General features: G+C 69.2%; 56 protein-coding genes and 2 pseudogenes (1 of these 58 cut by a window edge). 33 read left to right on the top strand and 25 right to left on the bottom strand.

Going from position 1 to position 55,861, the window contains the following annotated elements:
* The 3 genes in view from ACWD3H_RS23175 to ACWD3H_RS23165 are tightly spaced (at most 11 nt apart) and all read left to right on the top strand, a layout consistent with a single transcriptional unit that may run on beyond the window.
* Positions 1-951: the 3' portion of a hypothetical protein gene (locus ACWD3H_RS23175; protein ID WP_451956428.1), read on the top strand. Its footprint begins 207 nt before the window's first position; only the last 951 of its 1,158 coding nucleotides appear in the window; its start codon lies off the left edge, out of view; it ends in the stop codon at positions 949-951.
* Positions 948-1,721, top strand: a complete 774-nt coding sequence (locus ACWD3H_RS23170) for an HpcH/HpaI aldolase family protein (protein ID WP_451956427.1) — start codon at positions 948-950, stop codon at positions 1,719-1,721. Before ACWD3H_RS23175 ends, ACWD3H_RS23170 begins: the two co-directional genes overlap by 4 nt.
* Positions 1,722-1,732: 11 nt before the next feature.
* Positions 1,733-2,104, top strand: coding sequence for a cupin domain-containing protein (locus ACWD3H_RS23165; protein WP_451956426.1), 372 nt, complete (start codon positions 1,733-1,735; stop codon positions 2,102-2,104).
* A gap of 20 nt (positions 2,105-2,124) precedes the next feature.
* Here the strand turns inward: ACWD3H_RS23165 and ACWD3H_RS23160 are convergent, their stop codons facing one another.
* A complete protein-coding gene (locus ACWD3H_RS23160) occupies positions 2,125-3,228 on the bottom strand; it encodes an acetamidase/formamidase family protein (protein WP_451956425.1) in 1,104 nt (367 codons plus the stop codon).
* A gap of 197 nt (positions 3,229-3,425) precedes the next feature.
* On the opposite strand from ACWD3H_RS23160, the gene ACWD3H_RS23155 reads away from it, so the two are divergent.
* From ACWD3H_RS23155 to ACWD3H_RS23140, 4 genes are all read left to right on the top strand, one after another.
* Positions 3,426-4,736, top strand: a complete 1,311-nt coding sequence (locus ACWD3H_RS23155) for an aromatic ring-hydroxylating oxygenase subunit alpha (protein WP_451956424.1) — start codon at positions 3,426-3,428, stop codon at positions 4,734-4,736.
* Positions 4,737-4,755: 19 nt separating this feature from the next.
* Complete coding sequence (locus tag ACWD3H_RS23150) at positions 4,756-5,274, top strand: aromatic-ring-hydroxylating dioxygenase subunit beta (protein ID WP_355550608.1); 519 nt, start codon at positions 4,756-4,758, stop codon at positions 5,272-5,274.
* Positions 5,274-5,567, top strand: coding sequence for a Dabb family protein (locus ACWD3H_RS23145; RefSeq protein WP_030916912.1), 294 nt, complete (start codon positions 5,274-5,276; stop codon positions 5,565-5,567). Before ACWD3H_RS23150 ends, ACWD3H_RS23145 begins: the two co-directional genes overlap by 1 nt.
* Positions 5,568-5,646: 79 nt before the next feature.
* Positions 5,647-6,534: a VOC family protein gene (locus tag ACWD3H_RS23140; protein ID WP_355550605.1), complete on the top strand. Its 888-nt coding sequence runs from the start codon at positions 5,647-5,649 to the stop codon at positions 6,532-6,534.
* A gap of 78 nt (positions 6,535-6,612) precedes the next feature.
* Here ACWD3H_RS23140 and ACWD3H_RS23135 read toward each other — a convergent pair whose 3' ends face one another.
* Both ACWD3H_RS23135 and ACWD3H_RS23130 read right to left on the bottom strand, forming a co-directional pair.
* The gene (locus ACWD3H_RS23135) at positions 6,613-7,167 is read right to left on the bottom strand and encodes a hypothetical protein (protein WP_451956423.1); all 555 of its coding nucleotides are present in this window, start codon (positions 7,165-7,167) and stop codon (positions 6,613-6,615) included.
* Between the two features lie 450 nt (positions 7,168-7,617).
* Entirely contained in the window at positions 7,618-8,163 is a 546-nt protein-coding gene (locus tag ACWD3H_RS23130; RefSeq protein WP_355550601.1) for a hypothetical protein, read from the bottom strand.
* Between the two features lie 521 nt (positions 8,164-8,684).
* Here ACWD3H_RS23130 and ACWD3H_RS23125 point away from each other — a divergent pair.
* Entirely contained in the window at positions 8,685-9,092 is a 408-nt protein-coding gene (locus tag ACWD3H_RS23125; protein ID WP_451956452.1) for a YciI family protein, read from the top strand.
* Complete coding sequence (locus ACWD3H_RS23120) at positions 9,089-10,234, top strand: RNA polymerase sigma factor (RefSeq protein WP_451956422.1); 1,146 nt, start codon at positions 9,089-9,091, stop codon at positions 10,232-10,234. Before ACWD3H_RS23125 ends, ACWD3H_RS23120 begins: the two co-directional genes overlap by 4 nt.
* Positions 10,235-10,560: 326 nt before the next feature.
* On the opposite strand, the gene ACWD3H_RS23115 is transcribed toward ACWD3H_RS23120, so the two are convergent.
* The gene (locus ACWD3H_RS23115; RefSeq protein ID WP_451956421.1) at positions 10,561-11,379 is read right to left on the bottom strand and encodes an alpha/beta fold hydrolase; all 819 of its coding nucleotides are present in this window, start codon (positions 11,377-11,379) and stop codon (positions 10,561-10,563) included.
* A gap of 237 nt (positions 11,380-11,616) precedes the next feature.
* Here ACWD3H_RS23115 and ACWD3H_RS23110 point away from each other — a divergent pair, with 237 nt between their 5' ends.
* The 3 genes from ACWD3H_RS23110 (at position 11,617) to ACWD3H_RS23100 (ending at position 14,312) form a co-directional block, all read left to right on the top strand.
* Entirely contained in the window at positions 11,617-12,186 is a 570-nt protein-coding gene (locus tag ACWD3H_RS23110) for a helix-turn-helix domain-containing protein (RefSeq protein WP_355550593.1), read from the top strand.
* Between the two features lie 360 nt (positions 12,187-12,546).
* Positions 12,547-13,677: a GAF domain-containing sensor histidine kinase gene (locus tag ACWD3H_RS23105; protein ID WP_451956420.1), complete on the top strand. Its 1,131-nt coding sequence runs from the start codon at positions 12,547-12,549 to the stop codon at positions 13,675-13,677.
* Positions 13,674-14,312 (top strand): response regulator, encoded by a 639-nt coding sequence (locus ACWD3H_RS23100; protein WP_451956419.1) that lies wholly within the window; start codon positions 13,674-13,676, stop codon positions 14,310-14,312. Before ACWD3H_RS23105 ends, ACWD3H_RS23100 begins: the two co-directional genes overlap by 4 nt.
* Before the next feature lie 13 nt (positions 14,313-14,325).
* Here the strand turns inward: ACWD3H_RS23100 and ACWD3H_RS23095 are convergent, their stop codons facing one another.
* Complete coding sequence (locus ACWD3H_RS23095) at positions 14,326-15,045, bottom strand: hypothetical protein (protein ID WP_451956418.1); 720 nt, start codon at positions 15,043-15,045, stop codon at positions 14,326-14,328.
* Positions 15,046-15,217: 172 nt separating this feature from the next.
* Here ACWD3H_RS23095 and ACWD3H_RS23090 point away from each other — a divergent pair, with 172 nt between their 5' ends.
* Complete coding sequence (locus ACWD3H_RS23090; protein WP_451956417.1) at positions 15,218-17,695, top strand: protein kinase domain-containing protein; 2,478 nt, start codon at positions 15,218-15,220, stop codon at positions 17,693-17,695.
* Positions 17,696-17,727: 32 nt separating this feature from the next.
* Here the strand turns inward: ACWD3H_RS23090 and ACWD3H_RS23085 are convergent, their stop codons facing one another.
* The gene (locus ACWD3H_RS23085) at positions 17,728-18,447 is read right to left on the bottom strand and encodes a hypothetical protein (RefSeq protein ID WP_355550584.1); all 720 of its coding nucleotides are present in this window, start codon (positions 18,445-18,447) and stop codon (positions 17,728-17,730) included.
* Positions 18,448-18,513: 66 nt separating this feature from the next.
* On the opposite strand from ACWD3H_RS23085, the gene ACWD3H_RS23080 reads away from it, so the two are divergent.
* From ACWD3H_RS23080 to ACWD3H_RS23070, 3 genes are all read left to right on the top strand, one after another.
* The gene (locus ACWD3H_RS23080; RefSeq protein ID WP_350918647.1) at positions 18,514-19,308 is read left to right on the top strand and encodes an ABC transporter ATP-binding protein; all 795 of its coding nucleotides are present in this window, start codon (positions 18,514-18,516) and stop codon (positions 19,306-19,308) included.
* 130 nt (positions 19,309-19,438) lie between these two features.
* Complete coding sequence (locus ACWD3H_RS23075) at positions 19,439-20,194, top strand: sulfite exporter TauE/SafE family protein (protein ID WP_350959116.1); 756 nt, start codon at positions 19,439-19,441, stop codon at positions 20,192-20,194.
* A gap of 29 nt (positions 20,195-20,223) precedes the next feature.
* Complete coding sequence (locus ACWD3H_RS23070; RefSeq protein ID WP_329088968.1) at positions 20,224-20,451, top strand: hypothetical protein; 228 nt, start codon at positions 20,224-20,226, stop codon at positions 20,449-20,451.
* A 70-nt stretch (positions 20,452-20,521) separates the two neighbouring features.
* Here the strand turns inward: ACWD3H_RS23070 and ACWD3H_RS23065 are convergent, their stop codons facing one another.
* The 5 genes from ACWD3H_RS23065 to ACWD3H_RS23045 form a co-directional block, all read right to left on the bottom strand.
* Positions 20,522-21,388, bottom strand: coding sequence for a Rieske 2Fe-2S domain-containing protein (locus ACWD3H_RS23065; RefSeq protein ID WP_355550581.1), 867 nt, complete (start codon positions 21,386-21,388; stop codon positions 20,522-20,524).
* A gap of 89 nt (positions 21,389-21,477) precedes the next feature.
* Positions 21,478-22,032: an HD domain-containing protein gene (locus ACWD3H_RS23060; protein WP_451956451.1), complete on the bottom strand. Its 555-nt coding sequence runs from the start codon at positions 22,030-22,032 to the stop codon at positions 21,478-21,480.
* Positions 22,033-22,133: 101 nt separating this feature from the next.
* Entirely contained in the window at positions 22,134-24,299 is a 2,166-nt protein-coding gene (locus ACWD3H_RS23055; protein WP_451956416.1) for a molybdopterin-dependent oxidoreductase, read from the bottom strand.
* A gap of 189 nt (positions 24,300-24,488) precedes the next feature.
* Positions 24,489-25,172, bottom strand: a complete 684-nt coding sequence (locus ACWD3H_RS23050) for a hypothetical protein (RefSeq protein ID WP_355613283.1) — start codon at positions 25,170-25,172, stop codon at positions 24,489-24,491.
* The gene (locus ACWD3H_RS23045; RefSeq protein ID WP_355550575.1) at positions 25,159-25,419 is read right to left on the bottom strand and encodes a hypothetical protein; all 261 of its coding nucleotides are present in this window, start codon (positions 25,417-25,419) and stop codon (positions 25,159-25,161) included. Before ACWD3H_RS23045 ends, ACWD3H_RS23050 begins: the two co-directional genes overlap by 14 nt.
* 467 nt (positions 25,420-25,886) lie before the next feature.
* Here ACWD3H_RS23045 and ACWD3H_RS23040 point away from each other — a divergent pair, with 467 nt between their 5' ends.
* The 3 genes from ACWD3H_RS23040 (at position 25,887) to ACWD3H_RS23030 (ending at position 27,591) form a co-directional block, all read left to right on the top strand.
* On the top strand, positions 25,887-26,747 hold the full coding sequence (locus ACWD3H_RS23040) for a helix-turn-helix domain-containing protein (protein WP_350918629.1): 861 nt from the start codon (positions 25,887-25,889) through the stop codon (positions 26,745-26,747).
* Positions 26,748-26,779: 32 nt separating this feature from the next.
* A complete protein-coding gene (locus ACWD3H_RS23035) occupies positions 26,780-26,986 on the top strand; it encodes a DUF397 domain-containing protein (protein ID WP_355550571.1) in 207 nt (68 codons plus the stop codon).
* 380 nt (positions 26,987-27,366) lie between these two features.
* Entirely contained in the window at positions 27,367-27,591 is a 225-nt protein-coding gene (locus ACWD3H_RS23030; RefSeq protein ID WP_350918623.1) for a DUF397 domain-containing protein, read from the top strand.
* Between the two features lie 39 nt (positions 27,592-27,630).
* Here ACWD3H_RS23030 and ACWD3H_RS23025 read toward each other — a convergent pair whose 3' ends face one another.
* Positions 27,631-27,876, bottom strand: coding sequence for a hypothetical protein (locus ACWD3H_RS23025; protein WP_451956415.1), 246 nt, complete (start codon positions 27,874-27,876; stop codon positions 27,631-27,633).
* 13 nt (positions 27,877-27,889) lie between these two features.
* Positions 27,890-28,015: pseudogene (locus ACWD3H_RS23020) on the bottom strand (catalase); the annotation flags it as partial.
* 132 nt (positions 28,016-28,147) lie between these two features.
* Here ACWD3H_RS23020 and ACWD3H_RS23015 point away from each other — a divergent pair.
* The 3 genes from ACWD3H_RS23015 (at position 28,148) to ACWD3H_RS23005 (ending at position 31,794) form a co-directional block, all read left to right on the top strand.
* Entirely contained in the window at positions 28,148-29,257 is a 1,110-nt protein-coding gene (locus ACWD3H_RS23015; RefSeq protein WP_451956414.1) for a CapA family protein, read from the top strand.
* A 142-nt stretch (positions 29,258-29,399) separates the two neighbouring features.
* Positions 29,400-31,115 (top strand): SDR family oxidoreductase, encoded by a 1,716-nt coding sequence (locus ACWD3H_RS23010; protein WP_451956413.1) that lies wholly within the window; start codon positions 29,400-29,402, stop codon positions 31,113-31,115.
* A 118-nt stretch (positions 31,116-31,233) separates the two neighbouring features.
* Positions 31,234-31,794: a TetR family transcriptional regulator gene (locus ACWD3H_RS23005; RefSeq protein ID WP_355550678.1), complete on the top strand. Its 561-nt coding sequence runs from the start codon at positions 31,234-31,236 to the stop codon at positions 31,792-31,794.
* Here the strand turns inward: ACWD3H_RS23005 and ACWD3H_RS23000 are convergent.
* A complete protein-coding gene (locus tag ACWD3H_RS23000; RefSeq protein WP_451956412.1) occupies positions 31,770-32,465 on the bottom strand; it encodes a hypothetical protein in 696 nt (231 codons plus the stop codon). The genes ACWD3H_RS23005 and ACWD3H_RS23000 overlap by 25 nt on opposite strands.
* Positions 32,466-32,634: 169 nt before the next feature.
* Between ACWD3H_RS23000 and ACWD3H_RS22995 the strand changes: the two genes are divergently transcribed.
* Positions 32,635-33,174, top strand: a complete 540-nt coding sequence (locus ACWD3H_RS22995; RefSeq protein WP_451956411.1) for a tetratricopeptide repeat protein — start codon at positions 32,635-32,637, stop codon at positions 33,172-33,174.
* Between the two features lie 81 nt (positions 33,175-33,255).
* Here the strand turns inward: ACWD3H_RS22995 and ACWD3H_RS22990 are convergent, their stop codons facing one another.
* From ACWD3H_RS22990 to ACWD3H_RS22960, 7 genes and pseudogenes are all read right to left on the bottom strand, one after another.
* Positions 33,256-34,143, bottom strand: a complete 888-nt coding sequence (locus tag ACWD3H_RS22990) for a hypothetical protein (protein ID WP_451956410.1) — start codon at positions 34,141-34,143, stop codon at positions 33,256-33,258.
* Between the two features lie 120 nt (positions 34,144-34,263).
* The gene (clpB, locus tag ACWD3H_RS22985; protein WP_355550556.1) at positions 34,264-36,846 is read right to left on the bottom strand and encodes an ATP-dependent chaperone ClpB; all 2,583 of its coding nucleotides are present in this window, start codon (positions 36,844-36,846) and stop codon (positions 34,264-34,266) included.
* 524 nt (positions 36,847-37,370) lie between these two features.
* Positions 37,371-37,623: pseudogene (locus ACWD3H_RS22980) on the bottom strand (heat shock protein transcriptional repressor HspR); the annotation flags it as partial.
* A 2-nt stretch (positions 37,624-37,625) separates the two neighbouring features.
* Positions 37,626-38,825: a molecular chaperone DnaJ gene (gene dnaJ / locus ACWD3H_RS22975; protein ID WP_451956409.1), complete on the bottom strand. Its 1,200-nt coding sequence runs from the start codon at positions 38,823-38,825 to the stop codon at positions 37,626-37,628.
* A 34-nt stretch (positions 38,826-38,859) separates the two neighbouring features.
* Positions 38,860-39,480, bottom strand: coding sequence for a nucleotide exchange factor GrpE (gene grpE / locus ACWD3H_RS22970; protein WP_451956408.1), 621 nt, complete (start codon positions 39,478-39,480; stop codon positions 38,860-38,862).
* Between the two features lie 28 nt (positions 39,481-39,508).
* Positions 39,509-41,380 (bottom strand): molecular chaperone DnaK, encoded by a 1,872-nt coding sequence (gene dnaK / locus ACWD3H_RS22965; RefSeq protein WP_030916824.1) that lies wholly within the window; start codon positions 41,378-41,380, stop codon positions 39,509-39,511.
* 256 nt (positions 41,381-41,636) lie between these two features.
* Positions 41,637-42,110 carry a hypothetical protein gene (locus ACWD3H_RS22960; protein ID WP_355550549.1) on the bottom strand — a complete coding sequence of 158 codons (474 nt, stop codon included), beginning with the start codon at positions 42,108-42,110 and terminating at the stop codon, positions 41,637-41,639.
* A 261-nt stretch (positions 42,111-42,371) separates the two neighbouring features.
* Here ACWD3H_RS22960 and proC point away from each other — a divergent pair, with 261 nt between their 5' ends.
* The 9 genes from proC (at position 42,372) to ACWD3H_RS22915 (ending at position 50,831) form a co-directional block, all read left to right on the top strand.
* Positions 42,372-43,166: a pyrroline-5-carboxylate reductase gene (gene proC, locus ACWD3H_RS22955; protein ID WP_350959143.1), complete on the top strand. Its 795-nt coding sequence runs from the start codon at positions 42,372-42,374 to the stop codon at positions 43,164-43,166.
* Between the two features lie 86 nt (positions 43,167-43,252).
* Complete coding sequence (locus tag ACWD3H_RS22950; RefSeq protein WP_451956407.1) at positions 43,253-44,491, top strand: MFS transporter; 1,239 nt, start codon at positions 43,253-43,255, stop codon at positions 44,489-44,491.
* Between the two features lie 227 nt (positions 44,492-44,718).
* Positions 44,719-45,882: an acetoin utilization protein AcuC gene (locus tag ACWD3H_RS22945; RefSeq protein WP_355550544.1), complete on the top strand. Its 1,164-nt coding sequence runs from the start codon at positions 44,719-44,721 to the stop codon at positions 45,880-45,882.
* Between the two features lie 36 nt (positions 45,883-45,918).
* Positions 45,919-46,698, top strand: coding sequence for a phosphatase (locus ACWD3H_RS22940; protein WP_355550542.1), 780 nt, complete (start codon positions 45,919-45,921; stop codon positions 46,696-46,698).
* Between the two features lie 322 nt (positions 46,699-47,020).
* Positions 47,021-47,224, top strand: a complete 204-nt coding sequence (locus ACWD3H_RS22935) for a helix-turn-helix domain-containing protein (protein WP_012887307.1) — start codon at positions 47,021-47,023, stop codon at positions 47,222-47,224.
* Positions 47,225-47,529: 305 nt separating this feature from the next.
* On the top strand, positions 47,530-47,628 hold the full coding sequence (locus ACWD3H_RS22930) for a 30S ribosomal protein bS22 (RefSeq protein ID WP_018654693.1): 99 nt from the start codon (positions 47,530-47,532) through the stop codon (positions 47,626-47,628).
* A 23-nt stretch (positions 47,629-47,651) separates the two neighbouring features.
* Positions 47,652-48,677: an NAD-dependent epimerase/dehydratase family protein gene (locus tag ACWD3H_RS22925; RefSeq protein WP_451956406.1), complete on the top strand. Its 1,026-nt coding sequence runs from the start codon at positions 47,652-47,654 to the stop codon at positions 48,675-48,677.
* Entirely contained in the window at positions 48,674-49,645 is a 972-nt protein-coding gene (locus tag ACWD3H_RS22920) for a lysophospholipid acyltransferase family protein (RefSeq protein ID WP_451956405.1), read from the top strand. The genes ACWD3H_RS22925 and ACWD3H_RS22920 overlap by 4 nt, the downstream gene beginning before the upstream one ends.
* A 160-nt stretch (positions 49,646-49,805) precedes the next feature.
* Positions 49,806-50,831, top strand: a complete 1,026-nt coding sequence (locus ACWD3H_RS22915; RefSeq protein ID WP_451956404.1) for an alpha/beta fold hydrolase — start codon at positions 49,806-49,808, stop codon at positions 50,829-50,831.
* 47 nt (positions 50,832-50,878) lie between these two features.
* Here the strand turns inward: ACWD3H_RS22915 and ACWD3H_RS22910 are convergent, their stop codons facing one another.
* The 3 genes from ACWD3H_RS22910 to ACWD3H_RS22900 form a co-directional block, all read right to left on the bottom strand.
* A complete protein-coding gene (locus tag ACWD3H_RS22910) occupies positions 50,879-51,763 on the bottom strand; it encodes an HAD family hydrolase (protein WP_355550534.1) in 885 nt (294 codons plus the stop codon).
* 106 nt (positions 51,764-51,869) lie between these two features.
* Positions 51,870-52,478 (bottom strand): DUF5667 domain-containing protein, encoded by a 609-nt coding sequence (locus tag ACWD3H_RS22905; protein WP_451956403.1) that lies wholly within the window; start codon positions 52,476-52,478, stop codon positions 51,870-51,872.
* Between the two features lie 252 nt (positions 52,479-52,730).
* Entirely contained in the window at positions 52,731-53,375 is a 645-nt protein-coding gene (locus tag ACWD3H_RS22900; RefSeq protein ID WP_051752836.1) for a sigma-70 family RNA polymerase sigma factor, read from the bottom strand.
* Positions 53,376-53,579: 204 nt separating this feature from the next.
* On the opposite strand from ACWD3H_RS22900, the gene ACWD3H_RS22895 reads away from it, so the two are divergent.
* Complete coding sequence (locus ACWD3H_RS22895; protein ID WP_451956402.1) at positions 53,580-55,349, top strand: putative quinol monooxygenase; 1,770 nt, start codon at positions 53,580-53,582, stop codon at positions 55,347-55,349.
* 50 nt (positions 55,350-55,399) lie between these two features.
* Here the strand turns inward: ACWD3H_RS22895 and ACWD3H_RS22890 are convergent, their stop codons facing one another.
* On the bottom strand, positions 55,400-55,648 hold the full coding sequence (locus ACWD3H_RS22890; protein WP_350918561.1) for a glutaredoxin family protein: 249 nt from the start codon (positions 55,646-55,648) through the stop codon (positions 55,400-55,402).
* Positions 55,649-55,861 lie beyond the last annotated feature (213 nt).

The following is a 55,861-nucleotide window of genomic DNA, read 5'->3' as shown; positions in this document are numbered from 1 at the left end:
GAGAACGTCTCGAAGGTGGGGGCGCCGCCGGACGAGGCCCATCTGGGCCGGGGAGTGGTCGCCGCCGCCGACGCCGGTACGGTCGGCGCCTCGACCTTCGCCGCCTTCCGCGAATTCGTGGTCCGGCCCGCCGAGATGCGCCTGGTCAACTTCCTCAACGTCTCGGTGCTCGGGCTGATCGACTTCCGTTTCGGCGAGCTGCTCAACCCGGACACGCTGGTCGCCGAGGACGCGCTGGCCGTGGCGCGGGACAACCCGGACGTGGTCCGCGGCTTCAAGATCCGTCTCTCCGAGGACGTGGTCGGCTCGGCCTGGCGCTCGCTGCTCAAGAGCTCCCTCGCGTTGGCCGCCGACGCGGGTCTGCCCCTCATGGTCCACATCGGGGAGACCGAGGAGCCGCTGCCCGAGGTTCTGGGGATGCTCCGCCCGGGGGACATCGTCGCGCACTGCTACACCGGCAAGCCGCACGGCATCCTCGACGACGACAAGGTCATTCCCGCGGTGCTCGACGCACGGGCTCGCGGGGTCCTCTTCGACAGCGCCCACGGCAAGAGCAATCTCAGCTTCGAGGTCGCCAGGAAGGCGATCGCCGAGGGCTTCCTGCCCGACCTGCTCACCTCCGACACCAGCGCCAGGAACTGGCGCGGGCCGGTCTTCGACCTGATCACCAGCGCCGCCAAGCTGCGGGCGCTCGGCATGACCATGGACGAGATCGTGCCGCGGATGACCATCGCCCCCGCCCGGCGGCTCGGCCTGGACACCGAGGGGTACGGCACCCTCGTCGAGGGCGGTCCCGCCCACGTCACGGTGCTGGAGGACACCGAGGAGACGACCCTGCCCGACGCGGCGGGCAACTCGATCGTGGCACCCAGGCTGGAGCCGGCCCTCGTCCTGCACGGCGGGCAGCGGGTGGAGACGACGCCCTGGCGCGGCCTGGGCACCGGCCGGTGACGCCGGTCGTCGAGGCGAGACGGAGGCTGCGGAGCGCGCTGGCCGGTGGAGGCCGGGTCGTCGGCACGTTCGTCAAGCTGCCCACCGTCGACTCCGTGGATCTCGCCCGGCAGGCCGGGTTCGACTTCGTCGTCGTCGACCTGGAGCACTCCTCGCTGTCGGCGGAGACGGTGATCTCCCTGGTGCGGCATGCCGCCGCGACGGGCATCCCGGCCCTGGTCCGGGTGCCCGTCGTGGATCCGCCGCTGATCAACAGGGTGCTGGAGGCGGGCGCGGCGGGAGTGCAGCTCTCGACGCTGACCGCCGCCGCCGAGAGCGCCGCCCTGGTCGCCGCGGCCCGCTACGCCCCGCATGGGCGGCGGAGCATCAGCCTCTCCCACCCGACCGCCGGCTTCGGCGCCGTGGACCTGGCGGCGTACCTGGCGGCGGAGGCGGCGGAGCCGCCGCTGCTCGTCGGGCAGATCGAGACCGCCACCACCTGTGACCCGCTGCCAGAGCTGCTGGACGGCCTGGACGTGGCCTTCGTCGGTACCACCGACCTGGCCGTCAGCCTGGGCCTCCCCGGTGCGGAGGTGCTGCTCGCGCGGGTGAGGGAGATCGTCGACGCGGCCCGTTCCGTCGGGGTGGCATCGGGCGGCTGGCTCGCCCGTGCGGACGCCGAGCTGGCCGCCGGGAGCGGCCTCGGCGCCGCGCGTTACCTCATCGTCGGCTCGGACCTGCAACTCCTCGGTTCGGCCCTGCGCGAGGTGATGGACAAGTGGGATCAATGAAAGGAATGCCCGTGTTCAACCAGCGGCTGTACGCCACCGCCGTCAACTGGGACGACATCCCCGCGACCGAGATCCGGCCGGGTGTCCGGCGCAAGGTGTACTCCACTGACGAGATCATGCTCGCCTGGCACGAACTGGCCGTCGGCATGACGCTCAACCCGCACAAGCACGACGACTTCGATCAGCTCGTACTGATCCTGCAGGGCAGGTGCAACTACTACGTCGACGGCGTGCCGCACGAGATGTCCGCGGGTTCGATGATGCTGGTCCCCCGGGGGGCCGAGCACTACGTCGAGCCCACCGAGGGGCCGTGCGTCAACGTCGACGTGTTCAGTCCCCCGCGGGCGGACTTCGGCGACTCCGTCTGGCTGCCCGGGAGCTAGCATCCCGGGCGGCCCGGTGGCTACCGCCCGAAGTCGGCCTTCCTGATCAGGCAGTGCACCCCCTTGACCTGGTCGACGACCTGGCTGACCTCGAAGTCGGCCGCCGCGCTGAGGTAGGCGAGCGCCCTTGAGCGTTCCATGCCCTGGGTGAGTTCGAGGAACGTCACGGCTGCCCGTACGGCACGCCGCATGGCCTCGTTGAGGTCTGTGTGCAGGCCGACGGGGAGCCAGTGGGTCGAGGTCTCGGCGAACGGCTCACCGAGCGTGCCAAGGAGCGGACCGGCCTCCTTGGCGGGGATCACCGACAGGCGCAGTGTGGCGCGCAGCGGTGCCTCAAGCGCGGTCAGGGCGACCTCGCCGTCGCCCTGGGCGTAGTGCGGGTCGCCCGCGTAGAACCCGGCACCCGGGACCTGTACCGGCAGGTAGAGGCTGGACCCGACCCGCAGCTCGTTGATGTCGAGGTTCCCGCCGAAGGAGCCGGGCGGCACCGAGTGGACCTGGTCGCCGGTGTCGACCGCCACCCCCATCAGGCCCAGGAACGGCGCGAGCGGGAAGCGCGCCGCCCGCCCCTCGCCGAACGGGATGACGCCGTGCAGGCGCCCGGCCTCCTCGACCACCTCGGTGAAGACGCAGACGCTGTTGTACTCCCGCGCGCCGTCCGCGAGCGGGCCGGTGTCGGCGGCGGTCTCGGGGAACTCCCCGGGGAGCGCGCCGTAGCCGTGCCTGCTGCTGATGAACCCGTACGGCGCCCGGATCAGCAGGCTGAGCACGTCCACCTTGAGCACGTCGCCGGGTTGGGCCCCGGCGACGGAGATCGGCCCCGTCACCACGTGCGGGCCGTCGTTGTCGTAGTCGTGGGCGACGTCGGAGGCGGCCAGGTCGCGTGCGTCGGTGAGCACCTGGTCGGCGCCGACGCCGAATCCGGCGAGGTAGGAGACCGGGTCACGACCCTGGTCCTCCAGGATTCCCTCGTGACTGAGAGTATCGATGGTGACGGTGTCGCCGGACTCGACACGGAGTACGTGCTGGTGGTCGCGATTGGGCAACAGGCCCCAGAGGCTGGTGTCCGGGCTGGTGGGGAGGTAGTGGGAACCATCGATGCGGCCGGTCTTCGGCTGGAGCATTGTCCCTCCACGGGGGATACGTCGCTGTCACCGGCTGAGAAAACTCGACAAGTGTTGCGTCGCCGTTAACGGGGAGTAACCGAAGATTTCGGTGCGAAGACTGGCACTTGACACCGAGATGGCGTGGTAGCAGCATCACATAGCGAGATGGCATCTCGAATTCTCGTTCAAAGTCCGTAGGAAGGCCAGGCGCCGCGATGACGCAGCTGACACAGGGATATCCGATCTCCTCCCTCGTGAAGGAGGATGGGGAGGCGTTGTCGTTCAAGGTGCACAGGTCCGCCTACCGGTCAGATGAGGTCTTCCAGGCGGAGATCTCCCGGATCTGGGGGCACACCTGGCTCTACCTCGGCCACGAGACGGAGATCCCCAAGCCGGGTGACTTCAAGACGAGGACTCTCGGCGGGCGTCCGCTGATCTTCTGCCGCGACTCCTCCGGCGAGGTCCAGGTCTTCCTCAACGCCTGCACCCACCGGGGCACCGTGCTCTGCCGGCACAGCGAGGGCAACACGAAGTTCTTCCAGTGCTTCTACCACGCATGGGTGTTCAGCAACTCGGGTGATCTCTCGGCGCTGCCCGGCGACGACGCGTACGTCGACGTGCCGGAGTTCCGCGAGGCGATGAAGCTGCGCTCGGTGCCCAGGATCCAGAGCCACGAGGGCTTCGTGTTCATCGCCTTCGACCCGGACGTGCCCGACCTGATGACCCACCTCGGCAAGGCCGCCCACTACATGTCGCTGACCGCGAAGATCGGTCCCGCGGGCATGGAGACCGTGCCCGGGGTGCAGCTGTACTCGGTCAAGGGCAACTGGAAGCTCGCGGTCGAGAACGCGATGGACGGCTACCACTTCGCGCCCACCCACAACACCTTCGTGGGCTACCTGCGCGAGACCGGCTTCGCCGTCACCGACGACGACCAGTACGCCTACGACCTCGGCGGCGGCCACGGACTGCTCATCCTGACCGGCCACAACGGGCGGATCGGCATGGTCTGGGAGCCGAGGTTCGGCGAGGCGGAGAAGGAGCGGACGGCTCTCAAGCGCCAGGAGATGGAGGATCGGCTCGGCCCCGAGCCGGCCAAGGAGGTCGCCGACGCCAGTCGTATCCTCTTCGTCTTCCCCAACCTGCTCCTGTTCGACCTGGAGGCGCTGACCATCCGTCAGCTCGATCCGGTCTCCGCCGGCCAGACCAGCGTGCGGGCCTGGCAGTTCGTCGAGGTGGACGAGCCCGCCGAGGTGCGGGCACTGCGGATCAAGACGATGGTCAGCTTCGTCGGTCCCGGCGGCCTCGCGACGCCGGACGACATCGAGGCGTACGAGGCGGTGCAGCGCGGGATCGAGGCGACCGCGAACGCGGCGGACCCCGCCTTCGACTGGAGTGACATGTCGCGCGGCATGGCCAACGAGAAAAAGGGCAACCAGGGCCGTTCCATCGACGAGGGCGCGATGCGCAGCTTCTGGCGTCACTGGGCCACCGTCGTGGACCAGGACGTCGTGGGCCAGGACTGAGCGGGCCGGGACCGAGTCGATGGACGGTAAGAAGAGTAAGGAGAGCGCCGTGGGCGGCAGGACCATCACCCGGCACGAGGTGGAGGACTTTCTCTATCGCGAGGCGTCGCTGCTCGACGAGTGGCGCCTCGACGAGTGGTTCGCCCTCTTCGAGGAGGGCGGACGGCTGGAGGTCGCCACCACCGACTGGAAGGGCTGGGACAGCTCGGAGGCCGGCTCCTTCATGTGTGACGACTACGATCTCATCAAGGCCAGGGTGAAGCGGCTCAAGAGCCGTAAGGCGCACGCGGAGAACCCGCACTCCAGGACCCATCGGATGATCTCCAACGTGCTCATCCTGGAACAGGGCGACAAGACGGTCTGGGTGAGTGCCAACTTCATCGTCCACCGCTACCGCGACGGTGGGACCTACAGCTACGTGGGCCGCTACGAGCACGTCCTGCTGATCGAGGACGAGGGGCTCCGCTTCAGGCTCCGCAGGTCGATTCCCACCATGGAGGCCATGGACGCGGGCGCACGGCTGAGCTTCATCCTCTGATGATCAAGCACATGCTGGTCTTCCGCTTCAAGGAGGACGTACCTGCCGAGACGGTGGCGGCGGTCCTGGCGGAGCTGGAGACGTTCCCGAGCAGGTATCCGGCCATGCGTGACTGGGCCTGCGGTCCCAACGTCAGCACGCGCGACACGAGCATGACGCACGGCTTCGTCGTCGGGTTCGACTCCGAGCAGGAGTTGCTGGACTACCTGCACAGCTCCTCGCACGAGGAGTTCGTGCGGCTGCGCTGGCGGCCGGTGATCGAGCGGCAGGCCATCGTCAGCCTGCACTGCTGATCCCGCCGCGACGCCCGCGCCGACCGGCGCCACACGACGAGCACGCCACGAAGAACCAAGAAGGAATGAGGAAGGCACCATGACAGCTGACGCCCGTCCCCGGGCACCGTACGGGATGGAGTACGCCCGGATCGCGGTGCCGGATATGGCAGAGACCATTGAGTTCCTCCAGTATCACGTGGGTCTCCAGCTCGAACAGCACGACGACGAGTACGCCTACCTGCGCGCCGACATCGAGCACCACTGTGTGGAACTGCTCCACGAGCCCGGCAGGGAGACGTCGCACACGGTCGCGATCGGCTTCAGCGTGGAGTCCGACGAGGTCCTCGACGACCTGAGGGAGAGGGTGCTCGCGGCGGGGCTGGAGGTGCTGCCCCTGCAGGACAGGATGAAGGGCCTGTGCCAGCGCGGCTTCGGCGTGAGCGACCCGAACGGGCTGATCGTGGAGCTGTTCACCGAGTTCCAGGAGTACGCCGAGGCGCCCGTCATCGAGCTGCGTCCGCTCGACCTCGTGCACCCTTTCATCGCCACCGACAAGTACGACGAGTCCCTGGCCTTCTACACCGGGGTGCTCGGCTTCATGGCCTCCGACTACGTCGGGGACGGCACCGTGTTCCTGCGGGCCGAGGACCGTTACCACCACAGCCTGGCCCTGCAGCGCAACAACGAGTACTACGTCGCCCACCTGTGCTTCATGATGAAGAGCCTCGACCACGTCATGCGCGGCAGGGCACGCGCCCTGTACAAGGGGGTGCCGATCGCCTCCGACATGGTCAACCACTCCGCGTCGACCTCGATCGCCTTCTACATGTTCGAACCCAAGCACGGGCCCAGGTACGAGCTGTGCGACGGCCACCGGGTCTTCACCCCCGAGGAGCACGAGACGCACCGGCCGCGCAGGATGGCCGTCGACCCGCGCAACATCGACGTCTGGCGCGCCGCCGCCGACGACTGGGGCCGTTTCTGAGCGGTGTCCCCGAACGGAGAAGGCGAGCAGCCCCGGCCCGCGACGGGCCGGGGCTGCTCGCCTTCTCGGTGGGTGTGGTTAGCCCACGATCCTGGTCTTGACCTTCTTCACGAAGTACCAGCCCTTGGTACCCAGACGCTCCAGCTCCTCCCGGGAGAGGTCCTCGGCGCCGGTCTGGAGGTCGTAGGTGTCGACGCCCAGGATGGCCTCGGCGGTCCGCCCCGACTTCTTGCCGAGCTTCACCGTGATCGTGATGATCTCGTAGTCATCGATCTCAAGGGCGTAGGGGGTAAAGCACCAGAATCCGTCTTTGAAGTTGTCGCATTCCGTGCCCCTGGGCGCGGAGATCGCAGTGACCTTGGAGTGCTTGGGCAGCAGGCCGCCCATGTAGAAGGCGTCGGCCGCGTAGGGGCCCTTGTTGACGGCCTTGATCTTGTAAGTGACCTTTCCGCCGGCCTTGACCTTCTTCGGAGCGGAGACGCTGACCGTGAAGGAGGAGAACGGTTCGGCCGCGGCCTTGACCGCCGCCGGCACCTGCGCGGGAGCCGCCGAGGCGGGGGTGGCGAACAGCATGCCGCCGGCCAGCGGGGCGACCAGAGCAAGAGCGGCGATCTTGGAGATCGGGTGGCGCATCAAACGTCTCCCAGCTGAAGAGTTAAGGGGACGCCTGGAACGCCCCATAAAGTTCCAGCGTTTTATCACACATATAGATGTGGGGAGAAATCATATTTCGCTATGTGATTTAGGTGGAACACCTGGCGCGGCGCCGTACCGGGTGGAGGTGCCGGGCGGGGCAGGGCCACACCGACCGGCACGCCTCGTGCGATCCGGGGCCCGGAGTGATCTGAGGCTCGAAAGGGCCGGGACTTCGCGCTGTGCAGAGGCCTGGGCCTCGTGAGGAACCCGAACCGGGAAAGGCCGGGTTTTGAAAATGCCTTAAAGGCGCACTAAGAGGATTTTAGGGGATGAAACCGGCTGGGGCTGTTTTCCGCGCGTGCCGCGTCGTCGACGTACGGGGCGTCACGATCGTCGCTGTTTTCGGCGATCGCCCCAGGGGGACGGCGGCACGCGCGGAACGCGCGGTTAGCGGAGCACCCGGGTCTTCACCCGCACGTACTTGACGTCGCTGCCGATGTCGATGCCGTGGATGTCGAAGGTGCCGAGCCCGCCCGCGGGGACGTCGATCGAGGCCGAGCCGAAATCGGCGGCCGCGGTGCCCCTGGCGCTGTTCTTCAACCAGACCCTGACCTTGATGGTGGCCGTCTTTCCGGGGTTCAGGGTGTCGAGCAGGCAGCCCACCTCGCGGCCGGAGATCTCGCAGTACGACCCGGCGGGCTTGCGGATGACGCGGACCTTGGAGACCTGCGAGGGAAGGTAGCCGCCGATGTAGGCGATGTCGGTGTACCACTTGCCCACGTTCTTGGTCGTGAGCGTGTAGACGTACGAGTCACCCGCCCAGGCCCTGCGAGGGTAGGTGACGGTCAGCTTCAGCGGCGCGAGCGGCTTGTCGGCGTGGACCGTCCCCTGCGGGGCGGTGATCCGGGGAGCCGCGGCGTTCGCGGTTCCAGGGGTGAGCAGCATGCCTCCCGCCAGGGCGATGGCGGCGAAGGCGGTCAGGTGCCGGCGCATTTCTTTACTCCAGTCGGAATTCGGTGATCCCCCGTTGGTTAATGAGATCAGCATGTGGGAGCTCACTTGGAGATTCCTTGTGACTGACTGGCCGACCGAACGGTGAGCGGTTGGACGACGCGTCGGGTGCCCGCCGCGGCCCGGTCCTCGCCTCCCTCACCCGGGGGTCTCGGCAGCAATGGGGCAGAATCCAACGAACCCACCTCTGACCTGGGGTTACTTGGGTTTGGGGGACGCCTGACGATTCGCGGTGCGCGGACAAGGCCTACTCCTGCCGGCCGCACCGGGTGCCGATCGGGAAGCGGCGATCCGACGCGGCCGGGTCTGGCTCACCACCGTGCCCTTCGCGCCTTGGACGCGAAGGGACTCCCTGTGCCCATCTGTGGCGCCTGGGAGTGCGCGGAGTCTTTGAAGTCCGCCAGGAAATGTCGCGGCGGGATGTCGAGAACCCGAGCGCGGCTTCGTCCCCGGAGTGAACACGGCCACAATGGGCCGTACCGCACTGAACTGAGGAGAACATGATGGCCAAGTACCTGCTGCTCAAGCACTACCGGGGCGCGCCGGCATCGGTCAACGACGTGCCGATGGACCAGTGGACGCCGGAGGAGCTTTCGGCCCACCTGCAGTACATGCGGGACTTCGCCGCTCGGCTCGAGGGCACCGGCGAGTTCGTCGACGGTCAGGCGCTCTCCCCGGAGGGCACGTTCGTCCGCTACGACGGCGAGGGGCGGCCGCCGGTCACCGACGGCCCGTTCGCGGAGACCAAGGACCTGATCGCCGGCTGGATGGTGATCGACGTCGAGACCTACGAGCGGGCGCTCGAGCTGGCCGGCGAGTTGTCCGCGGCTCCGGGTGCGGGTGGGAAGCCGATCCACGAGTGGCTCGAGGTGCGCCCGTTCTACGCCGAGCAGCCCACGGTAACCGAGTGAACGAGTCGCTGCTGCGGGAGCTGGTGCCCGCGGTGATCGGTGTTCTCGTCCGTCGTGGAGCCGACTTCGCGGCGGCCGAGGACGCCGTGCAGGACGCCCTGGTCGAGGCCGTGCGCGTGTGGCCGGACGACCCGCCGCGGGACCCCAAGGGCTGGCTGGTCACCGTGGCCTGGCGTAAGTTCCTCGACGCAGCCCGCGCCGATACCTCCCGACGGCATCGCGAGGTACGTGTCGAGGGCGAGCCCATGCCCGGCCCGGGCGAGGTGGTGGACGACACGCTCCAGCTGTACTTCCTGTGCGCGCGCCCGTCCCTGACACCGGCTTCGGCCGTCGCGCTCACGCTGCGCGCGGTCGGCGGCCTGACCACGCGTCAGATCGCGCAGGCCTACCTCGTGCCGGAGGCGACCATGGCCCAGCGGATCAGCAGGGCCAAGCGGGCCGTCTCAGGCGTCCGGTTCAACCAGCCCGGTGACGTCGCCACGGTGCTGCGCGTGCTCTACCTGGTCTTCAACGAGGGCTACTCCGGCGACGTCGACCTCGCCGGCGAGGCGATCCGGCTCACTCGCCGGCTGGCGGCCAAGGTCAACCATGAGGAGGTCGCGGGCCTGCTCGCGCTCATGCTGCTCCACCACGCACGGCGCCCGGCACGGACCGGCCCCGACGGCAGGCTCGTGCCTCTTGCCGAGCAGGACCGCGGCCTGTGGAACACCCGTCTGATCGCCGAGGGCGTCGACGTGCTCCAGGCAGCCCTCACCCGCGACCGCCTGGGCGAGTTCCAGGCCCAAGCCGCCATCGCCGCGCTCCACGCCGACGCCCGGACGGCCGAGGAGACCGACTGGGTGCAGATCGTCGAGTGGTACGACGAACTGGTGCGCCTCACCGACAGCCCGGTGGCCCGCCTCAACCGGGTCGTCGCGGTCGGTGAGGCCGACGGCCCGCGGGCCGGCCTGGCCGCCCTGGCGGGGCTCGACCCCGCCCTGCCCCGCCACGCCGCCGTCGCGGCGTACCTACACGAGCGTGACGGTGACCCGGTGACCGCGGCACGGCTCTACGCCGAAGCTGCCCGATCGGCGCCCAGCCTCCCCGAACGCGACCACCTCACGCGACAGGCCGCACGGCTCAACGCGCAGCTGCGCAGTTGAGCGGCGGGCGTTCACCGACCCGATGGGGATGGTCTGCTCACCCCGTTGGCCGGCCGGACCGCGTCACCTGCCGTTCAAGAGGCCGACATCCCGTGCTCCTCGCTCCTGACCAGCGATCACCGTAAGAGGAACCCCCACCGGACACCCGGCACCGATCGCGCGTCGGGTTCATCACCGTCGACATCGAAGCCGAGCTCATCGAGGGGTGGCGGCCCCTACACCCGAACAGGGGCCACGACGCAGGCCTGCCCTTCCTGCTCCCCGGTGCCGCAGATCAGGGCAGTTCCGGGCCGGGAGTCGACGCTGCCGTGGAGCCGCTGTCCTGATCAGCTGCCGAGCCTGCCGAGTAGGTCTTGGATCGCTTGGAGAACGGCGTCGGGACGGCGGAATATGACGGAGACATGTCCGGCGTCGTCGATGACGCGGTTCTCGCCGTGCGAAACAGATTCGACCAGCGCGGTGTAGAGCCGCGTTTTCGCTTCGGCCTCCTCGTGGAGGAGCGATGTGGGCATGCCCTGGGTGACCGCTTCTTTGAAGGGGTCGATCGCTACAGCGGTGAGTACGATCAGCGGGACGTCGGGCATCGGTCCCGCGTTGCGTACCTCGTCATGGAGTTGGTGACGGTTGGCCGCCTCCTGGCCGCCGATCTTCAGCCATTCCGGGCTGACGTGTCGTTCGATCAGCGACTCGCGGATCTCCTCCGGCCAGTCGGCCATCTCCCGCGCGAACAGGGCGCGGTAGAACTGGATGATTTCGTCGGGCAACTCGTCAGGCACCGCCTCGCCGGGGTCCCACGCCTGATACAGCTCGTTCAGTTCCTTGGGCATGTAGGAGTCGTAGTCCTCGTGTTCGGGCTCCACCAGAACCAGGCCCGCCACCTCGTCGGGGAAACGCTGCGCATAGTGGCGTGCGTGGAGGCCGCCGAGGGAATGACCGACCAGCAGGTAGGGAGCGGGCACGCCGACGACCCGCAGCAGCTCGCGCAGCTCGTCGGTGACCTGGGTGGAGGTGCGTGGCAGCTCGGCCCGGTCGCTCCACCCCGTTCCGGCCCGGTCGTAGAGCACGCTCGTGGTGAGTTCAGCGGCCCGCTGCTGAACGATGAAGCCGTCCATGCCGGATGAGCCGGCCCCGGGTAGGAACACCACCGCCGGGCTCCCGCTGCCCGATCGGTGGAGGAACAGTCTCCGATCCCCGACCTGGTGGTGCCGTCCCACTGGCGGCGTTGCCTCGGTCGTTTGGCGTTGCATCGCTGACTCCCTCACTGCCGGCGCCGGCTTGGCGGAGACGAGAGCGCACCTTTCGGGGTCGCCACCCGTCGCCACGCCATCGGGCATGTGCTTTACCAATTTCAGGAACGGTACCAGATATGGGATCGTAGGGCTGTGGACACCCTTGATCTGCTCCTGCACCCGGTCCGGCTGCGCATCGTGCACGCCATGTCCGGCGGTCGCACCCGCACCACGTCCGGCCTGTGCGCCGGCCTGCCCGACGTCCCCAAGACCACGGTGTACCGGCACGTCGGCCTGCTGGCCGAGGCGGGAGTGCTGGAGGTCGTCGACGAGCAGCGCGTGCACGGTGCCGTCGAACGCCACTACCGGCTACGCCGCGAGCATGCAGGGATCGACGCCGACATGGCCGCGTCGATGTCCCTGGACGAGCACCGTCACGGGTTCGCCGCAGCCATGGCCGCCCTGCACGCCGAGTTCAACGCCTACCTCGACCGGGACGGAGCCGACCCGACCGCCGACTCCGTGGGCTACCGGCAGGGCACCGTCTGGCTCAGCCCGGACGAGCTCGCCGAGATGATCGACGAGCTACGCGACGTCCTGGCCTCCAGGGCGGGCAACAAACCCGCGCCCGGCCGCAGCCCCCACCTCCTGAGCATGATCCTGTTCCCGACGGAGGAACCACCGCGGCACGAGGCCGGCCGGCAGGCCGACGACCACTCCTGAGTCCATGCACGGCTTCTGGTAAACGAGCGATTCCGAGAGAAGATCACCAACACACCCCGCCGCCCGCCCCGGTCGACCTCGACCGGCTATCAGCCGACATCCGCATCGGCTACGCCCGCTGCTCCTCCCTCACCCAGGAACTCCAGTCCCAGCTGGACGCCCTGGAGGCGCACGGCGCGGCGGACGGACCGGACGGCCGTCCCGCTCGATGGCCGGCGGCCCCGGCAACCGGATCGTCAGCGAACGCACCTCCTCGGCCTTGATCGTGGTACCGGCCGCCGCACGGGCGTCCGTCCACCGGTACCGAGCCCGCCGAACGGTGGCGCCGAGCTCTCATCGGACCGGGGCTAGAGTCGTTCCGTGAGCTCCGAGAGTGAGGACCGGGACGCCGTGCTGCACGCGGTGAGCTCGGCCGTCCTCGCGGTGACCAGGCATCTGTCGGTCCGGGAGGTGCTCGGCGTCATCGTGCGGTCGGCGGGGCGGCTGCTGGACGCCCGCTACGCCGCGCTGGGCGTGCCCGACGACCAGGGGGCGTTCGCCGAGTTCGTCGCCGAGGGCATCTCCGACGAGGAGTGGGACGCGATCGGGCCCACGCCCCGCCAGCACGGCATGCTCGGCGCCCTGCTGCGCGAGGGCGTGCCGGTCAGGCTTCCCGACATCCGCAGGGACCCCCGGTTCGAATACTGGCCCCGTGCCCATCCGGTGCTCAAGGACTTCCTCGGGGTGCCGATCCTCGACGGGGACGAGGTGCTCGGCATCATCTTCCTGTCCAACAAGCGGGCCCCGGGCGGCTTCACCGAGGCCGACCAGCGGCTGCTCACCATGTTCGCCGCGCACGCCGCGCTCGCCCTCACCAACGCCCACCTGTACGAGCGGAGCCGGGAGCTCACGCTGGTGGAGGAGCGCACCCGGATGGCCAGGGAACTGCACGACGCGGTGACCCAGAAGCTGTTCTCGCTGCGCCTCACCGCGCGGGCCGCGGCGTCGCTGGTCGCCGGCGACCCGGTACGGGCGGTGCGGGAGCTCGACCGGGTGGAACGGCTGGCGGGAGAGGCGCTGGCCGAACTGCGGGCGGTGATCGTCGAGCTCCGGCCGGCCGAGCTCGACCGGCACGGCCTGGCCGAGACGCTCCGCAAGCACGTCCGCCTGCTCGACCGGCTCCACCCGGCCTCGTTCTCGTTCGAGGAGGCTCCGGTGTGCGACCTCGAACCCGAGATCGAGGCGGCCGTGCTGCGGGTGGCCCAGGAGGCACTGCACAACGCCTCCAGGCATTCGAAGGCGCGTGCCGTCGGCGTACGGCTGGGTTGCGAGGGCGGGCGCGTGTTTCTGGAGGTGAGCGACGACGGGACGGGATTCGAGGTGACCGCCGCCGTGGGACGAGGGCTGGGCATCGCCTCGATGGGCGATCGGGCGGAGGCCGTCGGCGGCAGCGTGCGGGTGAGGTCGGAGCCCGGGGGCGGCACGCTCGTCCGGATGGAGGTGCCGGCGTGATCCGCGTCCTGATCGCCGACGACCACCCGGTCGTCCGGCAGGGGCTGCGTACCTTCCTGGACCTCCAGGAAGACCTCGACGTGGTCGGCGAGGCCGCCGACGGCGCCGAGGCGGTCGCCCTGGTGGAGACCCTCGCCCCGGACGTGCTGCTGCTCGACCTGAAGATGCCGGTCCTCGACGGGCTCGGCGCGCTGCTCCTGCTGGGGGAGCGGGGACTGTCGCCGCGGGTGCTCGTGCTGACCTCGGTCAGTGACCGGGAGGACGTGGCCCCGGCGATGCGGGCGGGCGCGGCGGGCTTCCTGTACAAGGACGTCGAACCGGCAGCGCTCGTGCACGCGATCCGGGCGGTGCACGGCGGCCAGGTGCTGCTCGCTCCGGAGGCCGCGGAGGCGATGCTCTCCCTCTCCGGATCCGTTCCGGCCACGCCGGAGGGCAGACGGGTGGCACCGTTGACCGAACGGGAGCGCGAGGTGCTCGCGCTGATCGCGTCGGGCCGTTCCAACAGGGAGATCGCCAGACAGCTCACCGTGGCGGAGAAGACCGTGAAGACCCACGTCTCCAACGTGCTGATGAAGCTGGGCGTGCAGGACAGGACCCAGGCCGCCCTCTACGCGGTGCGGAACGGCCTGGCCTGACCGGCGTGCGAGGTCAGGTGTCCTTCTTCTCCTCACGCCGTCCCGGCGGCGGGGGCGGCGGCGGGGGAGGCGGCGGCGGTGGCGGGGTGTAACTCCCGCCCCCACTGCGCTTGGGTTTGGGCGGTGTGGGATGGACGATCTTGGTTTTCACCGTCTTGAGGTAGTACCAGTGGGGGAAGTTCAGCCGCCTCCACTCGTCGCGGCTGAGGTCCGCGCCTCCGGTCGGGACGTTCCAGGTGTCGGCGCCGAGCTTGGCGACCGCGGTGCCCCTGGTCCGCTTGTTGAGCTTGACCCAGATGCGTACCGTCTCCGACTCGCCCTTGCCGATGATCCAGGGCGTCACACACCAGAAGCCGTCGGTGTAGAAGTCGCAGTCGGTGCCTTTCGGGCCCTTGTAGTAGACGGTGCTGTTGATGCCTTTTGGTAGGAGGGTCCCGCCTACGTAGAAGTAGTCGGCCTTCTGTGGTCCCCGATTGGTGATTTTGATCGTATACATGAACTCTTGGCCGCTTCTGACCCGTTTTGGGGCCTTCACTGAGACCTTGAAAGCGGACCAGGGCCTGTCCAGACCCGCCGCTGACGGGGCCACGGCCGAGACGTCCGTCCGGGTCGCCGACAGGACCTCGGAGGAAGCCGGGGACTGTGTGTTCGCGGCGGCGGCCGAGGCGTTGGGGACGATCGCGAGCGGAGTGATGAGGCTGAGACCTAGGAGCGTGCCGAAGCTTCGGCGCATGGGCGTCTCCGCACGAGCTAGGGGTGACCGTAGTCACCATTTGTTTCGAAGATTATGACTTAAGAAGGACGCGCCGGAAGAGTGAGTGATCTACCTGAAAATTAGTTATTTGCGTATCTTTGGTGACTCGGGGACGGCGGCGGTTCACAGGCTGGACAACGGGGAGGCTCAGGTGCCGGATACGAGCCCGCTGCGCAGGGAGGACCCGGAGTCACTGGGCGACTACCGGCTGCTCGGCCGCCTCGGCGAGGGGGCACAGGGGGTGGTCTACGCGGGCCGGGGGCCCGACGGGGTGATGGTGGCGATCAAGCTGCTCCACCCCAGGCTGAGCGACACCGGCATGGACGGCGCCCGGTTCCTCCGTGAGGTCTCCGCCGCCCGCCGGGTGGCGCCGTTCTGCACCGCCCAGGTGCTGGGCGCCCACATGGACGGTGACCGCCCCTACATCGTGAGCGAGCTGGTGGAGGGGATCTCCCTGCAGCGGGTCGTGCAGGCCGAGGGACCCCGCGGCGGCAACGTGCTCCACCGGCTCGCGGTCGGCACCGTGACCGCGCTGGCCGCCATCCACCGGGCGGGCATCGTGCACCGCGATTTCAAGCCCAGCAACGTGCTGCTCGGTCCCGACGGACCCCGCGTGATCGACTTCGGCATCGCCAGGGCCCTCGACTCGGCGATGACCGTGACGAGCGGAGTGGTCGGCACCCCCGCCTACATGTCGCCGGAACAGGTCTCCGGGCACCGGGTCGAGCCCTCCTCCGACATGTTCAGCTGGGCGTTGACGATGGTGTTCGCCGCGACCGGGCGGCCCGCGTTCGGCCAGGACAGCGTGCCCGCGGTCATCTACAGGGTGATGAACGAGGCCCCCGACCTGTCCGAGCTTCCCGACACCCTGCGGCCGATCGTCACCTCGTGCCTCAGCAAGCAGGCCGGGGAACGGCCCAACGCCTCCGAGGTGCTGTTCGCGCTTCTGGACACCCAGTCGGAGGAGGCAGCCGCTCCCGAGCCTCCGCTCGCCGCTCCGCCCCTGCCCACTGCCCTGCCCGCGCCTTCGCCCGCCGTTCCGCCCGTGCCCCCGCCCGCCGCCTCGACCGTGCCCCCGCCGCCCGCTCCCGAGACGTTGTGGGTGCGGCCGTCAGGGGCGGACCCGGGGGAGCCCGGCGCGGCCCCCCACGCTCCGGGCGGCAGGGCAGGCACCTCCCCGGCTGCTCCTCCGCCCGCGGCCGTCCCCTTCACCTCCCCCGCGGGACCCGCGCACTACCCGGGCAACCTGACGCCCGTCGGCCGGCAGGCCGCGCCCCCGCCGGGGGCGTACCCCCCGCCACCGCCGCGGCACCCGGACCTCTTCGGTGACCCGGTACCCGGCGCGCCCGGCGAGCACGGTGAGCACGGCGAGCACGGGACGCGGCGCAGACGGGCCGCCCTCGTCACCGGGGTGCTCGTGGGAGCCCTGGCCCTGGCCACCGCCGTGCTGGTGGCGGTGCCGAGCATGCGGAACGACACCACGGCGAGCTCCCCGGCTCCCGATGCCGGTACGCCGTCGTCCTCGATTCCCTCCACACGGCCCCCCACGGCCGCCTCGCAGGCTGCCACGCAGGCCCCGACACCTGTCGCGCAGGCCCTGACCCCGGCCCCCACGGCGAGTCTCACGACGGCGCCGACCTCCGAGCCGTCCGAGCCGCTCGCCATGCCGCCCACCGCGGTGCTCTTCGACGGTCAGGACGGCAAGGCGCTCAAGGGGCACAGCAGGGCCGTACAGTCCCTCGCCAAGGTCGAGATCAAGGGCAGGCCCACGGTGGTCTCGGGCAGCCAGGACGGTTCGCTCGGGATCTGGGACCCCGCCGAGCACAAGAGGCTCCACCGGCTCCGCGGCCACCGGGGCGAGGTCTACGCGGTCGCCACCGTCACCTTCGGCGGCACGCCGTACGCGGTGACCGGCGGCTACGACCACTCCGTCCGCCTGTGGAACCTGAAGACCCGCAAGAGCAGGGTTCTCGGCCACCACCCCATCGCGGTCTTCTCCGCCGCGGCGGGCATCGTGAACGGTTCACCGGTCGCCGTCACCGGGGACGGCGACGGCACGCTCTACTTCTGGAACCTGAAGAGCCGCAGGTTGCTCAGAGTCGTCTCCGCGCACCGCGACGACGTCAACTGGCTCGCCTTCGGCAAGATCGGAAAGCGCTCCGTCGTCGTGTCCGCCGGCGCCGACAAGACGCTGAAGATCTGGGACCTCGTCACCAGGAAGCGGTACGGCAAGGTCTACCGGGGGCACAGCGGGCGGGTCTTCTCGGTGGCCTTCGGCAAGCTGGGCGACCGCACCGTGGTCGCCTCGGGCGGCAAGGACAAGAAGATCAGGATCTGGGACCCGAAGACCTCCAAGACCATCGGCAAGCCGCTCAAGGGTCACGGAGGCAACGTCTACTCCCTGGCGTTCGGCACGGTGGACGGGCGCACCGTGCTGGTGTCGGGCAGCACGGACGGGACCGTCCGGCTCTGGGACCCGGCCGAGGGCAAACCCCTTGGCAAGGCGATCAAGGCACACAAGGGCGGGGTCTACTCGGTCACCGTCATGACCATCGGCGACCGTATGGTGGCCGTCTCGGCGGGCAAGGACCGCACCGTCAAGCTCTGGAAGCTGACCTCCGGCCGGTGACCCGCCCCGCGACGGGCTCTCGGACCGGGCCCTCAGACCAGCTCGGTGATGGCGTGGTGGGCGACCACGCGGGCCCGGCGCACCGCGCGGTCGAGCTCACGCAGGGCCTCGGCGCGCACGGCGAGCTGGCCCGAGGTGAGCCCCCGCTCGTCGGCGATGCGGAGCACCGCGGCGAGACGGGCGGCCAGGGCGGCGACCCGATGGGCGCGGGCGGGATAGCCGGGGGCCAGGCCGTCATCGGTGATCTTCAGCTGCCGGTGGCCCTGGGCCGGACCCCCCACGCCGAGCAGGGCGTCGGTGGCCACCCGCATCGCGCGGGTCAGCTCGTGCTCCGCGTCGGCGAGAGAGGGCAGGTCGGGTGCCGTGGCTCGGGCCTCCAGCACGCTCCAGCGAACCCCGGCGTACGATGACCCGCGGTGGTCCTTTACCGGGACCAGGCCAAGGCATCTGTCACCGAGCACGGCTGTCGCCGCCTGTCCGGCCTCGATGGCCGCGGAGTTGAAGGGGGGCGGTCCGGTGAGCCCGAGCGGGTCGCCCGGGACGGGCAGGGCCAGTCGCAGCGACTTCATACCCCCGATCCGCAGGTCGGCGAGGAACCCGCGGAGGGGAAGGTCGCCGCTTTCCGCGGCGACGACTTGGGGGCCGGCCTGTCGTTCCACGCGGTCGGCGGCCTCGTCGAGGCCGACCTGTCCGGCGAGCCAGGCGTTGCCCCAGCAGACCAGGGTGGCCGAGATCGGTGAATCAGGGTGCACCGATCCACGATATGCGCTCACCCTGCAATAGGTTTTGTTCCAGCGATTCACAAGGAGGCGTAAGGGATGGGCGGTCAGGTGCTTCGGCTACAGGACGTCACCGTCCGCAGGGACGGGGCGGCCCTGCTGCGGGAGATCGACTGGACCGTTCACGAGGACGAACGGTGGGTCGTCATCGGTCCCAACGGCGCGGGGAAGACGACGTTGCTGCAGGTGGTCGGGGCGATGCTGTTCCCCACCGAGGGCATCGTGGAGATTCTGGGCGAGCGGCTCGGCCAGAGCGACGTCTTCGAACTGCGGCCCCGCATCGGGCTCGCGAGCGCCTCACTGGCGGAGAAGGTGCCGCCGGAGGAGAAGGTCATCGACCTGGTGCTCACGGCCTCGTACGCCATCCTCGGCCGCTGGACGGAGGAGTACGACTCCCACGACGTCACGCGCGCCGTCGAGCTGATCGACCAGTTCGGATGCGCCCACCTGATCCGGCGCCGGTTCAACACGTTGTCCGAGGGAGAGCGTAAGCGGGTCCAGATCGCCCGCGCGCTCATGCCGAACCCGGAGCTGCTGCTGCTGGACGAGCCCGCCGCCGGCCTGGACCTGGGCGGGCGCGAGGACCTGGTCCGCCGCCTGGCGACGCTCGCGCACGATCCGAAGGCGCCGACCATGGTGCTGGTCACCCACCACGTGGAGGAGGTGCCCAGCGGGTTCACCCACGCGCTGTTGCTCCGGCACGGCTCCGTGGTGGCCCAGGGGCCGATCGAGCAGGTGATGACGGCGGAGAACCTGTCGCACACCTTCAGCGTCCCGCTCAGCCTGGATCAGGGGCGGGACGGCCGGTGGTACGCGCGGGCGCACCAACTCTGAACTCATTTCGGTTGTCCAAAAACCGGTAAAGCATACCCCTGCCGTGAGACGGCGGCCGGGCTCCTCCTAGCATCCGGTAAGTGCCGTGCACCTCGTCATGGGCGCGAGCCTCACCAGCAAAGGGGAGTTCATGACACCGTGGGAGGCGGCTGCGATCTTCGTGGCCGGTATCGGAGCCGGAGGCATCAACGCCGTTGTCGGCTCCGGATCTCTGATCACGTTTCCGACCATGGTCGCGCTGGGGATGCCGCCGGTCGTCGCCAACGTCTGCAACAGCGTCGGCCTGGTCCCGGGCTCGCTGACCGGCGCGCTCGGCTACCGGGCGGAGTTGAAGGGGCAGCGCCAGCGGCTGATCCGGCTGGGAATTCCGACGATCATCAGCGCGGTGATCGGCGGGGTGCTCCTGCTCTATCTCCCCGCGGAGACGTTCAACGTCGTGGTGCCCGTCCTGATCGGTGTGGCGTGCGTGCTGGTGATCGCCCAGCCGAGACTCAACAGGTGGTTGAGCGCCCGGCGGGAGCACGCCCAGCCGCACGGCGGCCCCTGGCTCTGGATCGGTGTCTTCGCCTGCGGCATCTACGGCGGCTACTTCGGCGCCGCGCAGGGCGTGCTGCTCATCGGGCTGCTCGGCAGCTTCCTCGACGACGGCCTGCAGCGGATCAACGCGGCCAAGAACGTGCTCTCGCTGCTGATCAACATGTCCGCCGCGGCGCTGTTCATCCTGATCGCGGAGATCGACTGGCTGGCGGTGCTGATGGTGGCGCTGGGCGCCGCGATCGGCGGTTTCCTCGGTGCGAAGATCGGCAGGAAGCTGCCCGCTCCGGTATTGCGCTGGTTCATCGTCTGCATCGGTGTGGTGGCGATAGTCAAACTGGTGTACGGGTGAACCTGCCTACTAGTGGGTACCAATCAGGTATGAAAGGTGACAAGGTCGAGGTTGTCATCGACGCAGGAGACAGTTCCCGTACCTACGAGGTCAGCGCCACCAGAGCGGGACGCCGCGTTGAGGTGGCCAACGCACGCGGCGGCGTCGTCGAGGTGAGCGAGGTCACCCGGAGCGGAACGGCCGTGCGCACCGCCCGGTTCATGTCCAGCCGGATCCTCGCCCTGGTGGAACACCCCGCCGACGGCAAGCCCGCATAGCCCCGAACGGCCCGAACAGCTCAGGACCGGTGGCGGGCCGGTTCTCGCCGCGCCCGGGCGGGGCGGTCCGTCATGCCTGGGCGGGACGGACCTGGAGCACGCCGTCGCGGCGGACCCGGGTCTCGAAGGACGGCTGGGGGGCCGTGGCCGGGCCGTGTACGACGGCACCGTCGGAGAGTCTGAAGGTGCTTCCGTGCCACGGGCAGACCACGCAGGCGGTGCCCTCCTCCGAGATCAGACGCCCCTGGTGGAGTGGCCCGGCCAGGTGGGCGCACTGGTCGGCGAGGACCGTGACGGTGCCCCCGACACGGAGTACGAACAGGTCGATGTAGCCGAGCCGTCGCGTCACCGGACGTCCGTCCGGCAGATCGCCGATCTCGCACAGGTCGTGCCAGCCCAGCGGGACCAGGTGGGTGACGGACTCGGCGTGGTTGGACCCGGCCGCCTGCCGGTAGGCGAGGTAGCCGCCGAGGTAGCCGCCCACGCTCGCGGCACCCAGCCCGACGAACGACAGCAGCCGCCCGGTCCGGTCGCGCCCGGTCAACCGGAACGCCAGCGATCCGGCGTAGAGCCCCAGGGAGGTCAGGTTGGCGATCGCGTGCACGAACCCCACCCGCTGCTGCTCGCGGTGGAGCGCGGACCAGTCGACGATGCCCGCGGCCACCGCCGGGGTGGCGGTGGCGAGTCCACTCGCGACCAGCAGTTGCGACGCGCGTGGATCCGAGCGGGTCACGTCGAGCACCGCGGTCGCCGCCCAGAGGCCCAGGCTGAGGTTGGCGAGCGGTGGATGGAGTGGTTTGCCGAGCGGTACCCCGTGCAGCAGGTCACGGAGCAGGCCAGGGCCGATCCGTCGGCGCACCGCCTTGGCGAGTATGCGGATCGGCCGATCGGCCCTGGGGGACCGCTCGATCCGCTCGGTGAACTCGACCCCGGGCACCAGGCGCTTAAAAGTTCGGCGCCCTGTTTTGACGGTTTCCTTCACTATCGCCCCCTTCTCGACCCATAGGGACCTACCCGGGAACGGTGTTATGCACGCGCCAAATGTCCTCGGCTGACGGAGAGAGCGATGATCTCGGTGGCGTAGGCGCCCAGCGTCGCCGACCCCTCCTCGATGATTTTCACCTTCTCCAGCACCTGTTCCGCCGTCACCTTGTAGAGCGACCAGGTGCCGCCCTCGTTGTGGTGGTTGGCCATGATGGGCGCGATCCGGTCGAGGGCCTTGGCGAACTTGGCCTCGGGAGTCCTGCGCTCCTCGAACTCGTCCCAGAGGTCGCGCAACCGCGCGGCCTGGTCAGCTGGGAGCAGCCCGAAGATCCGGTCGGCGGCCTTGCGCTCGATGCCCAACTGGGCCTCGACGGCGGAGGCGTCGTAGATGAAGGTGTCTCCCGCGTCGATCTCGACGATGTCGTGGACGAGCAGCATCGCGACGACCCTGTCGAGGTCGGTGCCCGGTGGTGCGTGTTCGGCCAAGACCATCGCCAGCATGCCCACGTACCAGGAATGCTCGGCGTCGTTCTCCCGCCGCGACCCGTCCATGAGGGTGTTGCGGCGGACGATGCGTCTGAGCTTGTCGATCTCCATGGCGAAGGTGAGCTGAGCGTGTAGACGGTCCTGTGCTAAAGGGGTGGTCACGCGCGCAAGCCTAATGCGCGTCGATCCCCCTTTTCCGAGCGATCATGGGATCATGCCCGGCCGAGTGTGACGGGGACCCCGTTGAACACGGCGTTTCCCGAGGGTACGTCCACGATGGAATCGTCTGTCAGCGCGTTCGCGTTGACCCCCGCGTGCTTGGCGGCCACCAGTTGCGAGGTGCCCGCGTGTCCCCATCCGTGGGGCAGGCTGACCACTCCCGGCATGATCGTGTCGGTCGGCTCCAGCGGTACGACCAGCTCGCCGGCCGCCGAGCGCACCACCGCGTGCTCGCCCAGCCCGAGCCTGCTCACGTCGTCCGGGTTGATCTGCAGGGTGCACCGGTTGGTCCCGCCGACCAGCGGGCCCACGTTGTGCAGCCAGCTGTTGTTGGAGCGCAGGTGGCGCCGGCCGATCAGCACGATCTCCGCGGGTGGCACGGTCAGCCGCCCGCGCAGCCGCGCGACGTCCTCGACCAGCCGCGGCGGGGCCAGCTCCACCCGCCCCGAGGCGGTGCGGACGATCTCCGTCAGCCGAGGTTCCAGAGCGCCCAGGTCGATGCCGTGCGGGTTCGCCAGGAGCGTGGCCAGGGAGAGCCCGTAGGGGCCGAGCCTGAGCATGGCGTCCAGCCGCATCTCGGCTCCGCTACCGCCGTCCAGCGAGGCACGCAGCTCGGCCGGGTCCCCGCCCTCCATCGGTGAGCCGGGCGTCTCGGCCGCCTTGCGGAGCATCTGGTCGAGGATCAGCTCGTCGAGCAGGGCCGGGTCGGCGTCCGCCCCCTGCCCAGAGGCGATCATCGTCAGCCGCGCCATGATCTCGGCCTCGGAGGGACGTCCCGGCTCCAGTGGCAGGACCGGCGGGGAGAACCTCGCGTAGTTGCGGACCGCGACGAACAGCAGCGACAGGTCGTAGTGCGGCGACTGCATCACCCGGGGCGGTGGCAGGATGACGTTCGCGTGCCTGGTGGTCTCGTTCAGGTACGGGTCCACACAGACCATGAACTCCAGGTCACGGAAGGCCGCGTCCAGCCGGGGACCGCCCGGCGCCGACAGCACCGGGTTGCCGGCCACCATGACCAGCCCTTTGACCTGCCCCTCGCCCGGTGTCTCGATCTCGTCCGCGAGGGTGGCCACCGGGAGCTCACCGTTCGCCTCCGGCAGCCCGCGGACGCGGCTGTGCCAGCGTCCCGTGGTGTACGGCCTGCTCCTGCGGCCGTTCTCCACCGCGGTTTTCGCGAACATGACCCCGCCGGGGCGGTCGAAGTTGCCGGTCAGGATGTTGACGACGTCGACCAGCCACTGCGTGACGGTGCCGAACTCGACGGTGCAGGTGCCGATACGGGCGTAGACGGCGGCGGTCGGGGCCGCGGCCAGCTCGCGCGCCAGCCGTACGATCTCCGCGGCGGGCACCCCGCAGATCGGGGCCACGGTCTCCGGGGCGAAGTCCTCCGCCAGCCGTCTGACCTCGTCCAGCCCGTTGACCTCGACGCCCACCGAGGTCAGATCCTCGGCGAAGAGGGTGTGCACGATGCCGAACAGCAGGTAGGCGTCGGTGCCCGGCCTCACGAACAGGTGTTCGTCGGCGAGAGCGGCGGTGCGGGTGCGGCGCGGGTCGACGACCACGAGCCTGCCTCCGCGTCCGCGCAGCGCCTTGAGGCGGCCGGGGAAGTCAGGGGCGGTGCAGAGCGAGCCGTTGGACTCCAGCGGGTTGGCGCCGAGCATCAGCAGGTAGTCGGTGCGATCCAGATCGGGCACCGCGATGGCCAGCGGGTCGCCGAGCATCAGGCCGCAGGAGACGTGCTTGGGCATCTGGTCCGCGGTGCTCGCGGAGAAGACGTTGCGGGTGCCGAGAGCGCGGATCAGGGGGGTGCCGTACAGGGCGCCCGCCATGGAGTGGGCGTTCGGGTTGCCGACGTAGACGGCCAGAGACCGGCGGCCGTGTGCGTCGATCACGCCCTTCAGACCCTCCTCGACCGTGCGGAACGCCTCGTCCCAGGACGCCTCGCGCCACACCTCGCCCGTCCGGATCATCGGGACGCCCAGCCGGTCCGGGTCCTCGTCGAGGCGGCCCAGGCTTGCCCCCTTGGGGCAGATGAACCCCTTGGAAAACGGGTCGTCCGGGTCGCCCTTGACCGAGGTGACGTGCCCGGTGTCGTCGAGGGTGAGCCGGAGGCCGCAGACGGCCTCGCAGAGGGGGCAGGTCCGGTGCGCTGTTCTCATCGGCACTCCTGAGTCCGGCAAGTGAACTCATCATGGCCGTAGGCCGGGGCGAGGGGAAGCCCCCGAGGGCGAACTCGGGGGCTTCCGTGCCGCCAGGAGGACGGGAACGGCCAGTGGAACCCAGACGGCCCGCTGTGTCCCGCGGCCGGATGGGAGGTTCGCGCGGCCTGCTTCCCGTGGACCGGAGGTTCACGCGGCCCGTTGCCGTTGGTCGGCGGGCTCGTGCGGCCCGGGGAGCAGGGCGGCGGCGGAGCGGATGCCGGACTCCTCCCGCACGGTCCGGTGGGCCCGTGGGCCGACCCAGTCCGTCCACCCGTACCACCGGTCGATTCCCACCGGGGGGCCGGTGAACTCGTCCCTGCGGACGATCTCGACGGCCAGCAGGTGCGCCCACCTGCGGTGCCGAAGGACCACGGTGTCGCGGGCGTAGCACGCCGACGCGATCTCGGCCGAGAACGCCTCGAAGTCCTCGGCACAGATCCCGGCCCTGGCGAGGATCAGCGCCTTCTCCCCGGCGGCGGAAGGAGTGATCCACAGCACCAGCGGAAGCCGTCCCGAGCGGGTGTGTATCCCGGTCTCCACGCACGTCCTCTGGAGGCGGTGCCGGGAGATCAGACACCACGCGTGCGCCCTCACCCACCTGCGCCCGGAGCGGGAGGCGGCGGGGACGCCGGAGGTGCAGGCCAGAAGGGCGGAGGGCCACCAGTGGCCCTGTTTGAAGGAGAGGGCCGCCGCGGCCAGGACGGTCGAGACGGCGGCGAGCAGGACGATCTCCGTCCGCCAGCGCCACAGCCGGACGAGGAGGCCCGTCCTGCCGGGTGGCCGGCCGTCGGGGCGACCGTAGCGGTTGTTGCGGAGGTTACGCCGCGACATCGCCGCCCGCCCTCTTGCCGGGTACGGGCGCCAGGGCGAGGGCGGGGGCGGCGGTCCGCTCGGCCTTGAGGAGGTCGAACCGGGGCTCGCGGTAGTGCCTGCTCACGAAACCGGTCCTGGTCACGGTCCAGCCGAGCCGGTGGGCCCACTCGTCCTGGTCCATGCAGAGTTCTCGGTCGACGATGTAGATCAGATCGAGGATGAGGGTCTTGATTCCGCAGAGTCCCTTGGTACGGTGGAAGGACATAGGAGACTCCCTTCGTGGTTTCAACGTGGAGTTCTTGTGCCAACCGGGTCGGTGGCCGCCGACCCGGTGCTTTTTTGCGCCCGATCGGGCGCCCCCTGGTGCGTGCGACTCTGGGCCGTCGCCGGCCGATTTCCTCCGCTCCCCCTGCTGGCCTCCCCGGTTCAACTCCGTCGTGCTGGAGACGGCGCCGTTGCCGATCAGGTGCGCGCACGTTTCGCCCCGCGCGCGATTCGCGGAGGTCCTCGAAGACATCCCCCGGATGATCACCGGTGGATTCCCCGATCTTCCGAGAACCTTCCTGTTCTGATAGTCGCTCAGTAGAGATTTCCCTGCAAGACTTGCCGTAAGGAAAAAAGCAATAAACTTCTCCGAATACACTGCAAACGACAGTGTAATTTGCACTACCATTCGTCTGGTTCCTGTCGAGGCCATGACGTCCACCCGCCCGTCATGGCGAGGAGGTCGTGATGCCGGAACGTGGTAGTCCAGCGCTCCGCCGGCGTCGGCTGGGCATGGAGCTTCGCCGGCTCCGCGAAGGCCTGAACATGACCGGCGACGAGGTGTCCGACCGTCTCGGGTGGTCGACCGCCAAGGTCAGCCGCATCGAGACCGCCAAGACACTGGCCAAGGAGGAGGACGTCGAGGCGCTCTGCGGGCTCTACGGGGTCGACGAGCACCTCCGGGAGGCTCTGGTCGCGCTGCGACACGACGCCGCCCGGAAGGGGTGGTGGGAGAGGTATCGGAGTTCCGTCCCCGATGACTACATCACGCTCATCGGGATGGAGGCGGAGGCCACCATGACGCGAAACTGGGAACCCCAGGTCGTGCCCGGCCTTCTCCAGACGAAGGAATACGCCCGGGAGGTCCTCGCGGCGGGTCAACACGCCAGCCAGCTACCGTCGAGCTGGTTTCAGGATCGCGCGGAGATCCGGATGATGCGCCAGCACACCCTGCTGCACGCGCCGCGACCGCTGACGCACATAAGCGTCTTCCACGAGTCCGTGCTGAAGAACCAGTACGGCGACGCCCAGGTCATGCGGGACCAACTTCTGCATCTGATCGAGATCTCCCGGTTACCGCACGTGGAGATACGGATCCTGCCCCAGGACGTTCCGCCGCCGGTGTCCACGGGAACCTTCGTGCACCTGACGTTCTCCGACTTCCCCGATGTCGTCTATCTGGAGTCCTTGTTCGGCGGACGGTTCATAGAGGACGCGGAAATGGTCTACGGGTACGAACGGGCCTTCGGCCATCTGGCGGAGCGGGCTCTGGACGAGGCGGCGTCGCAGGAACTGATAAGAAACACAACGGAGTACTGGGAAAGATAGCGGCAGGCCGCTATGCACATATTGGAAGACAAATGAACAAGAAACATATCAGCGCCGCTGAGTGGAAGAAAAGCTCGCTCAGTTCCGTGAACGGGAACTGTGTCGAGGTGGCGGCGCTGGACGGGGGCCACATGGGGGTCCGGGACAGCAAGGAGCGGTCAGGGCCGGTCCTGGTCTTCACCCGCGAGGAGTGGGGAATCTTCGTCGGCGCGATCAAGAAAGACGGATTACATCTCTGAGAGATGAGAACGGCCCGCCGGCCGATGGCCGCGGGCCGTTTCCCCGGGCACCTCTCACCACCTCGTGCGGGTCGAGGACTGCCGGGCCGCGAAGCCGTACATCCGGTTCGAGGTTCACGGGCCCGCCGCCGACCGCTGGATGGAGGCGGTGTGCCGGGCGATCAACGATCTTGGTGGAATACCCGCCCCGCGGCCCGAGGCGCCTCAGGCGGGCGGCGCTGACGGGGATGCCCATGTGGGTGCAGATGGTGGGGGAACCGTGGGCTCCACCGTCGCCGGTTTCCCGGTATGAGGCCTGGCGCGATAAACCCGCTGGTTAGCGGACTATTCCATGTAAGAGTCTTGCATTTCCTCGTCTTCCCGATGAAATTCTGACATTGGTGCTGTTGGGTGAGAGGACGGGCATGGAATCAGGTGATGCGTTGATCTGGAAGAAGAGCAGCCACAGTTCCCTCAATGGTAACTGTGTGGAGGTGGCACGGCTCTCCGGACGTGAAGTGGGTGTGCGCGACAGCAAGGACCGGGAAGGACCGGTGCTCGTTTTCGGCCATGCCGGATGGGCCGCGTTCGTCGGTGGGGTGAAGGGTGGGGAGTTCGACTTCTGAACGGTTCCGCACCTCGGACGGGGGCTTGCCCAACGGTGGTCAGGCCCCTTTCGCGTCCCCGGGGGCGGTCTCTCCGGGAAACCGGGGGAGAAGCCGTATGGCCCGCACCTGTCGAAGGTGCGAGCCGTACGAGGAGAGGGTGTGACTATTCGGCGGTGACGCGCCCAGGCCCTGGGCGACGCCCTGGCCGAGGTCCTTGTGGATGTTCGTCCAGTACTCCACGACGCGCTTCTTCATCTCGGCGGTGACCTCCGGGGCGGAGGCGTGGCCGACGACGTTGTTCACCAGGTGGGCGCGGTCGGTGGAAGAAGATCGGCGGGTTGTTGCCGACGATGTCGTCGTTGCCCTCTTCGGTGTAGAACTTCAGCGCGAAGCCGCGCGGGTCACGCTGGGTGCCGGGGCTGCCGAGCTCACCGGCCCTGGTCCTCCATGGACGACACGGTACGGTCTAAAGTTGAATTATTCGAATAAGCGATTTACTCAACTTTTAAGGAATCGAATCTCGTAGGGCGAGTTGTGCCACACATCGCGGGTGAGATGGCATCCTCGGATACCGATGGACACGTACAGCACCGCCCGACGTCTTGCCCTGGCCGCCACGATCACCGCCTCAGCCGTGCTCCTCGCGGCCTGTTCCACGGCCGAGTCGGTCACCCCCGGCGCACTCGCCGACGTCGAGGAGAAGCCGACCCCCCAGGCGGAGCCCACGCCTACCCCCGAGCGCAAGCCGTACACCATCTCCTTTGGTGGCGACGTGCACTTCGAGGGCGTGCTGCGAACCCGTCTGAACGCCGATCCGAAGACCGCGCTCGGCCCGATCGCCAAGGTGCTCAGCCGCTCCGACCTGGCGATGGTCAACCTGGAGACCGCGATCACCACCGGTGGCACCCCCGCACCGGGCAAGCAGTACACCTTCCGCGCTCCGGCGGCCGCGCTGACCGCGCTGAAGGCGTCAGGGGTGGACGTGGCGTCCCTGGCGAACAACCACGGCATGGACTACATGCAGAGCGGGTTGACCGACTCCCTCGCCGCCATAAAACGCGCCAAATTCCCCGTTGTGGGCGTGGGCAGGAACGAGGCCGAGGCCTACCGGCCGTGGCGGACCACCGTGAACGGCAACCGCGTCGCCATCATCGGCGCCACCCAGGTGCTGGACGCGGAGTTCGTCGGGGCGTGGACCGCCTCCGGTGACAAGGCCGGCCTCGCCTCGGCCAAGAACGAGGCGCGGTTGATCCAGGAGGTGCGCAGGGCCCGCAAGAACTCCGACACCGTGATCGTCCACCTGCACTGGGGCACCGAACTGCAGAAGTGCCCCAACGAGGCGCAGCGCGGCCTGGCGCCCAAGCTGGTCGCGGCCGGGGCGGATGTCATCGTGGGCGGCCACGCGCACATCCTGCTCGGCGGCGGCTACCTGAAGAACAGCTACGTCAACTACGGCATGGGTAACTTCGTCTTCTACAACTGGGGCCCGGAGACCGGCAGGACCGGCGTGCTCACTCTGACGATCAACGGCCGCAGGGTGCTCAAGGACCAGTGGACCCCGGCCAGCATCCAGGGCGGGGTACCGATCCCGATCACCGGGCTCGGGCGGCAGCAGGCCATCGCGAACTGGAAGGCGCTGCGCGACTGCACCGGACTGGCCGCCAGACCCGGTCAGCCCGGCTGACCGGGCCGGTCCCGCTCTCCCCGCGCCGCGTCGCCTTCGATGATCACCCCAGGTCGTGCGCGGCCGGCCGCGGGAAGCGGCCTGTCAGGATCCCGTTCTGTTCGACTACTGTCTTGGACAATCCATCCAACAGGAGGTCGTGGTGCGGTGGGTCGAGTCCGGCGACGTGCGGCTGGCACTGTTCGAGCAGGGTGATCCCGCCGCTCCCACGGTCCTGCTGGTCCATGGCTATCCGGACACCCACCGGGTCTGGGACGAGGTCGCCTCGCTGCTGGAGGACCGCTTCCACGTGGTCCGCTACGACGTCCGCGGTGCCGGACTCTCCGGCGCCCCGCGTGCCACCGAGGACTACGACTACGACCACCTGGCCGCCGACATGACCGCGGTCCTGGACGCGGTGGGCAAGCCGGGAGTGCACCTCGTCGGGCACGACTGGGGCTCCATCCAGGGCTGGAAGCTGATCGGCAGGCCGGGAATCGAGGAGCGGATCCTCTCCTTCACCTCCGTCGGCGGCCCGCACCTGGACCAGGCCGCCCACTTCGTACGGCACGGCCGTCCGCGCGAGGTCGCCGGGCAGCTCCTGCGCTCCTGGTACATCGGCGCCTTCCAGATCCCCGTCATCCCCGAACTCGTCCTGCGCGCCGTGCTGCCGCGTGTGATGAGACGGTCCGTACGGGCCGGGCGCCCGGGGCACCCTGCGGACACGCTCGTCAGGGACGGACTGAACGGCCTCGGTCTCTACCGGGCCAACATGCTGACCCGCCGGGGGACGCCCGCCGAGCCCGTCCCCCGGCTACCCGTCCAGCTTGTCGAGACCACGAAGGACCTGTTCGTCTCCTCCGCGCTGCTCGCCTCGACGCGCCTGTGGGTGCCAAGGCTGTGGCACCGCCGCATCCCCGCGGGCCACTGGGCGCAGCGCAGCCATCCCCGGGTGCTCGCCCGCATGATCGCCGAGTTCGCCGAGCACGTCGAGGGGACGCCGCCCTCCAGGGAACTGCGCGGGGACCGGCCCGGCAGGCGCGGGCCCTACGACGACCGGCTGGTGGTGGTCACCGGTGCGGGCAGCGGGATCGGACGGGCCACGGCCCGCGCCTTCGCCGCGCACGGCGCCGAGGTGATCTGCGCGGACATCGATCTCGGCGCGGCCCGCCGCACCGTGGAGGGCATCGCCGCGGGTGGGGGCACGGCGCACGCCCGGCAAGTGGACGTCGCGGACACCACCGGGATGGAGGAGTTCGCGCGGGTGGTCAAAGACCGGTACGGCGTGCCCGACATCGTGGTCAACAACGCGGGGATCGCGGTGGCCGGCCCGTTCCTCGACCACTCGGTCGACGACTGGCGGCGGACCCTGGACGTGAACCTGTGGGGCGTCATCCACGGCTGCCGCCTGTTCGCCGCCCAGATGGCCGAGCGCGGCCAGGGCGGTCACATCGTGAACGTGGCCTCGCTCGCCGCCTTCCTGCCCAGCCGGCTGCTGCCCGCGTACTCGACGTCGAAGGCGGCGGTGAAGATGCTCAGCGACTGCCTGCGCGCGGAGCTCGCCGGGCAGGGGATCGGGGTCACCGCGATCTGTCCCGGGTTCGTCTCCACCGCGATCGCGCGGAACGCCAGGTACGTCGGCGAGCTCGCCGAGGGCGCCGGCAGGCCCGCGGGGAGGGCGCTGGCCGCGCGCGGGTACCCGCCCGAGCGGGTGGCCGCGCACATCCTGCGCGCGGTCCACCGCGACCTGCCCGTCGTCGCCGTGAACGCGGAGGGCAAAATCGGTCACGCGCTCTCGCGGATCTCCCCGGCGGCCGTGCGCCGGCTGGCACGGCTGGCCGGCGGCGGCGAAATCTCGCGAATGACGAATAAGCACTGACCCGACGGCGTCAGGCGGGCAAGATGGTGGGGTGTCCATCGTGCCCGCCGAGGAGCCCTGCGAAGTCCCACTGCGGCGTCAGCCCACCCAGCGACGGAGCGCACGGCGCGTGGAGCGAATGCTCGACGCGTGCGCCGACCTGCTGGACGAGATCGGCTACGACGCGCTTTCCACCACACGGATCGCCGAGCGCGCGGGGGTCGCGATCGGCTCGGTCTACCAGTTCTTTCCCGACAAACGGGCCATCGCCCAGGCGGTGACCCGGCGTCACATCGAGGGGTTCGTCTCCCGGATCGGGAGACGCTTCCTGTCGGAGGACTACGCGGGCTGGTGGGACGCGGTCGACGCGATCATCGATGAGTACGTGGAGATGCACAGGACCGTGCCGGGTTTCCGGTCCCTGCACTTCGGCGACGTGGTCGACCTCAACCTGCTCGACGCCGGTTCTGAGAACAACACGGTGATCGCCGGACGGCTGCGTGGCCTCCTCCTGCAGGAGTACGGCCTGGCCGACAGCGAGGAGTTCGACCTGGCCATCCTGGTCGCGGTGGAGGCCGGAGACGCGGTGCTCAAGCTGGCGTTCCGCCGTGATCCGAACGGCGACCCGCAGCTCGTGGCCGAGGCCAAGCGTCTGATCCGTGGCTATCTGAACCGTCAGTTCGCCCGGGTCTCGGTCTGAGAGAGCTGGGGGAGAAGGTTCTCTTCGAGAGACTCGCCGATGCCCTCAGGCGGGTTCCCGCCGCCGGTCGAGTCCGGCGTGGCGAACACGGGCCCCGCGTCGGTGGGCCGTTCCCGATACTGCCGGACCTGGCCCCGGCGTTCGAGCTGGGACCACCGCTCCTGCGCGAAGGTCCCGCCGGCCGCCTCGGCTGCCCCGGCCGTCCCGGTCTCGACGCGCCTCTGCGCCGTCGGTCTCTGCGCTTCCAGCAGTCTCTGCGCTTCCGGCCCCTGCGGGTTCTGCCAGGCCGTTCCCGGTCTCTGGGGGCTCTGCCGCTGCACATCCTGCCGTTGCGTGCGCGGCGGCCTCTCGCGCGGCCACTCCGCGCCCGGCTCGATCGGCACCGCTACGACCGTGCCGGGTCCGGGCGGCAGCGCCCCCGACTCGACGCGGGAGCTCCGGACGGGCTCGGAGGGGGTGACCGGTTGGAGACGTCGCGCCCGATGGACCCGCTCCATCCTCTTGATCCGGGCGGCGAGCTTCTCGTGACGGAGCCTGCTCTCCAGGGTGAGCAGCTCCTGGTGGGCCTGACCGATCGCCTCCATCTTGACCGACAGATATCCGGCGGACCCCGGAACGATCACGGAGAAGGCCAGGAGAAGCATCAGGGTGAAGGCCGTCTGCCTGGACATGCCCATCGCAGCTCCTCCCAATGATGTGCTCCCCTAGCAGGAGTCATCGCTCATATGCCCGTTTTACTGGAGAAACACGCGCACCGTAGTCGTTCGTTTACTCAAGGTCATATGGCCAATACCTGCCGTTGGCCGTACGCGGTCGAGCGTCGCTCGGTACTCTCGCGATGTGGCGCATGTGACACGTGAGCAACTTGATCGATTGCTTGAGCAGGCACTTCTGGCCGACGATCACGAAGCCCTGGCTCGGCGACTCGAAGCCCTGGTCGAGGCGTACGCGTCCGGCGACATGTCGCGGGCGGCGATCCTCGTGCTCGCCGCCGAGGAGTGGCGGCAGGCCGGACAGCCCGCTCGGGCCCTTGACTGCTTCCAGCGGGCGGTGGACGACGGTGGCGAGGTGAGCGTCGATCCCCGGGCCGGGATCGCCGACACTCTTTTCGAGCTCGAACAGCCGGACGAGGCGAGAGAGGTGATCGCGGCGATTCGCGCGGTCGGCGAGGTCACCGCGGCCACCGCTCTCACGGTCGCTGAGACGCTCGTCGCCTACGGAGACCTCGGGGAGGCCCATCGGTGGGCCACCGAGGGGGCGCACCGGGCGGTGGAGGGCGGCGGTGAGCACATCGCCCTGCTCAGAACCCGCTACCGGATCCGCGTCGACCTCGGGCTCCCCGAAGACGAGCTCGACGCCCTCCTCGACGCTTCGTGCTGACGGCGGCCTGCCCCGAAACCAGGAAAGGGCCGTACCCGTTGGGGCACGACCCTTCCTCCGTGGTGGTTCGCGATCCGGTGGTTACCCCACATTGAGGCCCGGGATCGTCCTCTCCAGCGCGGGGAGGACGGAAAGCTCCGCGCCGCCCTCCGTGGTGGCGGCCTCGCCCGCGGAGGTGTCCGGCACCGTGGGAGTCTCCGGCGCCGCGGGGGCCTCCGGGCGTGCGACGGCCGGAGGCTCCACCACCGGCGTTTCGGCCGACGGCAGGTCCTCGGTGACGGCGTCCGCCTGGGCCGGCTGGGGCAGCGGCGCCGTGTCGTCGTCCGGCGTGACCGCCGCTTCGGCGGGTCGCTCGGGCGCCGGGGGCACCGGGGCCCGCAGCCAGCTGATGCCGTCGCTGGGAGCACCCGGCGCGCCCGGCAGGCCGGGCAGGTCCGGCGCGTCGGCCACGATGCTCACCCAGGAGTTCGTCCACTCGTGACCGGGCAGGCTCGACAGCCCGAAGGGCAACGCGTGGAAGCCGGTGCCCGCGGCGACGCCTCCGGCATCGGCGAAGCTGACCAGCGCTGAGGCCTGGGAGAGATCCGGCAGGTCGGTGACGTGTGCGAGCCGGTCCGCGGTCACCGGCGTCTCGCCGGTGCCGGCGGTCACCGACGCCCCGGTGCCGTCCGTCGCGACCGGCGTCTCGCCGATGTTCGCGGTCACCGATGCCCCGGAACCATCTGCGATCGCCGGCGTCCCGGCGTCGCCGGTGGTCGTCGTCCCGTCGGCTGCCGCGGTGCCTCCGACGTCGCCGGCCTCCTCGCAGGCGGCCGCCATGGCCCCGGGTGCCTGCGGTGCCCCTGCCGTCTCGCGCTCCTGGCAGGGCGCGACCTCCGCCGAGGCCGGAGAGACCATGGTCCAGCCGGCGCCGGCGGTGAGCAGCGCCACCGCGAGGATTCCCCTGATGTTCCGTGATGAGTTCGACATGCACATCCCCCTGTTGCGTTCGGTAATCCGATGACTGCCGAACGTAACAGGGGGGTCTTGCCCAGGGGCGCGCTTAACCCAATGGTGGTCGAGCCATTACCGGGCCCCACCCGGTGATGGTCAAGCCCTTACCGGGCCGATGTTCAGGGAGTCACTCGCCTCGTCGAGGTCGACCAGCACCTCGTCGCCGTCCTGGACCTCGCCGGAGAGCACCTCCTTGGCCAGCTTGTCGCCGATCGCGGACTGGACGAGGCGGCGGAGCGGGCGCGCGCCGTACAGCGGGTCGTAGCCCGTCAGCGCCAGCCAGTCGCGTGCCGCCGGGGTCACCGTCAGCGTGAGCCGCCGGTCCGCCAGGCGCCTGGCCAGGTGGGTCACCTGCAGGTCCACGATCTGGGAGAGCTCCTCGGTGCCGAGCGCGTCGAACTGGATCACGTCGTCGAGCCGGTTGAGGAACTCGGGCTTGAACGAGCTCCTGACCGCGGCCATCACGGCGGTCCGCTGATCCTCCTTCGCCATGCTCGGGTCCACGAGGAACTGCGAGCCGATGTTGGAGGTGAGGATCAGGATCACGTTGCGGAAGTCGACGGTCCGGCCCTGTCCGTCGGTGAGCCGCCCGTCGTCGAGCACCTGGAGCAGGATGTCGAAGACCTCGGGGTGGGCCTTCTCGACCTCGTCCAGCAGCACCACGGTGTACGGCCTGCGCCGCACGGCCTCGGTGAGCTGGCCGCCCTCCTCGTAGCCCACGTAACCGGGTGGGGCGCCCACCAGCCGCGAGACGCTGTGCTTCTCGCCGTACTCGCTCATGTCGATGCGGACCATCGCCCGCTCGTCGTCGAACAGGAAGTCCGCCAGCGCCTTGGCCAGCTCCGTCTTGCCGACGCCCGTCGGACCGAGGAACAGGAAACTGCCGGTCGGCCGGTCCGGGTCGGAGATGCCGGCCCGCGCTCGCCGTACGGCGTCGGAGACCGCTTCGACCGCCTGCCGCTGGCCGATCAGCCGCCTGCCGAGTTCCTCCTCCATGCGGAGCAGCTTGCTGGTCTCGCCTTCGAGCAGCCGGCCTGCGGGGATGCCGGTCCACGAGGAGATGACCTGGGCGATGTCGTCGGCGCCGACCTCCTCCTTGACCATCGGGTTCTCGGGCTGGGCGGCCTTGCTGGCCTCGGCGAGCTTGGCCTCCAGGCTGGGCACCTCGGCGTACATCAGCCGCGAGGCGGCCTCGAAGTCGCCGTCGCGCTGCGCGCGCTCGGCGGCGCTCCGCACCTCGTCGATCTGCTTCTTCAGGTCGCCGACCCGGTTGAGGCCGGCCTTCTCCTGCTCCCACCGGCCGACCAGGGCGTTGAGCTCCTCCTGGCGGTCGGCGAGTTCCCCGCGGAGCCGCTCCAGCCTCTGCAGGCTGCTCTCGTCGGTCTCCTTGGCGAGCGCCAGCTCCTCCATCTTCATCCGATCCACGTTCCGCTGGAGCTGGTCGATCTCGACGGGACGGGAGTCGATCTCCATGCGGAGCCGGGAGGCGGCCTCGTCGACAAGGTCGATCGCCTTGTCGGGCAGGAAGCGGGAGGTGATGTAGCGGTCGGAGAGGGCGGCTGCGGCCACGAGCGCGCCGTCGGCGATCTGGACCTGGTGGTGTGCCTCGTAGCGCCCCTTGAGGCCGCGCAGGATGGCGATCGTGTCCTCGACGGTGGGCTCGCCCACGTAGACCTGCTGGAACCGCCGCTCCAGCGCGGGGTCCTTCTCGATGCGCTCGCGGTACTCGTCCAGCGTGGTGGCGCCGATCATCCTCAGCTCGCCGCGGGCCAGCATGGGCTTGAGCATGTTGCCCGCGTCCATCGCGCCCTCGCCGGCGCCCGCGCCGACCATGGTGTGCAGCTCGTCGATGAAGGTGACGACCTGGCCGTCACTCTCCTTGATCTCCCCGAGCACCGCCTTGAGACGTTCCTCGAACTCGCCGCGGTACTTGGCGCCGGCGACCATCGCGCCCAGGTCGAGCGCGATCAGGCGCTTGTCACGCAGGCTGGAGGGCACGTCACCCGCGACGATCCGCTGGGCCAGCCCTTCCACCACGGCGGTCTTTCCGACGCCGGGCTCGCCGATGAGCACCGGGTTGTTCTTGGTACGGCGGCTGAGCACCTGGACGACGCGCCGGATCTCCGAGTCGCGGCCGATCACCGGATCGAGCTTGCCCGCCCGGGCCCGCTCGGTCAGGTCGATCCCGTACTTCTCCAGCGCCTGGTAGGTGTCCTCGGGCGTCTCGCTGGTCACCCTGGCGTGCCCGCGTACCTTCTCGAAGGCATCGAGCAGCGCGTTCGGGCTCGCGCCGCGCGATTTGAGCAGTTGGGCGATGGGGCCGCCGTCCGTGGCGAGACCGACCAGCAGGTGTTCGGTCGAGACGTAGTCGTCCTCAAGGCCGCGGGCCCGCTGGGCCGCCGTGTTCATCACGGTGAGAAGCTGCCGGGAGCTCGACGGGGCGCTGACCGTGGCGCCCTGTGCCTTCGGCAGGGCCGCGAGCTGCTTCTCGGCCTCGATCCGCAACTGCTTCCAGTCGGCGCCCACCGCTTCGAGCAGGGGTACCGCGGTGCCGCCGGTCTGGGCGAGCAGTGAGGTGAACAGATGGGCCGGGGCGACCTCGGGGTTACCCTCCGCGGCTGCCCGCCGGATGGCGGAGGAGACCGCCGCCTGACTCTTCTGGGTGAGCTTGTAGTCCATTGACTTCCCTCGTGTGGTTCAGGAGGCGCTGCCGGCGACGCTAACGCGTCGCGGCTCGGCCGCTGGGATCCGGTGACTTCCCTCGTCGAGGGAGGCCGCTCGTTCCTCGCAACCTCCCTCTCCTCAGTCCAGTCACCGGCGCGGCCTCACGGGCTGTCGGCGACGCTGCGCGTCGCGGTGAGGCCGCTCAGGCCCAGTCACCGGCGGGGCCTCACGGGTTGCCGACGACGCTGGCGCGTCGCGGTTCGGCCGCTGAGGTCCGGTGACTTCCCCCGTCACCGGCGGGGCCTCACGGGCTGTCGGCGACGCTGGCGCGTCGCGGTGAGGCCGCTGGGATCCGGTGACTTCCCTCGTCGAGGGAGGCCGCTCGTTCCTCACGACCCCGCTCTCCTCAGTCCAGTCACCGGCGCGGCCTCACGGGTAGGAGTTTCAGGCGGGAGGTAGCTGGTACTGGATGAGGGCACGGATCATGTTCATCTCCGCGCGGAGACGGTGGTTCTCGTCACGCAGGCGCAGGGCCTCCGTCTCGAGGACCAGGATTCGCTTGATGCCCGCGAGGTTGATGCCCTCCTCCTGGGAGAGCCGCTGGACCTCGCGGAGCATCATGATGTCGCGGGTGGAGTACAGGCGTCCGCGTCCCGCCGTACGGCCTGGGCTGACCAGGCCGAGACGGTCGTACTGGCGAAGGGTCTGCGGGTGCAGACCTGACAGCTGGGCGGCCACCGAGATCACATAGACGGGTGTGTCATCCGACAGATCGAAGTAGTTGGCTTCCATGGCTACTCGCTTCTGGCCTGTTCGATGAGGTCCGCCCGTGGGTCACCACCCGAGGTGGCGTCGCGGAACTCCTCAAGGGCCCCTCTCGCCTTGTCCTCCAGCTGCTGTGGCACCAGAACCTCGATCGTGGCGAGCAGATCGCCCTTGGTGCCGTCCTTACGTGCCACACCCCTGCCGCGCACCCGGAAGGTGCGGCCGTTCGGGGTGCCCTCGGGGATGCGCAGCGTGACCGGCATTCCCTTGAGAATCGGCACCTTGATCTCGGCTCCCAGCGCCGCCTCGGTGAAGGTGACCGGAACGGTGACCGTCAGGTTCTCACCCGTCCTGCCGAACACGGAGTGCGGCTTGACGTGGATCTGGACGTAGAGGTCACCGGCGGGGCCGCCGTTCTCCCCGGGCGCGCCCTTCGCCTTGATCTTGATGCGCTGGCCGTCGCCGACCCCTGCCGGGATGCGGGCCTGGATCGTGCGGGTGCTCTTGCCCCGCCCGCTCCCCTCACATACCTGGCACGGGTCGTCCACCAGCAGGCCGCGGCCCTTGCAGTCGCGGCACGGCTCGGAGAAGGCGAAGTTTCCGAGGTTGCGGCTGGCCGCCCCGGTGCCCTCGCAGGTCGGGCAGACCCGCGGGGTGGTGCCGGCCTTGGCGCCGGTTCCCCCGCACGCGGTGCACGCGGAGGAACTGGTCAGACGGAGCGAGACCGTGGTGCCCTCCACCGCCTCGGAGAAGGAGAGCGAGACCTCGGACTCGATGTCCTGGCCGCGCCGTGCCCTGGTCGACGTCCCGCCGGGGCGGCTCGCGCCACCCCGGTTGAAGAGGCCGCCGAAGATGTCGCCGATGCGCTCCCCGGCGCCGCTCTGCTGGTGGGTGCCTCCGAAGAGGTCTCCCAGGTCGAACGGGAACCCACCCGCGCCGGTGCGCGGAGCCCCCCCGGTCCCCGCGTAGCCGCCCAGACCCGATCCGAACAGCGTCCGCGCCTCGTCGTACTCCTTGCGGCGCTTGGTGTCGGACAGGATGTCGTAGGCCTCGGAGACCTCCTTGAACTTGGCGGTGCTCTCGGAGGTCGCCGAGCTTCCGGGGTTGGCGTCAGGGTGATACTTCCTGGCCAGCTTCCGGTACGCCTTCTTGATCTCATCGGCCGTGGCGGTCTTGGGCACACCAAGGACGGCGTAGTAGTCCTTCTCCAAGTAGTCCTTGGTGCTCATCCACGTTCCTTCTCAGAGATTGGATCTTGGGGGGTCAGTTGTCGTCCGCGACGGGCTCTTCGGGCTCGGCCACCGCGACTCGCGCGGGGCGGAGCACTCGCTCGCCGATCCGGTAACCGGGCTGCAGGATCTCCACGCAGGTCGGCTCTGTGACGTCGGGGGAGTAACTGTGCATCAGGGCCTCGTGCACCGTCGGGTCGAACGGTTCGCCCTTGGTGCCGAAGGCGCTCAGCCCCAGTTTCCCCGTGGCCGCCTCCAGCGACTCGCTCACCTTGGCGAAACCGCCGGTCAGCTCGCCGTGGTCGCGGGCCCGGCCGATGTCGTCGAGGACAGGGAGCAGTTCGGCCAGCGCGCCGGCCACCGCCTGCTCCTTGACCACGGCCCGGTCCCGCTCGACCCGCTTGCGATAGTTGGAATACTCGGCCTGAAGACGCTGCAGGTCCGCGGTGCGCTCGGCGAGCTGGGTGGCCAGCTCGATCGAGGCGAGGTCCGATGCCAGGGAGGACGAGGAGGACGACCTGTCGGCCTGCTCCTTGTCGTCCTGACCCGTGGCCTCCGCCGGGGCCGTCTCGCGGACCTGTCCCGTCTCCGGGTCTATCTTCCGGTTGTCGCGGATCACCGGCTCCTCCTCGGAACCGTTCTCGCGCGTGCTCACGCTGCTGCTCCCCTCGACTTTCCGGCCGTCACTTGGTGCCGCTGTCGCGCTTCGGCTCGTCGTCCACGATCTCGGCCTCGACCACATCGTCGTCCGCCTTCTGTCCGGCGGTGGCGTCCGCCCCGGGGGCGCCGGTCGGGGCCTCGGAGGCCTGCGACTGAGCGTAGATGGCGGAGCCCATCTTCTGGCTGACCGTGGCGAGCTTCTCCGCGGAGGCGCGGATCTCGGACGAGTCGGTGCCCTCCAGGGCCTTCTTGAGCTCGGCGACGGCCTCGTTGACCTCGTTCTTGATGTCCTCCGGGACCTTCTCGGCGTTCTCGCCGAGGAACTTCTCGGTCTGGTAGACGAGCGAGTCGGCGTTGTTGCGCGTCTCGGCCTCTTCGCGGCGCTTCTTGTCCTCGTCGGCGTAGGACTCGGCCTCGCGCATCATGCGCTCGATGTCGTCCTTCGGCAGCGCGGAGCCGCCGGTGATCGTCATCGTCTGCTCCTTGCCGGTGCCGAGGTCCTTGGCGGAGACGTTGACGATGCCGTTGGCGTCGATGTCGAAGGTGACCTCGATCTGCGGGATCCCGCGCGGCGCCGGGGCGATGCCGGTCAGCTCGAAGGTGGCCAGCTTCTTGTTGTACGCCGCGATCTCGCGCTCGCCCTGGTAGACCTGGATCTGCACCGACGGCTGGTTGTCCTCGGCCGTGGTGAAGACCTCGGAGCGCTTGGTCGGGATCGTGGTGTTACGCTCGATGATCTTGGTGAAGATCCCGCCCTTGGTCTCGATGCCCAGGCTCAGCGGGGTCACGTCGAGCAGCAGGACGTCCTTGACCTCGCCCTTGAGCACACCGGCCTGGAGGGCGGCGCCGATGGCCACGACCTCGTCCGGGTTGACGCCCTTGTTGGGCTCCTTGCCGCCGGTCAGCTCCTTGACGAGGTCGGCGACGGCGGGCATGCGGGTCGAGCCGCCGACGAGCACCACGTGGGCGATGTCGGAGACCTTGATGCCGGCGTCCTTGACGACCTGGTTGAACGGGCCCTTGCACCGCTCGAGCAGGTCGGCGGTGAGCCGCTGGAACTCGGCGCGGGTGAGCTTCTCCTCCAGGTGGAGGGGACCCTCGGCCGAGGCGGTGATGTAGGGCAGGTTGATGGAGGTCTCCGACTGGCTGGAGAGCTCGATCTTGGCCTTCTCCGCGGCCTCACGCAGGCGCTGGAGGGCCATCTTGTCCTTGGTCAGGTCGACGCCGTGGGCGTTCTTGAACCGGGTGGCGAGCTCGTCGACGACGCGCTGGTCCCAGTCGTCACCACCGAGGTGGTTGTCGCCGCTGGTGGCCTTGACCTCGACGAAGCCGTGGCCGTCCTCCTGGCCGACGTCGAGCAGGGACACGTCGAAGGTGCCGCCGCCGAGGTCGAAGACGAGGATGGTCTCGTCCTTGTCCTTGTCCAGGCCGTAGGCGAGCGCCGCGGCGGTGGGCTCGTTGATGATGCGCAGCACGTTGAGGCCGGCGATGGTGCCGGCTTCCTGGGTGGCCTGACGCTGAGCGTCGTTGAAGTAGGCGGGAACGGTGATCACCGCGTCGGTGATCTTCTCGCCCAGGTAGGCTTCGGCGTCCTGCTTGAGCTTCTGCAGGACGAAGGCGCTGATCTGCTGCGGGGAGAACTTCTTGCCGTCGATCTCGACGGTCCAGTTGGTGCCCATCTCGCGCTTGACCGAGCGAATCGTCCGGTCGACGTTGGTGACGGCCTGCCGCTTGGCGACCTCTCCGACGAGGACCTCGCCGTTCTTCGCGAAGGCGACCACGGACGGCGTGGTCCGCGAACCCTGGGCGTTGGCGATGACGGTGGGCTCACCGCCCTCAAGAATCGAGACGACGGAGTTGGTCGTCCCCAGGTCGATACCTACCGCACGTGCCATGAGTACGTCCTTGTAGTCAAAGTTGAGTCGATGCCACTCATAGTGGAACCTCGAGCGAGGTTTGTCAAACGACTTGAGTCTATTGGGCTCAACCTTCGACCGCGTGGAAGCATTCCCGATTTCCGGGAAACGGGCGGGATCCTTCATCCCCTCCGACGAGGGAACGCGCGTGGTCGTTCCCGGCGGTGACCGGAGGCCGTCCGGTCACCGCCGACGGGGGCCCGTTCTGGACGCGCGAGCCCCGGAGGGCACCGCGTCAGCGGGCGCCGTCGACCACCTTGCGGGAGCCGAGCGGCTTCTTGAGCTTGACCGTCGTCACCTTCTGGATGGCGATCTCGATGCAGGCGACGTTCTGGGCCTTGCTGCTCGGGCCCTCCCACAGGGTGACGGTCACCCGCTTGGAGGTCTCCCGTACGGTGACCCGGTCGAGCACGTTGCACGGCTCCACCCCGGACCACCAGATGATCCGCAGGCTCCGGCCGTCCTTCGACGGGGTGGCCTTCAGCCACCTGACCTTGCGGGGATTCTCGGTGTGGCCCTCCGGCTTCGTCGGTCTGGGGCCGCCGCCGGTGGGTTCGTCCCGGGGGGCCACGGTGTGGCTCGCCGGCTCCGAGGGACCGCCGGGAAGGGCGGTGCTCCGGCTCACCGGCTGCGAGGGGGTGGCGCTGGGTTCGGTGCCGCAGCCCAGCGCCAGCAGGAGACTTCCGGCCAGGATGGGAGTCGCGATCATACGCATACCCCTAAGACGGATCGGGGCCTTGGGAGGTTCAGGGCACCCCGATGCCGCGCTGCCGTACCTCGGCCATGACCGCCGAGACCGTGACGAGGTCATTGTCGACGGGTAGTACGGTCGGCCCGTGGTGCATGGCGGTTTATGTCGATGGCGTATGTCCACATACATCGCCACTACCCAGCGGCGCTGGATGATTTCGTGGGAAGACGGGGCCGATAGGCTGCGAGGAGTTTCGATCCCTGATTTCGAGGTGCTCACATGATCGCGATTCTTGGAACCGGCAAGATGGGGGAGGCCCTGCTGTCCGGGCTGCTCAGAGCCGGGTTCAAGCCGGGCGACGTGATGGCGACGGCACGACGTGCCGAGCGGGGCGAGGCCCTCGCGAAGCAGTACGGCATCCGGGTGGTCTCCAACGCCGAGGCAGCCAAGAGCGCCGACACGATCATCCTCGCGGTCAAGCCGCAGGACATGGGGTTCCTGCTCGCCGAGATCGCGGCGCACCTGCCGGCCGACCGGCTGGTCATCTCGGCGGCGGCGGGGATCACGACCTCGTTCGTCGAGTCGCGGCTCGGTGCCGAGATCCCGGTGGTCCGGGTCATGTCCAACACGCCGGTGCTGGTCGACGAGGCGATGAGCGTGATCTCGGCGGGAGCGCACGCCTCCGAGGAGCACCTCAAGCGCGCCGAGAACCTGTTCAGCCCGGTCGGTAAGGTGCTGCGCATCCCCGAGGCGCAGCAGGACGCGGCCACGGCCCTGTCGGGCAGCGGTCCCGCCTACTTCTTCTATCTCGTCGAGGCCATGGTCGACGCCGGAATCCTGCTCGGCATGCCCCGTGCCGCCGCCCTCGACATGGTCACCCAGTCGATCGTCGGCGCGGCGATCATGCTCCGCGACTCGGGCGAGCACCCGGTGATACTGCGCGAGGCGGTCACCTCGCCGGGGGGCACCACCATCGCCGCCATCGCCGAACTGGAGCGGCACAGCGTCCGAGCCGCCTTCCTGGCCGCCATCGAGGCCGCCAGGGACAGGGGACGCCAACTCGCCGAGGGCTGAGCTCGCCCCCGCCAGGAAATCTATTAGGAAATTTTCCTATATAACGGCATCATTTTCCGCGGAACTTCGGGGGAAATGGGGCCATCGTGGGGCAGGCCGTACTGGATGATGATCAGCGGGAACTCGGCGGCCCCTCCGTCTGGACGCGGAGCTTCCTGCTCTTCTTCACCGCCAGATCGATCTCCATGCTCGGCGCGTCGATGGTGCCGTTCGCGACGGCGGTGGGGGTGGGCGGGCTCGGTTACGGTCCCACCGGGGTGGGGCTGGCACTGGCCGCCTGGATGGCGCCCTTCGCGGTGCTGATCCTGTTCGGCGGGGTGTTCGCCGACAGGTTCACGCCGCGCCGCATGATGATCGGCGCCGACACGGTCCGGATGGTGACCCAGGGGATCAGTGCGGCGCTGTTCATCTCCGGCAGGCCGGACCTCTGGCAGATCCTCGTCATCTCCGCGGTCAACGGTGTCGCCGCCGCGATGTACCAGCCGGGGGTCTCCAGCACGGTCCCGCGGGTGGCGCGGGACGTGCAGAGGGCCAACGCCACCCTGCGCGTCTCCGAGTCGATCATGATGCTGGCCGGGCCGGGGGTCGCCGGTGCCATCGTCGGCTTCTGGGGGGTCGGCGTCGTCTTCGCGATCGAGGCCGCCGGGTTCGCCGTCAGCGCGGTCTGCCTGCTCCTCCTGCGCCTGCCCGCGGTCGCCTTCCAGGCCGTGGCGCGGTCGGTCTGGCGTGACCTGCGCGGTGGCTGGCAGGAGTTCCGGTCCAGGACCTGGATGTGGTCGGTGATCCTGGTCTGGACGGTCTTCGGCGTCACCCTGTTCGGCCCGATGATTCCGCTGGGCTCGGTGCTGATCACCGAGCGGCTCAGCGAGACCGCCTACGGCCTGGTCATGTCCGCCTCGGGCGCGGGCACTGTCGTCGGCGGTCTGATCGCCATGCGGGTCCGCCCGGGACGGCCGCTGATGGCCGGCGCGATCGGCCTGTTCGGCTTCGCCCTGGAGCCGCTCTCCATCGCCCTGGCATCGCCGCAGGGGGTCCTCATGGTCGCGCATGTGATCGGCGGCGCGGGATGGGCGTTCTGGTCGGTCATGTGGGCCACGAGCATCCAGACCCAGGTGCCCGCGGAGGCGCTCAACCGGGTCACCGCCTACGAGGTCGCCGGCTCGACCCTGTTCGTCCCGATCGGCCAGGTGCTCGCCGGCCCGGTGGCAGGGGTGATGGGTGCGCCGCAGTTGCTGACCATGTCCTCGATCGTGGCGGTCGCCGGATGCGCCTCACTTCTCCTGATCCCCGCTGTCCGGGGACTGCGCCGGGTGCACCTCACCTGACCACACCGTCCGGAGGGTGCTCCGGACGGTGTTCCGGGCAGCGGTCTCGTGTCCCGGCACCCGGAACTGTTAATAGCAATAAATTAGGATATTTCGCTCAGATGAAAACCGCTCTGTCCTCCGAGACGCGTGCGTAAACCGCATTCCGTACACGTGCGGTAACGTCGAGCCGGGAGTAGGAAGATCGGGCCGTGGCGCGCGGCGTCGCGACCAGACAGGGAGTGCGCATGAGCCGATCCGTGCGGGTTGTCTGGGACGATGCGCTCATCTCCTACGATTTCGGTCCGGGGCACCCGCTCGCGCCCGTGCGGGTCGAGCTGACCATGGCGCTGGCCAGGGAACTGGGCGTGCTGGACCTGGTGGAGATGAGCGGATGCGCGCCCGCCACCGACGACGAGCTGGCGCTCGTTCACAAGCGTGACTACATCGAGGCGGTCAAACGGGTCTCCGCCACCGGGCGACGCGACCTGGCCTGCGGGCTCGGCACCGAGGACAATCCCGCCTTCGTCGGGGTCCACGAGGCGTCCGCGCTGATCACCGGGGCCAGCCTGGCCGCGGCCCGCGCGGTGTGGACCGGCGAGGTCGAGCACGCGGTCAACGTCGCGGGCGGCCTGCACCACGCGATGCCCGCCCTGGCGAGCGGGTTCTGCGTCTACAACGACCCGGGTGTGGCGATCGCGTGGCTGCTGGCCCAGGGCGCGTCCAGGGTCGCCTACGTGGACGTGGACGTGCACCACGGCGACGGCGTGCAGGCGATGTTCTACGACGATCCCAGGGTTCTCACCATCAGCCTGCACGAGAGCCCCCGCACGCTCTTCCCCGGTACGGGCTTCCCCAATGAGAGCGGCGCGGAGGGCACCGCGGTCAACGTGGCCCTACCCGCCGGATGCGGCGACAGCGACTGGCTGCGGGCCTTCCACGCGGTGGTCCCGCCGCTGCTGCGGGAGTTCGCCCCCGAGGTCCTGGTCACCCAGCACGGCTGCGACAGTCACGCCCTCGACCCGCTGGCCAACCTGATGCTCAGCCTGGACGGCCAGCGCGTGGCGTACGCGGCGCTGCACGAGCTGGCCCACGAGACCGCGGGCGGGCGATGGGTCGTGACCGGTGGCGGAGGGTACGAGCTGGTGCAGGTCGTGCCCCGGGCGTGGACCCACCTGATCGCGGAGGTGGCGGGCCACCCGCTCGACCCGAGGACCGCCACTCCCGAGGCGTGGCGCACGTTCGTCAAGGAACGGACCAACCAGTCGGCACCCCTGACGCTGACCGATGGCCGGAATCCGGAATTCAGCGATTTCTCCGCCGGTTATGACCCAGCAGACCCGATCGACCGAGCCATCATGGCGACAAGAAAAGCCATCTTCCCCTTCCACGGCCTCGACCCCCTCCCGTGACACGAGTGTCCGTGGGTGAATTGGACTGGTATACCGATGACCCGTGCTGAGCTTCGTGAGCACCTGGTCCGGACTCGGATCGCCGGTGATGTGGCGACCAGCCGGGAGAACAACCTGGACCACTACCGGTCGCTGGCCAACCGTGATCCGCACTACATGTTCGGGCTGACCGTGGACGGAGCCTGGTCCTATCGGGACGTGCTGGAGTTGATGGCCAAGTCCGCCGGGGTGGTGGCCGATCCGCTGCACCGGGAGGGTCAGGACACCATCGACCCCGACCGTACGATCGAGGCGGTCGAGAAGATGGGCGACACGATCGCGGGAGTGCTCGGCAGGGAGAATCCGCAGATCCTGATCGCCACCGGGCACCCCACCGGCCTGCTCACCATTCACCTGGCCCTGGCCCGGATGCTCAGGGCGCGCGGGGCGGTCCTGATGAGCCCGGCCGAGGGGTGGTCGTACTGGGGCAGCGGGTTCGGCCGCAGGCGCAAGATCCGTTATCTGGACGACGTCGCGATGCTCGACGACAAGGGCGCCTTCGTGCACACCCACGACCCCGCCCCGATGCGGGCCATGATCGCCGAGCTCGACGCGGACCGTCCCGATCTGGTGATCGCCGACCACGGCTGGGCCGGAGCGGCGGGCGAGGCGGGCATCCTCACCGTCGGATTCGCCGACAGCAACGACCCCGCGCTCTTCGTCGGGGAGGCCGAGGGCAAGATCGCGGTGACCGTCCCGCTCGATGACAACGTGCTACCGAGGTATTACGAACCGCTGACACACCACCTGGTCGAGAGGGTCGCGCGAGCCCTCTGAGACGGGGGATGCGCAAATTGGGTCATCCCTATACAGGTATTTCGCGCCTGCATTCCACGGAGCTCGCCGACCGTTTGCCAACTTTTTGGTGATTGTGGGCGACTCTAATAGGAGACAGTTGGTCCGTTCCAAGATCGAAAACAGGGGCACGGTCCGGCTGCTGGCCAGCGATTTTGTCGGTTTCACTGACGTGAGGCTCAGAGGGCTGAGAAAATAGGGGGTTTGCGTGCCCGGCCTCCCGACTTACGCTGACGGCAGTACACGTGCGTGAGCAATGGCACCAGTGGGGATAACCCGGATACACGTGCGGAAGAGGCGTCCGATGGGTGCAGGCGAAAGACCTCTCAGCGAGGTGAAGTTCCTGACGGTGGCAGAAGTGGCCACTGTCATGAGGGTGTCCAAGATGACTGTGTACCGACTCGTGCATTCGGGCGAGCTGCCGGCCATCCGGGTCGGTCGATCCTTCCGGGTGCCTGAGCAGGCGGTGCACGATTATCTCAGGGATGCCTACATCGAGGCAGGTTGAGACAGGGGGCTCGGCGCGCCGAGCCGAGCGGCCGGTGGAGGGAAGATCCGGCCGTGAGGTGGGCGAGGCGCGCTGACGGCTCGTGAGTCTGTCCCTTCCGGTCGTGCCGGAGCATGATTTCCGGTGCGACCGGTGTGTGACAGGTCTCTGTCTCGTCGAGGTAGCGACGTGTACGCCACGTCGTGAGTTGATGTGCCCGGGGTCCCCCCAGGGGCGATCTACCGTGGATCGCCGGTAGTCTGTTGTGCCGGTGTGCTATCGCATGCCGGTTTGACATTCTCGGCTACCAGCTACCTGGGGGTCCCGTGGGCTCTGTGATCAAGAAGCGCCGTAAGCGCATGGCGAAGAAGAAGCACCGCAAGCTTCTGAAGAAGACCCGCATCCAGCGGCGTAACAAGAAGTAACAGCGCGGATCTGCGAGGCGCCGATGACCCACACCGTGCTTGTCACCGGGGTCTCGCGCCACATCGGCGCCCGAGTGGCGAGCGTTCTCGCGGATGACCCGGATATCGACCGGGTCATCGGAGTGGATACGGTGCCGCCGCCCTCGCTGTCAGGTGATGGCGGCGTACCTCTCGGCCGGACGGAGTTCGTCCGCGTCGATCTGCGCAGCCCCGACATCGCGCAGGTGATCGCGGCCGCCGACATCGACACCGTCGTTCACATGAGCCTGGTGAGCGCTCCTCCCCGGAGCGGTGGCCGGGCACTCATGAAGGAGCACAACGTCATCGGCGCCATGCAGTTGCTCGGTGCCTGTCAGCGGTCCGCGACGGTCCGCCGTGTCGTCGTGCGCTCCACCACCGCCGTCTATGGTTCCTCCCCGCACGATCCCGCGGTCTTCACCGAGAACGCCGAGCCGGCCGAGCCGCCGAGCCACGGCTATGCCAAGGACGCCTCCGAGGTGGAGGGCTATGTCCGGGGCTTTGCCAGGCGGCGCCGCGACATGGTCGTGTCGACGCTCAGGTTCGCCAACTTCATGGGTCCCGGCGTCGACTCCCCACTGACGCGTTACTTCGCCCAGCCCGTCCTGCCGACCGTGTTCGGGTTCGACCCGCGGCTGCAGTTCGTTCACGAGGACGACGCGGTCGAGGTGCTGCGGCGGATGGCGATGGAGGACCACCCCGGCACGTTCAACGTGGCCGGGGACGGCGTGCTGCTCCTGTCGCAGTGCGCGCGCAGGGTGGGCCTGCTTTCGCTTCCGATGCCCTCTCCCGTCTTCGGTCTCATGGGCGACCTCGCCCGCGGTGCGGGGCTGGTCGACTTCTCCCCCGAGCAACTCCGCCTGATGTGTCACGGCCGGGTGGTCGACACCACCCTGCTGTCCGCGGCTCTCGGCTGGAAGCCGAAGTTCTCCACCGCCACCGCCTTCGAGGATTTCGTCCGCGCGCGGGATCTGGCCGGTGGCCTTCCCGCCGCCATGATGGACATGTTGTCCCGGGCGGTGATGGAATGACCGAGACGGCAGGGGAGAGCCGGGAGGCCGAGGTGATTCCCATCACCCGCGCCCGCACCTTTGGCGAGCCTGCCGCCGAGGAGACGCCGGACGAGCCTTTCCCCGGGCCGCCGGCCGGCGGAGGCGACGATCAGAGGCTGGCCGAACTGCTCGCCTTCCTGCGGCGCCGGGTGACCGGAGAGTACGAGGTCGACGAGTTCGGGTTCGATCCCGAGCTCACCGACCGGGTGCTGCTGGAGCTGATCCGCCCGCTGTACCGCCACTGGTTTCGCACCGAGACCGTCGGCCTGCACAACGTGCCCGGCGACTCCGGCGCCCTGGTCGTGGCCAACCACTCGGGCACCATTCCGCTTGACGGGCTCATGCTGCAGGTGGCCCTGCACGACGAACATCCCGCGCGCCGCGCGCTCCGTCTGCTGGGGGCCGACCTGGTCTACCGGCTCCCGGTGCTCGGGCATCTGTCCCGTAAGACCGGCCACACCCTCGCCTGCCGCGAGGACGCCGACCGGCTGCTCCGCAAGGGCGAACTCGTCGGCGTCTTTCCCGAGGGGTTCAAGGGGGTCGGCAAGCCGTTCTCCGATCGCTACCGGTTGCAGCGCTTCGGGCGGGGCGGCTTCGTCGCCTCCGCCATCCGCGCGGGCGTGCCGATCGTTCCCTGCGCCATCGTGGGCGCCGAGGAGATCTACCCCAAGATCGGTGACCTGCGTCTCCTGGCCAGGGTGTTCGGCCTTCCCTACCTGCCGGTCACGCCGCTGTTCCCCTGGTTCGGGCTTCTCGGGCTGGTCCCGCTCCCGTCCAAGTGGATGATCAGCTTCGGTGAGCCGATCCGTACCGACGAGTTCGACCCGGCCGACGCCGACGACCCGATGCTGGTCCTCAACCTCACGGACCAGGTCCGGGAGACCATCCAGCAGCAGCTGGACGAGCTCCGGCTCCAGCGCGGCCACGCGTTCCCGCCCCTCTTCTGAGGTTCTCCGGCCTCCCGCCGATCCGGATGGAGACCTGTCGCGCCAGCGCGCGCCCGGCGGACAAGCGGGGGCGGTTTTTATTAGTCGCATCGTCTAACAACGAGTGCTTTCTGTCGGTATGGTGTGCTCAACATCGATCTTCCGGATCAAGGGAGTGGTCATGGGCGCAGGCCGTACCGCGACAGGGGCCGCCATCGCCGGGCTGGCCGTGGGGGCGGTACTGGGAGTCGCCGTACGGCGGCGCAGGGCGTACGCGGGCACGGTGCTCGGCGGGCACCGCGGCCGGTCGGCCACCGTCACCACCGGTGACGGCGTGCGGCTCGCGGTCGACATCGAGGAGGCCGGGGCGCCCGAGCTGGCTGTGATCTTCACGCACGGCTGGGTGATGAACAGGCACTGCTGGCACTTCCAGCGCGAGGCGCTCGCCGGCCGGGCCACCCTGATCTTCTACGACCAGCGCGGGCACGGCGCCTCCTCGGCGGGTGCCCTCGACGCCTGCACCGTCGACCAGCTTGGTGACGACCTCGCCGCGGTGATCGAGGCCACCGTGCCCGAGGGGTTGCCGGTGGTCCTCGTCGGCCACTCCATGGGCGGTATGACGGTCATGGCGTTCGCCGGGCGGCATCCGGAGACGTTCGCCGCCAGGGTGGCGGGAGTGGCCCTGCTGAGCACGTCGTCCGGGCAGCTGAACGGCAGCACGTTCGGGCTCCCCGGGCCGATCGGACGGCTCGCCCCGCGCGTCACGCCCCTCATGTTCGAACGCATGCTGGCCAGGGGCACGCTCATCGACCGCGGCGTGGCCCTCAAATCTCGCACCAACCTGCCGATGACCCGGTACGTCGCCTTCGGGCCCCGCGCCCCGCGCGAGCACGTGCGCTTCGTCAACGACATGGCCGCGGCCACCCCGACGGAGGTCATGGTCGGCTTCTTTCGTGACTTCCTCATCCACGACAAGCTGGCCGCGCTGGCCGCGTTCGGCGGGGTCGAGACGCTTGTCATGGTCGGGGACCGCGACCGTCTCACTCCACCGGTGCACAGCAGGCGCATCGCCGAGGCCCTGCCGGGCGCCAGGCTGGTCGTGTTCCCCGAGGCCGGCCACATGATCGGCCTGGAACGCCCGGAGGCCGTCAACCGGGAACTGTCCGCGTTGCTGGACCGGATCACGGCCGCCGGTACGGCAGGCTGACCGGAGCCGCGCCAGGCCGTCCTGCGGGCGCCGGAGCGGCGGGTGGGTCAGCCGCCGGAACGGTAGTGCCGGCGCAGGGCGATGGCGGCGGCGATGCTCCCCGCGAGGGCCCCGGCGCCCGCCGCGATGGGCAGGCCGATCAAGGTCGCCTTGCGGCCCGTGCGGAAGTCCTTTATCTCCCAGCCGTTCTCCCTGGCGAAGTCGCGCAACTCGGCGTCGGGGTTGATCGCGGTGGCGTGGCCGACCAGGGAGAGCAGCGGCAGGTCGTTCGCCGAGTCGCTGTAGGCGGAGCAGCGGGTCAGATCGAGACCCTCCCTGCGGGCCAGAGCCCTGACGGCCTCCGCCTTGGCCGGGCCGTGGAGCAGGTCGCCGACCAGGCGGCCGGTGTAGACGCCGTTCTCGGTCTCAGCGACGGTGCCGAGAGCACCGGTCAGGCCGAGGCGCTGGGCGATCACGCGGGCCAGCTCCACCGGGGTCGCGGTGACCAGCCAGACTCGCTGGCCGGCGTCGAGGTGTGCCTGCGCGATGGCGCGGGTGCCCGCCCAGATGCGGTCGGCCATCACCTCGTCGTAGATCTCCTCACCGAGCCGGATGATCTCCTCGACCTTGCTGCCCGCCACGAACGCCAGCGCGGTCTCCCTGGCCTCTGCGATGTGGGCCGGGTTCTCGTCGCCGCGTACCCGGAAGACCGCCTGGCCGAGCGCGAACCTGAACAGGTCCTTGCTGGTGAACAGGCCCCGGGAGGCGAGGCCCCGGGCGAAGTGGTAGATGGACGCGCCGCGCATCATGGTGTTGTCGACGTCGAAGAAGGCGGCGGCCACCGGGTCGGGTTCGGCCATCGGCATCGCCACGGCGGCCGCGGCCGCGACCTCCCCGGCCGCCTGCTCCCCGACCGTCGCCGTTTCGCCCCGTCGTCGTAGTAGCCGCCTCATAGCACCTCAGCTTAACCGGGACACGGGGGGTAGATCGGTAGCCGCCGTGTTAGCCAAATGTGACGTCTTGCTGTCATACGGCATGGCACGACCTGGACGGAACAGGCTAATCGGGTGGGGCCAGGCCGTCGATGTAGTTGAGGTAGACGTGGGCCTTGAGCTGATCCTCGGCATCCATCTTGGGGATCATCCCACTGATCTGGGTGCGCTGTTTCTGGACGAAGAGCTTGAGCTCCCTGGCGTTCGCGGCGTCACGGCGCCGGACCTGCCTGAGGGAGGTCACCGCGGAGCGAGTGGTGTCCTCCATCGCCTGGAGGGTCTCCCCGATCATGTCCTCGCGCTCGCCGGAGCCCAGGAGTTCCTCGACCTCGCGGGCGCGGGTCTCCGCGTAGCCGAAGGAGCGGTCGGCCCGCTCGGCCTCGTCGGTGCTCAGGTGGAACAGCGTCCTCTCGGCGGCGCGCTTGAGCGGGTAGAAGGTGTCACCGGGCATCGACCGGGAGGTCCATATACCGGAGGTGACCATCGCGGCCACCAGGACGACGCTCAGCAGCTGCGTGAACAGCCCCGTACGAGGTCTGCGCCGGGAGTGGCGCGGGCCGGTCTGCGGCCGCTCCGCGAGGTCCTCTCCGGGAGGGGTCTGGGTGAGCTGCTCGCGGAGCCTGGCGTGGAACTCGGGACGGGGGGTGGCCGCCATGCGGTTACCGAGGCGCGACACGCGGTTTTGGATGTGAGCCTGCGATCTCCGTGAGATTCCGGGCAGCCACTTCCCCATGAACGCTCCCTGCCGCCCCCAGCTCATGATCCATCGGTGTCACTTGCCTAACGACGACTCCGCACGTCAGGTTACGCGCCGCACCGGCATCGGCATGGTGAACAATCCTCTTGCGCCCGGCCGGACGCGGGATTCTTCCCGCAGGCTCCCCCGGGTGGGGTCCTTTGGGGCGGGGTAAGGGGCGCGGACGCGGCGTCAGCCCAGATCCGAGGGGAGCGCACGGGCCAGGGAGCGGATCGCGCGGAACTGCAGCGCCTTGATCGCGCCGCTCTTCTTGCCCATGATGAGCGCGGTCTCCGCCAGCGACATGCCGTGCAGGAAGCGCAGCACCACGCACTCCTGCTGCTCGGGGCCCAGGTCGCGGACGGCGCTGAGCACCCGGTCGCTGATCATCGAGATGACGACGGCGTTCTCCGGGATGTGCGGGCCGTCGAGCGGGGTGTCGATCACCTCGGCCGTTGTGACCTCAAGACGGTACCTGCCGGACTTGAAGTGATCGGTGATCAGGTTCCTCGCGATGGTCACGAGCCAGGCCCCGAAATCACGCCCTTGCCACGTGAAGTCAGTGATCCGGCGGAGCGCGCGGAGAAAGGTCTCGCTCGTGAGATCCTCGGCCAGCGGGTGTGAGCCGACCCGGAAATAGACATAGCGGTAGACCAGGGTGAGGTAGCGATCATAGAGCGTGCCAAAAGCATCCGTGTCTCCGGTTTTGGCACGCAAAACGAGCCTCCGGAGTTCTTCGGAGGCGTCCTCACGCAGAGTGAGGTCGTTACTGCGGACGGGCTGGGCCATCCCGACGGTCGTGGGGAGGTGCCCGGCGAGCGGCCACGTTTCAGGCATCCGGTATCCCTGAGGGGAAGGGGGTACGGCGTGCCTGATCACTCTAGGAAACCAAGCGGTAATTCCACAATCCACTTCGAAGCGCCGTGACTGGGGGTAATCACCAGATACGGTGTTGGGTCGGTTGTTTCATGCCGACTCCGGGAGCCGACCGAGGGTTCGGCTACCGGTTAGGGGGTAATGTCCGGCAGCATTGGAGACACCATGGAAGTCCTCGTCGCTGTCATCGCCTTCGCCGGTGCATTGCTCGCCGTCATCGCCACCGGTGCTCTCATCAGCCGTCTTCGCAGTGAGCCCAAGGGCTGGCTGATCGCCTGGAGCATCACGACGGCGTCTCTCTCCGTCTCACTCGGAGTAATCGCCATCGGCTACATAACCGGGTTCGGGGCAGGAACATTTCGTGTTTATCAACTGACCGGATCCATGTTGGCGCCCCTGTGGCTGGCTGTTGGAGCCATCCAACTGCTGGCCCGTAAGGGCACGGCCAGGTTCGCCTCATGGCTCCTGGGGATCGCACTCACCGTCATCGCGACGGTGATCCTGGCGGTCGACCCGGTCCTGCAGGACAAGGACTTCGCCAAGGTCCTCCCGCTGGGTAGCCACCACTGGGACCTGCCGTCGAAATACCTGCTGCTTGTCGTCCACGTGATCGTCGCGATCGTGCTGCTGGCCGGACTGCTGCTCGCAGTCGTGCGCTGGCGCGGCGGCGACGACTACGACGCCGACAACATGCACGCGCTCCTGGTGCTCGGCCCCACCGGTCTCGCGCTGGTGGGAGCCGTCAGCTTCGCGGTGCCCGGAATGTTCACCGCGCTGCTGCTCCTCGTCACCGCCGCCGCCGTCTGGTACGCCTTGCTCCGTCCGCTCGCGCCCTACGAGGACGACGACGAGGAGGCCGAGGACGACGACTGGGAGAAGCGCCTCCCGACACTCCGGCCCCCCGAGTACCAACCCCGCGACGTGCAGGTCGCCGGACGCAGGATGTCCCAGGAGGCCCCTGGCGGCCGGACCCTGGCCGAGGAGCCTCCCCGCCGCTCCGGGCTCGGCGACCTCGTCGCCGAGTACCGCGCGGGCGACCAGGAGGTCGACTACGCGGCGCGCATGGGGCAGCAGCCTCCGCTGGGCGACGACAGGTTCGGCGGACCCGCCACCGGGATGTTCATGGCGGGTGAGTACGGCATGCCCTCCCCCGACCAGCCGTTCGGCGGCGACCTCGGCAGACGGGGCGGCGCCCCCGGGGGACAGCCGCCGGTCACCGGTCAGTTCGGCATGCCGTCCGGGGGTCCGGCGACCGGCGAGTACGACATTCCGGCCCACGAGTTCGGCAGGCACGGGGCTCCCGGTCCCGGCAGGCAGTCCGGCCCGGGCACCGGTGAGTTCGGCCGGCCCGGGGGGCCAGGAGGGGGCGGGGGGCCCGCCACCGGTGAGTTCGGCAGGCCGGGCAGTCTCCAGCCGATGCCCGCCGACCAGGCGTTCGGCGGCGCGCCCTCCCTGGGCATGGACCAGGGGCGAGGCGGTTTTCCCGGCTATGACCAGGCATTCGGCGCCGCCCCCGCAAGCGGCGCCATGTACCCGGGTGGACCGGGTGGACCGGGTGGACCGGGCGGGGCGGGTGACCTGCCGGGCGGCTCGGGCCGTCCCTCACCGAGCATCTTCGGCATGCTGACCGTCTTCACCCTCCTCGACGGCACCGGCGAGAGGTTCGACCGGCTCGCCGAGGAGACCGTCGAGGCGGTACGCCGATCCGAGCCGGACACGCTCATCTACGCCTGCCACTCGGTGAAGTCGGCGCCGCTCCAGCGCATCGTCTACGAGATCTACCGTGACGAGGTCGCCTACAGCGACCATCAACGCCAGCCGCACACGGAGCGCTTCGTCACCGAGCGCCAGCCGATGGTGCTCGCCACCAACGTCATCGAGCTCACCATGAACGCCGCGAAGGTGATGCCGCTCCCGACGGCCTTCAGGCCGTGACCACGGCGCGCGGGCGGTGGTCGTCCGCGCGCCGGATCAGGCGAGACGTCTCAGGCGCCGAGGGCGGCGCGGAGGCGGTTCTCGTCGACGCGCCAGAAGTCGTGCTGCACGCCGTCGACGAAGGTGACCGGGATCATCTCCCAGTACCGTGCCTGATCCTCCGCTGAGGCCGTGATGTCGCGTTCCTCCCACGGGACGCCGAGTTCGGCGGCGACCCGTTCGATCACCGCCCGCGCGTCGTCGCACAGGTGGCAACCGGGCTTGCCGAGCAGGGTGATGCGGTGGTCTCGGGGTGACATGACCGCCACGGTAGCCGAGTCAGGGCGCCACGCCGGACTGCCCGCCGGCCTGCCTGGTGGGCGGTGGGCGGTCCGGTGACGGCCCTCGGGGGACCTGCCGGAGGCGCAGGCCAGGGCCCAGATGAGGGGGTCGGACCACGAACCGGCGGAGGGGGTGGCCAAGATTGTGAACACTCACTTTGTGCACCGGTTCACAAAAGGACTAACCTGAAT

Source organism: Streptosporangium sp. NPDC002607, assembly GCF_053592655.1.
Note: the sequence above shows the minus strand (reverse complement) of the source record. Positions and strands in the feature narration are given on the sequence as shown.

Coding starts and splice junctions, on each gene's coding strand:
- ACWD3H_RS23160 (WP_451956425.1), bottom strand. CDS start 3,228: ATGCTCCAGCCGAAGACCGGCCGCATCGATGGTTCCCACTACCTCCCC.
- ACWD3H_RS23155 (WP_451956424.1), top strand. CDS start 3,426: ATGACGCAGCTGACACAGGGATATCCGATCTCCTCCCTCGTGAAGGAG.
- ACWD3H_RS23150 (WP_355550608.1), top strand. CDS start 4,756: ATGGACGGTAAGAAGAGTAAGGAGAGCGCCGTGGGCGGCAGGACCATC.
- ACWD3H_RS23145 (WP_030916912.1), top strand. CDS start 5,274: ATGATCAAGCACATGCTGGTCTTCCGCTTCAAGGAGGACGTACCTGCC.
- ACWD3H_RS23140 (WP_355550605.1), top strand. CDS start 5,647: ATGACAGCTGACGCCCGTCCCCGGGCACCGTACGGGATGGAGTACGCC.
- ACWD3H_RS23135 (WP_451956423.1), bottom strand. CDS start 7,167: ATGCGCCACCCGATCTCCAAGATCGCCGCTCTTGCTCTGGTCGCCCCG.
- ACWD3H_RS23130 (WP_355550601.1), bottom strand. CDS start 8,163: ATGCGCCGGCACCTGACCGCCTTCGCCGCCATCGCCCTGGCGGGAGGC.
- ACWD3H_RS23125 (WP_451956452.1), top strand. CDS start 8,685: ATGGCCAAGTACCTGCTGCTCAAGCACTACCGGGGCGCGCCGGCATCG.
- ACWD3H_RS23095 (WP_451956418.1), bottom strand. CDS start 15,045: ATGCGCCGAAGCTTCGGCACGCTCCTAGGTCTCAGCCTCATCACTCCG.
- ACWD3H_RS23080 (WP_350918647.1), top strand. CDS start 18,514: ATGGGCGGTCAGGTGCTTCGGCTACAGGACGTCACCGTCCGCAGGGAC.
- ACWD3H_RS23075 (WP_350959116.1), top strand. CDS start 19,439: ATGACACCGTGGGAGGCGGCTGCGATCTTCGTGGCCGGTATCGGAGCC.
- ACWD3H_RS23070 (WP_329088968.1), top strand. CDS start 20,224: ATGAAAGGTGACAAGGTCGAGGTTGTCATCGACGCAGGAGACAGTTCC.
- ACWD3H_RS23060 (WP_451956451.1), bottom strand. CDS start 22,032: ATGGAGATCGACAAGCTCAGACGCATCGTCCGCCGCAACACCCTCATG.
- ACWD3H_RS23055 (WP_451956416.1), bottom strand. CDS start 24,299: ATGAGAACAGCGCACCGGACCTGCCCCCTCTGCGAGGCCGTCTGCGGC.
- ACWD3H_RS23050 (WP_355613283.1), bottom strand. CDS start 25,172: ATGTCGCGGCGTAACCTCCGCAACAACCGCTACGGTCGCCCCGACGGC.
- ACWD3H_RS23045 (WP_355550575.1), bottom strand. CDS start 25,419: ATGTCCTTCCACCGTACCAAGGGACTCTGCGGAATCAAGACCCTCATC.
- ACWD3H_RS23040 (WP_350918629.1), top strand. CDS start 25,887: ATGCCGGAACGTGGTAGTCCAGCGCTCCGCCGGCGTCGGCTGGGCATG.
- ACWD3H_RS23035 (WP_355550571.1), top strand. CDS start 26,780: ATGAACAAGAAACATATCAGCGCCGCTGAGTGGAAGAAAAGCTCGCTC.
- ACWD3H_RS23015 (WP_451956414.1), top strand. CDS start 28,148: ATGGACACGTACAGCACCGCCCGACGTCTTGCCCTGGCCGCCACGATC.
- ACWD3H_RS23005 (WP_355550678.1), top strand. CDS start 31,234: ATGCTCGACGCGTGCGCCGACCTGCTGGACGAGATCGGCTACGACGCG.
- ACWD3H_RS23000 (WP_451956412.1), bottom strand. CDS start 32,465: ATGTCCAGGCAGACGGCCTTCACCCTGATGCTTCTCCTGGCCTTCTCC.
- ACWD3H_RS22990 (WP_451956410.1), bottom strand. CDS start 34,143: ATGTCGAACTCATCACGGAACATCAGGGGAATCCTCGCGGTGGCGCTG.
- clpB (WP_355550556.1), bottom strand. CDS start 36,846: ATGGACTACAAGCTCACCCAGAAGAGTCAGGCGGCGGTCTCCTCCGCC.
- dnaJ (WP_451956409.1), bottom strand. CDS start 38,825: ATGAGCACCAAGGACTACTTGGAGAAGGACTACTACGCCGTCCTTGGT.
- dnaK (WP_030916824.1), bottom strand. CDS start 41,380: ATGGCACGTGCGGTAGGTATCGACCTGGGGACGACCAACTCCGTCGTC.
- ACWD3H_RS22960 (WP_355550549.1), bottom strand. CDS start 42,110: ATGATCGCGACTCCCATCCTGGCCGGAAGTCTCCTGCTGGCGCTGGGC.
- proC (WP_350959143.1), top strand. CDS start 42,372: ATGATCGCGATTCTTGGAACCGGCAAGATGGGGGAGGCCCTGCTGTCC.
- ACWD3H_RS22945 (WP_355550544.1), top strand. CDS start 44,719: ATGAGCCGATCCGTGCGGGTTGTCTGGGACGATGCGCTCATCTCCTAC.
- ACWD3H_RS22940 (WP_355550542.1), top strand. CDS start 45,919: ATGACCCGTGCTGAGCTTCGTGAGCACCTGGTCCGGACTCGGATCGCC.
- ACWD3H_RS22935 (WP_012887307.1), top strand. CDS start 47,021: ATGGGTGCAGGCGAAAGACCTCTCAGCGAGGTGAAGTTCCTGACGGTG.
- ACWD3H_RS22925 (WP_451956406.1), top strand. CDS start 47,652: ATGACCCACACCGTGCTTGTCACCGGGGTCTCGCGCCACATCGGCGCC.
- ACWD3H_RS22920 (WP_451956405.1), top strand. CDS start 48,674: ATGACCGAGACGGCAGGGGAGAGCCGGGAGGCCGAGGTGATTCCCATC.
- ACWD3H_RS22915 (WP_451956404.1), top strand. CDS start 49,806: ATGGGCGCAGGCCGTACCGCGACAGGGGCCGCCATCGCCGGGCTGGCC.
- ACWD3H_RS22910 (WP_355550534.1), bottom strand. CDS start 51,763: ATGAGGCGGCTACTACGACGACGGGGCGAAACGGCGACGGTCGGGGAG.
- ACWD3H_RS22900 (WP_051752836.1), bottom strand. CDS start 53,375: ATGCCTGAAACGTGGCCGCTCGCCGGGCACCTCCCCACGACCGTCGGG.
- ACWD3H_RS22895 (WP_451956402.1), top strand. CDS start 53,580: ATGGAAGTCCTCGTCGCTGTCATCGCCTTCGCCGGTGCATTGCTCGCC.
- ACWD3H_RS22890 (WP_350918561.1), bottom strand. CDS start 55,648: ATGTCACCCCGAGACCACCGCATCACCCTGCTCGGCAAGCCCGGTTGC.